Here is a 56,321-nt window from a genome sequence, read left to right on the forward strand (position 1 = left end):
GCCGGCCACCCCCGCGGGACCCAGAGCCGGGCCCCGGACCCCCTGAAGGAGCAACGATGCAGCGTTCGACGACGACCGCTCTCAGCCTGGCCGCCGCGGCCGCGCTCGCCCTGTCCGCGTGCGGCAGCGGCGGGTCGGGCGGGGGTGGCGACCAGACGGCCGACGGCCCCGTGACCCTCACGCTCGCCGGCTGGAGCCTGGCGAGCACCCCGGAGTTCCAGACGCTCGCCGACGGGTTCCACGAGGAGCACCCGGACGTCACGGTCGAGGTGCTGGAGTACGACGCGACCAACTACGACACCCAGATGGTCGCGGACCTGTCCGCGGGCTCGGCCCCGGACCTGTACGTCCAGAAGAACCTGAAGAACTTCATCACGTACCAGGCCGGCGGCCAGCTGCTCGACGTGTCGGACGTCGCCGAGGGCCTGGACGACGACGTCAACGGCGTCGGCGCGTACGAGGTCGACGGCAAGACCTGGGCGATCCCGTACCGGCAGGACTCCTGGGTCCTCTACTACAACCAGGACCTGTTCGACGCGGCCGGGGTCGAGTACCCCGACGGGTCCTGGACCTGGGACGACTACGACGCCGCGGCCGAGCAGCTGACCGCCGCGCTCGGGGACCAGGGCGCGAAGGGGACCTACCAGCACTCGTGGCAGTCGACGGTCCAGGGCTTCGCGCTCGCGCAGACCGAGGGCGCCGACCTGCTGAGCGGCGACTACTCCTACCTGGAGCCGTTCTACGAGCGGGCGCTGGCCCTGCAGGACGCGGGCGCGCAGGAGTCGCTGGGCACCGTGACCACGAACTCGCTGACCTACCAGTCGCAGTTCGGCACCCAGAAGGCCGCGATGATGCCGATGGGCTCCTGGTACGTCGCGACGCTGATCGCCCAGCAGGCCAGCGGCGAGGCCGACGACTTCGCGTGGAGCTTCGCCCCGGCCCCGCAGCTCGACGACAGCACCACGGGCCTGGACAGCACCCCCGTGACGTTCGCCGACCCGACCGGCATCGGCATCAACCCGGCCATCGACGAGGACAAGATCCAGGCCGCGAAGGACTTCCTCGCGTACGCCGCCGGTGAGGCCGGCTCGACCGCGCTGACCGCCATCGGCATCACCCCGGCGACCGTGAACGACGCCGTCACCGACGCGTACTTCTCCCTCGAGGGCGTCCCGACGGACGACCTGGCGAAGTTCGCGTTCAGCACCCACGACGTGCACCCGGAGAACCCGGCGAACGCGTCGACCGCCGCGATCCAGAACATCCTCAACGACGCGCACACGGCGATCCTGTCCGGCAGCACGTCGGTCCGCGACGGCCTCGAGGAGGCCGGGAAGCGCGCCGCCTCCGAGGCGGGCGTGCAGTGACGTCGACGACCCCCGAGGTCGCCCGTCGGCCGGGGCGCACCGAGCGCCCCGGCCGGCGGCTGGCCCGCCGGAACGCGCTGATCGGCTGGAAGCTTCATCCTGCCGAACTTCGTCGGGTTCGGCGTGCTCACCCTCATCCCGGTGATCGCGCTGTTCTACCTGGCCTTCACCAGCTGGAACGCCTTCGGCACCGCGCCGTGGGTCGGGCTGGACAACTTCACGCGGATGATCGGCGACTCGTCGTTCTACACGTCGCTGACGAACACGCTGTACTACACGGCGCTGCACATCCCGCTCACCCTCGGCGCCGCCCTCGGGCTCGCCCTGCTGCTGAACAAGAAGCTGCGCGGCGTCGCGTTCTTCCGCACCGCGGCGTTCTTCCCGTACATCACGTCGATCGTCGCGATCGCCGTCGTCTGGAACATGCTGTTCAGCCCCGAGTACGGGCCGATCAACCAGCTGCTCACCGCCGTCGGGGTGGACAACCCGCCCGGGTGGACCACGTCGTCCGACTGGTCGATGCCCGCCGTCATCATCGTCGGCACCTGGCGCGAGATGGGCTACTACATGCTGCTGTTCCTCGCGGGGCTGCAGACCATCCCGCCGGAGCTCTACGAGGCCGCCCGGATGGACGGCGCCGGCCCGTGGCAGCGGTTCCGGAACGTCACCCTGCCGAGCCTGCGGCCGACGACGTTCCTCGTCACCGTGCTGCTCACCATCGGCAGCTTCAAGGTGTTCGACCTGATCCTCGTGATGACCAACGGCGGCCCGGGCCAGTCGACGCTCGTGCTGTCGCAGTTCATCTACCAGAAGGGCTTCGTCGAGAACCAGTTCGGCTACGCGTCCGCGGTCTCGATCGTCCTGTTCCTGATCTGCATCGCCGTCACGGTCGTGCAGTTCCTCGTCAACAAGCGGAGGGACGCCTGATGGCCACCACCCTCGACGCCGCGCCCGTGCGTCCCGCCGGTGCGCCGGCCCCGCTGCGCACCCCGCCCCGGCGGCCCGTCGGCACCGTCGGCAAGGTGCTCGGGTACGTCACGCTGATCGTCTGCGCGGCCGCGATCCTGCTGCCGTTCTACTGGATGGTGATGTCGTCGCTGAAGACGAACAACACCGTCTTCACGGTGCCCATCCAGTGGGTGCCGGAGGTGTTCCAGTGGCACAACTACGTGGACATCTTCACGCGGTCCGACATGACCACCTGGCTGAAGAACACGATGATCCTGTCGGTCACCGTGACCGTGCTCCAGGTGCTCACCGGCAGCTTCGCGGCGTACGGGTTCGCGAAGACGCGGTTCCGCGGCCGGGACCTGCTGTTCCTCACGTACATCGGCACCATCGCCGTGCCGTGGCAGGCGTACATGATCCCGCAGTTCGTGTTGCTGTCGAAGATGGGGCTGACCAACAGCCTCCTGGCGATCATCGCGCTGCAGGCGTTCGGGGCGTTCGGCGTGTTCCTGATGAAGCAGTTCTATGAGACCGTCCCCGAGGAGCTTCTCCGAGGCCGCCCGCATCGACGGCCTCACCGAGTACGGCATCTGGCGGCGGATCATGCTGCCGCTGTCCGTGCCCGCGCTGGCCTCGCTGACGCTGCTCACGTTCGTCAACACCTGGAACGACTACCTCGGGCCGCTGATCTACCTGCGCAGCCCCGACCTGTGGACGATCCAGCTGGGCCTGCGGACGTTCATCTCGCAGTACAACGCCGAGCACGCGCTCATCATGACCGGCTCCGTGCTGTCGGTGCTGCCGATCGCGATCATCTTCCTGCTCGGCCAGCGGTACTTCGTGCAGGGCATCGCGACGTCCGGGCTGAAGGGCTGAGGACGATGCGGCTGCGGATCTCCCACGACACCCTCGGCACCGTGCTCGGTGCCGTGCACCTGGGGCTGATGACCAACCTGCTGCTGGTCGTCGCGACGGCGCCGCTGATGGTGGTGCTGGTCGCCACGGACCTCACGCGGTCCTGGCCGCTGCTGGTGCTGCTCGCGCCGCTGGCGTTCCCGGCGCTGGTCGCCGCGGCGGCGGGGTTCGCGGACAGCGCCGACGGCGTCGTCCGCACGTTCGCCCGGGCCTGGCGCCGGGCGCTCGGCAAGGGCCTGCTGCTCGGCGTGCTGGTCACCGCGGTGCTCGCGGTGCTGGTCGTCGACGTCCGGTACCTGTTCGGGCACACCGCCGGCGCGGTCGCGATCCCCGTGCTGGTGACCCTCGGCGTGCTCGTGGCCGTGACCGCGGTGCACGCCGTCGTCGGCCTGGCCGAGCAGCCCGCCGCCCGCCTGCGGGACCTGCTGCGCTGGTCCGCGTACCTCGGGGTGCGGCGCTGGTACCTCAGCGCGGTGTCCCTGGTCGTGCTCGCGCTGCTCGGCGGCGTCGTGCTCTCCCGCCCCGCGATCGGCCTCGGGCTCGCCGCCGCCCCGCTGCTCTACGCCGTGTGGGGCAACACCCGGTTCGCCCTGCGCCCGGCGTTCGAGCCCGTCGCCGCCTGACCCCCGCACACCCCCGACCTGCTCTGGAGACACCCCCCATGACGACGACCGACGCCACGGCGTCCTCGACGCGCGCCGCAGCCGCCACCGCGCTGCGCACGGTCGACGCGAACATCGCGTCGTTCGGCACCCGCTACCCGGCCGACACCACCACCGACGACCGGTACCCGCTGCGCCCCGCCCGCGCCGACCTGCCCGACACCGCCCCCGGCGCGAACTACGGCTGGACGACGAGCTTCTGGCCCGGCCAGCTCTGGCTCGCCCACGAGCTCACCGGCGACGACCGCTACCGCGACGCCGCCCAGGCGCACGTCGCCTCGTACGCCCGGCGCGTGCACGGCGGGGTGGACCTCGACACCCACGACCTCGGGTTCCTCTACACGCTGTCCTGCGTCACCGCGTGGCGCCGGACCGGCTCGGCCGAGGCCCGGGACGCGGCGCTCGCCGCCGCGGACGCGCTGATGCTCCGGTTCCTCGAGCCCGCGGGGATCATCCAGGCGTGGGGCGACCTCGCCGACCCCGCGCAGCGCGGCCGCACGATCATCGACAGCCTGATGAACATGCCGCTGCTGCGCTGGGCGACCGCCGAGACCGGCGACCCCCGGTACGCGACCGCCGCCGACCGGCACACCGCGGCGCTGCGCGACCACATCCTGCGGGCCGACGACACGACGTTCCACACCTTCTACTGGGACGCCGTCACCGGGTCGCCGCTGCGCGGCGCGACGGAGCAGGGCTACTCCGACGGGTCCTGCTGGGCGCGCGGGCAGGCGTGGGGGATCTTCGGGTTCGCGCTCGCGGCCCGCGAGACGGGCGACGGCACGTTCCTCGACGCCGCGCTGCGGTGCGCCGACTACTTCCTCGCGCACCTGCCCGCCGACCACGTCGTCTACTGGGACCTGATCCTCACCGACGGGTCCGGCGCGGCCCGGGACTCGTCGTCGGCGGCCATCGCGGCGTGCGGCCTCGACGAGCTCGCGCGGCTGCTGCCCGGCGACGCCGGTGACCGGTACCGCGCGGCGGCCGCGTCGATGGTCGACTCCCTGGCCGCCGGGTACGCGCCCGCCGGCGGCGAGCCCGGCGACCCGCTGCTGCTGCACGGCGTCTACGACATGCCGAAGTCCGTCGGCGTCGACGAGGGCAACCTCTGGGGCGACTACTACTACCTGGAGGCGCTGACCCGGCGGCTCGTGCCGGGGTGGGAGTCTCCCTGGTGGGTGGCCCCGGCACCGGGCGCGGTGCGCTGATGCGGCTCGTGACGTTCGCCGGGCCCGGGGGTGCGCCGCGGCCGGGCGCGCTGGTCCCCGGCGGGGTGCTCGACCTGCGCGCGGCCGTCCCCGACGGCCCGGCGACGCTGGTCGACGCCCTGGACGCCGGTCCGGAGGTCCGCGCGGCCGTCGCCGACCCCGACCCCGCGCACGTCCGGCCCCGGGAGGCCGTCCGGCTGCTCGCCCCCGTGCGCCCCGGCTCGCTGCTCTGCGTCGGGTACAACTACCGCGGCCACACCGCGCAGGACGACCCCGAGCACCCCGACGTGTTCGCCAAGGCCACCTCGGCGGTGGTCGGGCCCGAGGACGACGTGCTGCTGCCCCGGGCCGGCACCGAGGTCGACTACGAGGCCGAGCTCGCGGTCGTCATCGGCCGCACCGCCCACGACGTCACCGAGGCCGACGCGCTCACCCACGTCGGCGGCTACACGGTGCTGAACGACGTCAGCGCCCGCGACTGGCAGCGCCGCAGCAGCCAGTGGGTGCTGAGCAAGTCCTTCGACACGTTCGCCCCGCTCGGCCCGGCGGTCGTCACCCCCGACGAGGTGCCCGACCCCCAGGACCTCACCGTCGAGGCCCGCGTCAACGGCTCGCTCACGCTGAGTGGATCCACCCGGGACCAGGTGTTCGGGGTCGCCCGCCTGGTCTCGTACGTCAGCCAGGTCGTCACGCTCCGGCCCGGCGACGTCATCGCCACCGGCACCCCGCAGAAGCTCCCGCACGTCCTCGACCGCGGACCCCGCTGGCTCCGGCCCGGCGACGTCGTCGAGATCACCGTCGGCGGCGTCGGCACCCTGCGCAACCGGGTGTCCGCCCCCACGTCCTCGTCCTCGCACTGAAGGAGAACCACCATGTCCGTCACCCGCCTCTGGAGCACCCACCCCGACGACGTCGGCGCCCTGTCCGGCCAGCAGCTCCGCGACCGGTTCGTGCTGTCCGGCCTGTTCACCCCCGGCACCGTCACCTGGGGCTACGCCCACGACGACCGGCTGCTGGTCGGCGGCGTCGCGCTCTCCGGTGAGTCCGTGGCCCTGACCGCGCCCGAGGAGATCGCCGCGGAGTTCCTGCTGGAGCGCCGGGAAGCTCGGCGTCGTCGGCCTCGCCGGGTCCGTCACGGTCACCGCCGACGGCGACCGCTGGGAGGTCGGCCCGCAGGACGTCCTCTACCTGCCGCTGGGCACCCGCGACATCGTGCTCGACGGCACCGGCACCGTGTACCTGGTGTCGGCGCCGGCCCACCGCCGCACCGTCGCCGCGCTCGCGTCGCGCGACGGCGTCGAGGCCCTGGTGCTGGGCTCCGCCGAGCAGTCGAACCACCGCACGATCCGCAAGTACGTCCACGCCGACGGGATCGAGTCCAACCAGCTCGTCCTCGGCATCACGACCCTCGAGGCCGGTTCCGTCTGGAACACCATGCCGCCGCACGTCCACGACCGGCGCACGGAGATCTACCTGTACGACGGCCTCGGCTCCGACGTGGCCGTGCACCTCATGGGCCGGCCCGACCAGACCCGGCAGCTGCTGCTGCACGACCGCGACGTGGTGGTCTCGCCCCCGTGGTCGATCCACTGCGCGTCGGCGACCGGGGCGTACTCGTTCGTGTGGGCGATGGCCGGGGAGAACATCGACTACACCGACGTCGTGTCGGTCGACCCGGCGGACCTGCGATGACCGGGGTGCTCGACCTGTTCCGGCTGGACGGGAAGGTCGCGGTGGTGACCGGCGGCGGCCGGGGCCTGGGTCGCGGCATCGCGACGGCGCTCGCCGAGGCGGGTGCCGACGTCGTCATCGTCGGCCAGACCCCGTCGCCCGAGGCCGTCGCCGACGTCGAGGCCACCGGCCGGCGGGCGTGGGAGGTCGTCACCGACCTGCTCGCCGCGACCCCCGCCGACCTGACCGCGCTCGTCACGGAGATCGTCGGGCTCGCGGGCCGCATCGACATCCTCGTGAACAACGCCGGGATCATCCGCCGGCAGCCCGCCCTGGAGTTCTCCGTCGAGAACTGGGAGGACGTCATCGACCTCAACCTGTCGACGGTGTTCTACCTGACGCAGGCCGTCGCCCGCGTCCTCGTCGAGCAGGGCGACGGCGGGAAGATCATCAACATCGCGTCGATGCTGTCGTTCCAGGGCGGGAAGATCGTGCCCTCCTACACCGCCTCCAAGAGCGCCGTCGCCGGGCTGACGAAGGCCCTCGCCAGCGAGTGGGCGGGACTCGGCATCAACGTCAACGCCATCGCCCCCGGGTACTTCGCGACGGACAACACCGCGCAGCTGCGGGCGGACGAGGGGCGGTCGGCGGAGATCCTCGGGCGGATCCCTGCCGGGCGGTGGGGGACGCCCGAGGACCTGCGGGGGGCTGCCGTGTTCCTCGCGTCGCCCGCCGCCGCGTACGTGCACGGTTCCGTCCTGGCCGTCGACGGGGGGTGGCTCACCCGCTGACCTCCGCGCCCGACGGGCGGTGCCGTGCAGACGGGATCCGGCACCGCCCCGGGACCCGTCGTACCCGGCCGCACCGGCCGGAGCTCGACCCGGCAGGGATCGGACCCCGGTTCGACGTCGAACCGCGGGCCGTCACCCTGGGCGCATGACGGAGCGCCTACGGTGAGCGGCGTGCGCTTCCTCACGAGACCCTGGTCGGCCGGTCCGCGCGTCGGTGGCGCAGGCCGGACGGCAGTGCTCCTGCTGGTCGCGGTCATCGGGCTGTCGGGCTGTGCGACCGGTCCGAGCGAGGACGAGCGCGAGGCCGCGTCGGACCTGGCGTGGCGGACGTCGGTCGGGACGGCGGAGCACGCGATCGGGGGGCTGCCGGCGTTGTTCCCGGAGGTCGAGTTCACGCGGAACGACTTCCCGGAGGACTTCGACCACTGGGTGGACTGCTCGTCGTCGTCTCCGGGGAGTGCGACCGACCCGACGGCGATCCAGTGGTTGTCGTTGCGGCAGGTGCTGGTCGATCCCCCGCGGGAGACGGAGACGTTCGGGCGGGCTCTGGTCGAGTCGTATGTCGCCGACGGGTGGACGATCGCAGACGAACGCGTGGCGGGCGACGCGGACGAGAGCTACGCCGTCGATCTCCAGCATGACGGGTACGTGCTCACGGTGGTCTCGGTGACGACCCCGGACGCGGGCCTGGCGCCGCTCGTGCGTGTGTCGACGGTCTCGCCGTGCGTCGACGCGCCCGAGCGGATGGGCGACTGGCAGTGGCGGCCCGGCCCCACGGCACCACCGGCCGCCGGCTGACCGCCGTTCGGGTGACCCGCGACGGCCGTCCGCGTGGTCGTCCACAGGTGCGGGTGACACCGGCGGACCCGTCGTGACCCGTGCGTTAACCTTCGACCGGTTCCGGGCCGCGTGCAGGTCCGGGCGGCGTCGCAGGGGGCGACACACGGATGCTGAGGCGGAGGACGACGTGGCCGGCGAGGTCGACTACCAGTACGAGGAGCTGCAGGGCAGCGTGAGCCGGTTGCTCACGATGCACGACGACGTGGCGACGCTCCGGTCCCAGCTCGAGGCGCGGGCGGCGGACGCCGCTCCGGGGTCGTGGCCCGACATCCCCGGCGTGCAGGTGTTCGCCGGGCGCTACTACCACGCGGTGTCCTCGGTCGGGGGCCGGATCGCGAGCATCGAGCAGTCGTTGGAGTCCGCGCGGCTCGCGCTCGCCGAGAGCATCCGCGCCATGCGGGACGTCGACGCCGCGCAGCAGGAGGCGCTCAACCGGATCGCGGCGCAGCTCGACGTGGTGCCGTCGGCGGTGCCCGTCAGCGCGGAGAAGCTCCGTGCGCAGGTCGATCTCGTGACCCGCGGACGCCGCCGGTCGCTGCGGTGGGTGCTCGCCGCGGCGGTCGCCCCCCTGATGGCGCTGGCACCGGGGGCAGCGCAGGCCGCGACCGACCCGTCCGACGGCGGGCTCTGGTACTACTCGGCGACCGGGCTGGAGCAGCTGCACCAGCGCTCGACGGGCGCGGGGATCACGATCGCCGTCATCGACACGTCCGTGAACCCGGCGGCCCCGGACCTGGTGGGCGCGGACGTCACCGTCCGGGAGCCCGCGTACTGTCCCGAGCCCGACGGGAGCCCGGGCGTCGCGATCTCGACCGCCGAGCGCGCGAGGCACGGGACTCACATCAGCGCGCTCATCGTGGGGACCGGAGCGGGTGCCGGTGGAGCGCCGGGCACGCGGGGGGTGGCCCCCGGCGCCCGGGTGGAGGTCTTCGCGCTGGGGACCCAGGAGGGCTTCGGCCCCTGCTCCCCGCCGGACTTCTCCCGGGCGTTCCAGGACGCGGTGGCGAGCGGCGCGGACATCATCAACGTCTCCGGGAAGCTACGAGTTCTCGGACCAGGACATGCTCGCTGCCTACCGTGCAGGCGTCATCGTCGTCGCGTCCGCCGGCAACGAGGGCATCGTGGACGGTTCGCCCGCGTCGTACAACGGCGTGGTGACGGTCGGCACGCTCGGGCCGGGGCTCGAGCTCGCGGAGGGGAGCCCGCTCGGCGGTGGGGTCGACGTGGTCGCACCCGGCGCGGAGATCCGTGGCATCGCCGGTGACTGGCAGCGGTACGGCGTCGCCACCGGTTCGTCGGACTCGGCGGCCTTCGTGTCCGGAGCACTGGCCCTGGCCTGGTCGCTGTACCCCGACGCGACCGCGAACCAGATCCAGCAGTCCCTGGTCCGCACCACCGACGGCACCGAGCACGAACCCGTCATCGCCGACCTCGCCTGGGGCTACGGCGCGGTGAACGTGCGCCAGTTGCTCGACAGCGACCCGCGCGCGTACCCCGACGTCAACCCGTTCGTCGACGACGACGAGGACGCCTACCCGTCGGTCGACGCCATCCGCGAGGCAGTCGGTGGAACGGGCCCAGGGGCATCCGCGGTGCCGACCCCCGACTCGCGCGGTGGCGACGCACCGTCGGAGAGCGAGCCGCAGGAGCCCTCTGAGGGCGACACCGTCCTTCCCGTGATCCTGGGCGTCGTCGCCGTGGTGCTCGTGCTCGGGGTCGTCACCGTCGTCCTCATCCGTCGGCGCACCGAGCCGGGACGCGAGCAGCCGGCCCGTTCCACCTCAGGAGGACACGATGGGTGAGTACGCGGCTCGGCTCGGGCGCACGCTCGACGCGGACCTGAGCGCCGTGCAGCGCCAGCACGACACGTTCGGCTCGGGTCACACGGCGACGGGTGAGGTCGCGGCTCACCTGCAGGACGTGTCCGCCGGCCTGGAGTACGTGATGCGCGGTGCGTCAGGCGCGGCCGCGCAGGCCACCCTGTCCTCGCTCTCGCAGGAGATCGCTCGCGTCTCGGGTCACCTCGGCACCCTGGCAGCCGCAGCGGAGCAGGCGAGGTCGGCGATCGCGGACGCGAAGGACGACTACCACTCGCTCCCGCGCGGGACGGTGACCCCCGCTGAGCGCCGGGAAGCCGATGCAGGCCGGGCTCTTCGAAGTGCCGGGTGCGGCCACGGGGCTGACACCCGAGATGCTCGCGGAGCAGCGGGAACGAGCCCGCGAGCGGGCCGCCTCCACCGCGCTCAACGCCCTGGACGGGCGGCTCGGCGCGATCGACCTGCTCCTGCACGGCGAGCAGGACGCGTTCCGCCTCGACGACGCCCCGGCCGGATCTGCACCATCGACGCGACGTGACGCCCCGACGTCGGGCGGCGGCACCTTCTCGGTGGTCGGGACCGGCGGCTCTCCATCCGGCTCGGTGGCAGGGATGACCTGGGGCCACGGCAGCAGCAGCGCTGTCGCCCCGACCTGGGACGGGCCGGTCGGCAACGGGGTCGGCCTGGTCGGCGGCAGTGGGTCCGGGTCCGACGCGGGCAGCGGCTCCGGCTCCGTCAGCTCCGGCTGGTCGGGTGGCGCGGGCAACGGCCTCGGCGGGCACGTCCCCGGTGGCGGCGACGGCAGCTCCGCGGATGGCGGGGTCGGCGGGTTCGTGCCCGGTGGTTCCGCCGCGGGACCGGGAGTGCCTGGCGCCGGCGGCCTCGGCGGTGCGGGCGGCGGCGCGGCGTCGGGCTTCGGCGGCCCAGGTCCCGGTGCGCTCACCGGCGGCTTCGCTGCTGGCGGTGCGGGGCTCGGAGCCGCGGGTCTGAGCAGGCTCGGCGCGGCGGGTGGCGCCGGAGCGGGCGGCGCCGCAGGGATGCGGTCGGGCAGCGCGGGCAGTGGGCTCGGGGTCGTCGGCGGCGCAGGCGGGCGCGGCATCAGTGGCGCCCCGGGGGCGGTCGGTAGGCCCGGTTCGGCGGTTGCCGGGTCGACCTCGGGGCTCGCCCCTGGTGCGCAGCCCGGTGCGTCGGGCGGGTCGGCGGCCGGTGCGCGTCCGACCGGTACCGGGACAGGCGCGCCGATGGGCGGCGGTGGTGCGGGCGCGGGGGGCTCGAAGCAGTCGCGTCGGCGCGGGTCCGGCGGTCTCCTGGCCCCGCGGATCGACGTCGAGGACGGTGCCGGCCGGCCCGACCTCGGCCCGGCGGCGGGTGCGGGCGGGCGCGACGCCCTGCCGGCCACGGCTCCTGCCCCGGTCGCCCACGACGACGAGTGGTGACCCCTGCCGTCGCCCGGCACTGCCGCCCTCGCGCCCTGCGCGCTTATCGAGGTAGGACCGCCGCGCCGAGGTAGGACCTCGTACGGCCCTGTCTCGGCTCCGGCGTCCTATCTCGACGGCGGGCGTGGCCGGAGCGTCAGGCGGCCGGCGGGCCCGTGCTCGCGCGCGGCGTCAGCACCGGAGCCGGCGCCACCACCACCGGCCCGACGTCCCGGCCCGCGACCACCTCGAGCAGCGTGTCCGCGACCAGCATCCCGAGCGCGTGCGTGTCGCGGCTCAGCGCCGTCAGCGCCGGGTGCACCAGCCGCGCGAGCTCGGAGTCGTCGAACGACACCACCGACAGGTCCTCCGGCACCCGCGCGCCGAGCGTCGACGCGACCCCGAGCCCGGCCAGCGCCGCGACGTCCGAGTCGTAGACGATCGCGGTCGGCGGGGCGTCAGCGCCCAGCAGGCGACGGGTCGCGGCGGCGCTCGCGGACTCCGAGTAGTCGGTCGCCTCGTGCCGGACCTCCAGGCCCAGCCGCTCCGAGGCGTCCCGCAGCGCGTCGACGCGCCGCACCGAGTGCTCGTAGTCGGGGATCCCGCCGACGTGTCCGACCCGCCGGTGCCCGAGGTCGGCCAGGTGCTCGGCGACCTGCGCCATCGCCGCGTAGTCGTCGACCCACACCGCCGGCAGCACGCCCGGGTCGCCGGTCCCGCCGAGGACCACCGCCGGCAGCCCGAGGTCCCGCAGCACGCCCGGGCGCGGGTCGTCGACCTCGAGGTCCACGACGACCAGCCCGTCGACCCGCTGCTCCGCCGCCCACCGGCGGTAGACCCCGACCTCCGCGGCGACGTCCTCGACGACCAGCAGGTGCAGCGCGACCACCTGCGTCGACAGGCGCGCCTGCAGGCCGGACAGCAGCTGCGCGAAGAACGGCTCCACCCCGAGCGTCCGCGCCGGGCGCGCGACCACCAGCCCGACGGTGTCCGACCGCATCCCGGTCAGCGCCCGGGCGGCGACGTTCGGGCGCCAGTTCAGGTCGGCGACGGCGTCCAGGATGCGGCGGCGCGTCTCCTCGCTGATGCCGGGGCGGTCGTTCAGCGCGAACGACACGGCGGTCGCGGAGACCCCGGCGGCCTTGGCGATGTCGGCGATCGTGGCGCGGGCAGGGGAGGCGGGGGTGCGACGTGCGCTCGCCATCGTGGGTGCCCTCCCGCCCGTGATCGTCCTGCGCGCGAGCCTACGGCCGCCGGCGACCGGCGGGGTCTGTCATCGCCCGTTCGGGTGGGTCGCTCCCGGCGGACCCCGTGGCGAGAGGTCACGACACGCGGGCGCCCGGCCTCCGAGCCCAGCGAGTCGTGACCTCTCGTGACCCGGGCCGGGTCGGGGCGGGGCGGGGCGGGGAGGGGTGCTCGTCAGGACCAGATCGGTCGCCGCGCCGCGGCCGCTGTCGCCCCGGTCGCCGCGAGCGCCAGCACCAGGGCGCCGAGGTGCAGCGCCACCGAGCCCGGCCCGGCCAGCACCGCGGGCTCGCACCGGGGCGCGTCGCACCCGAACAGCGCCTCCCGTCCGGGATCCGGCGCGAGGGCGGCGTGCACCAGCGCGGCGCCGGGCGACCGCCATCCCGCCAGCAGCGCGGGCAGCAGGACCTCCGCGAGCAGCACCTCGCCGAGCACCGCGAGGATCACGACCACCTCCGACCGCACCACGACCGCAGCGCCCGCCCCGACGAGCCCCGCGGTCAGCACCAGCAGGGTCCCGCGCAGCACCAGCCACGCGGTGCCGGCGACGTCCGCCCCGGCCGCCGACCCCCGCAACGTGGCGACCGCGAGCAGGAGCGCCGCGCCCGCTGCCAGCAGCACCGCCGCCCCTGTCGCCGCGAGGCCCGCCCAGGCGACCACCTGCCACGTCGCGGCAGCGGCCCGCGCTCGCCACCGGGGGAACAGCACGCCGACCGCGCGGCTGCGCCAGTCGCCGCCGGTGAGCACCGCCCCGCCGAGCAGGGCCAGCAGCGCCAGCCCGAGCGCGACGGCGGCGAGGTCGTAGGGCGCCTGCACCGCGAACAGGTACCGGGGCTCGGCGTACGTCGCTGCCGGGTCGACGGCCGACCCCGTCGCGGCGGCGAGCTCCGCCGCGGCGACCTCCGCCCGGGACACCGCAGCGCCGACGTCGCCGGAGCTCGACAGGAACCGACCGAGCGGCAGGACGAGGACGACCGCCAGCGCGAGCCACCCGACCACCGCGGTCACGCGCCGGCCGAGGACGAGGCGCAGCACCGCGCCCGGCACGGCACCCCCCGCGCTCATCGGCGTCGACCCCGCCGAGCCCGACGCCCCGGCGCGGTCTGCGGGGCGGACGCGTACCGGTCGTAGACGCGAGCGAACAGGCCGCGCTCGACCGTCGACTCCCGGACGTCGAGCCCGCGCAGCACCAGCAGCGCGTCCGTCAGCCCCACCTCGGGTCCGACGCGCAGCCCGCGCGGGGTCGCCGTGCTCGCGAGCCCCGCGGCGGCGAGCAGGCTGACCGCGCGGGTGTCGTCGGTGGTGCGCAGCACGTGTCCCGCGGGCGCGACCGTCGCCGCGACGGCGTCGACCGGGCCGGTGACGGTCACCCGGCCGTCCCGCAGGCACGTCACCTCGTCGCAGACCAGCTCGAGCTGCGACAGGTCGTGCGAGCAGATCATCACCGTCCGCCCCTCGGTGCGCAGCCCGACGACGAGGTCGAGCAGCCCGGCGACGCCCTGCGGGTCGAGGCCGGTCGTCGGCTCGTCCAGCACGAGGGTCGGCGCGTCGTCCACCAGCGCCGCGGCGATGCCGACCCGCTGCGCCATGCCCGTCGACAGCGCCGCGCTGGGGCGGTCCAGGAAGCCTGCGACGCCGGTGCGCTCCGCCACGGCTGCCACGTCGGCCCGGGACCGGCCCCGCACCCGGCGCCGGTACTCGAGGACCTGTGCGGCGGTCGTCTCCCGGGGCAGGCGGGAGTGCGCGAACAGCACCGCGGGCTCGTCGGCCTGCACCACCCGGCCGCGCGACGTCGCCACGACCCCGCACATCGCCCGCAGCAGCGTCGTCTTGCCCGCGCCGTTGTGCCCGAGCAGGGCGTGCACCGCGCCCGAGCGGACCGCGAAGCTCGCGTCCCGCACGATCTCGCGCCGGAGCCGGGAGACGGTGACGCTCTCGAACGTGACGGCGCGCGTGCTCACAGCGCCTCGGAGACGGCGCAGACCACCGGGGTCTGCGCGCCCGACCACTCCGTGTCCGAGATGACGGCGATCTGGAGCAGACCCGTCTCAGGGATGCTGCGGTCGCGCGCGTAGTCGGTCACCGCTCCCGTGCAGGCCGCCGACGCGTACCCGTGGACGACCTGCTCGGCAGGCCTCTCGGCGGGGGCGTCGGTGCCGACGGTCGTCACCTGCTGCACGGGGACGCTCCCCGCGACGTCGCAGGGCGCCACCGCGACGAGGCCGTCCACTGCGCGGGTGTCGGCGATGCAGCTGTCCGCGGTCACCTCGCCGAAGGTGACGCGCTCGACGAGTGCGGGGTCGTCGACGCCGAGGGGCACCTCGGTGCCGCCGCCGCTCGCAGCACCGCAGCCGGCCACCGCGATGCCGAGGGTGACGCCGAGGATGACCGCTCGGCCTAGGCGCACGTCACCACTCCGAGGTAGGTGTCCCACGTGTCGCCGTCGTGCTGAGAGGTCATGGTGCGGACCGTCCGTTCTCTCGCGGATCACGCGCACGTTCGGCAGAGCGCGTGCCCCGCACGGTAGGTGGCGCTCCGCCGGCCTCAGCGTGGGGAGAGTCGACCTCGGGAGCGTTCTGGTTCCGCCCGGCGCCCCACGACCCGCTCCTCCGTACCCGCCCCGGGTCGTCTCCGTGACGAGAGGTCACGACACGCGGGCGCCGAGCGCCCGCGTCCAGCGAGTCGTGACCTCTCGTCGCCAGGGGCGGGGCGGGGCGGGGCGGGGCTGGGCGGGGCTGCTACTCACCCCGGGTCGCCGACGCTCCTGTTGAGTAGCGCCTAGGTGGTCGTCCGCGTGCCAGCGTGGCGTGGGTTCCGTCCGGGGCCCGCGGCCCCGGGACCGTCGGCGAGAGGTGCCCCGCGCGTGTTCCAGATCGGTGTGGTCGACGACCACCAGCAGGGCCGTGACCAGCTCACGTCCCACCTCCGGCGCTTCCAGCACGAGCGGGGCGTGGCGCTCGCGGTGCGGACGTGGCCGGACGGTGCGGACCTCGTCGAGGGGTACCGGCCGGACCTCGACGTGCTGTTCCTGGACGTCGAGATGCCCCGCACCGGCGGGTTCGAGGCGGCTCGTGCGGTGCGGGCGCTGGACCAGCGGGTGGCGATCGTGTTCGTGACGCGCATGGCGCAGCTCGCGATCCGGGGGTACGAGGTGGACGCCCTCAGCTACCTGGTGAAGCCGGTGCCGTACGGGGCGTTCGCGCAGGAGCTGGGCCGGGCGCTGCGGCGGGTGCGGCGGGCCCCGGCGGCGGACGTCCTGCTGCCGACCGCGCGGGGGATCGCGCGGGTGGACCCGGCGGACATCGTCTACGTGCGCAGCAGCCGGCACCGGATCACCGTGCACGCGGTGGGTCGGCAGTACGTGTTCTCGGGGACGTTGAAGGCGGTCGAGGAGCAGCTCGCCGGGCGCGGGTTCCTGCGCTGCAACACCAGCTTCCTGGTGAACCTGCGGCACGTGCACGCCATCCACCGGTCGAGCTGCCTGGTGCTCGGCGGCGACGAGCTGCCGATCAGCCGGGGGCGGCGCCGCGAGTTCCTCGAGGCGATGACGGACCAGGTCGGCGGCGGGGGCGTCCGCTGACCTTCCGTGCACGGAGTTCGACCGATCGTGCGCACCGGGGCGGCCGTGTCGGACCCCGTCGCTACTTTTGAGTAGCAGCCGCGGGACCCCCTGGTCCGCGGCGGCGATCGGTCCGTGAAGTGCGCGACGTGGCGCACGGACCGGCGACGCGTCCCCGCTCGGTCGGGCCGCCCGCCGGGGCAGCGGGCCGGGTCGGACGGCGACACGGGAGAGTCGATGACGACGACAGCAGGACGGACCCACGGCAGGTCGACGGGCACGCGGGCCACGGCGGCGCTCGCCGGCCTGGCGATGCTCGCGCTCGCGGGGTGCTCGGCGGGGTCACCCGAGGACGACGCGACGGCGGACGCGTTCACGACGCGGGAGGTGACCGACGGGACGACGACGTTCGTGGTCGTCGACAACCCCGGCGACGGCCCGCGCCTGTCGTACGGCGTCGACAGCGGCGTGGAGCTGCTGACCGAGGAGGTCGACGGCGTCGAGCAGGCGTTCAAGGACATGAACGCGAACGGCAGCCTCGACGTGTGGGAGGACTGGCGCGAGACCCCGCAGGTCCGGGCCGCGGCGCTCGCGGAGGACCTGTCGATCGAGCAGATCGCGGGCCTGATGCTGTTCAGCTCGCACGAGCGGTCGCCCGCGGACGGCCTGACACCGGCGCAGAAGACGTACCTCGAGGAGTCGCGCCTGCGGAACGTGCTGAACGCCGGCCCGAACGACGTCGACGCGAACGTCACCTGGTCGAACGCGATGCAGGCGCACGCCGAGTCGCTGGCCGACGAGGACGAGCCGTACGTCCCGGTGAACTTCAGCTCCGACCCGCGCTCGACGGCGGGGTCCGGCGGCTACAACTCCGAGGGCGACGACATCTCGCGCTGGCCCTCCAACCTGGGGCTCGCCGCGACGTTCGACGGCGACACCATGGACGCGTTCGCGACGATGAGCTCGGCGGAGTACCGGGCGCTGGGCATCGCGACCGCGCTCAGCCCGCAGATCGACCTGGCGACCGAGCCGCGCTGGCTGCGCGTCGACGGCACGTTCGGGGAGAACGTCGAGCTCACGACCGAGATGGCCGCGGCGTACGTGGACGGGTTCCAGAGCTCGACGGGCACCGACGGCTGGGGCCCGGAGTCCGTCAACGCGATGATCAAGCACTGGGCGGGCGACGGACCCGGCGAGGGCGGCCGGGAGTCGCACCGGAACTCCGGCAAGTACGGCGTCTACCCGGGCGACAACTTCGACGCGCACACGCGGGCGTTCCTCGGGTCGCTCGACTCCGCGGCGGTCATGTCGGCGTACTCGGTGGCGCTCGACGCGAACGGCGACGCGCTGTTCGAGGACCGCACCGGCGCCGCGTACGACACCACGCGGATGGGCCTGCTCCGCGAGGCCTACGACGGCGTGGTCGTCACCGACTGGGGCGTCACCGCCGGCGGCTCGACCGACCCGGACGCGACGTTCGGCATGTCGTGGGGCGTCGACGACCTGACGGTCGAGGAGCGGCACTACGCGATCCTGCGCACCGGGCACGACATGTTCGGCGGCAACAACGACGTCGAGCCGGTGCTCGCGGCGCACGCCCTGTGGCGGGCGGACTTCGAGGCCGGGCTGAACGACGTCGACGCGGACACCCGGTTCCGCCAGACCGGCACCCGGGTGCTCACGATGATGTTCCAGCCCGGCCTGTACGAGAACGCCTACCTCGACCTCGACGAGTCGCGGGCGGTCGTCGCCAGCGCGGACAAGGTCGACGCGGGGCTGCAGGCGCAGCGCGACTCGGTCGTGCTGCTCAAGAACGAGGCCGGCACCGTCGCGCCCACCGAGGACGCGCGGTGGGCCGACGCCACGGCGTACGTCCCGCGCTCGTACAGCACCGGGTTCGACGGGGTGTTCGGCCCGGCCGAGTACGTCGAGGGCCCGGGGCTGGACCTGGAGGTCGCCGAGCAGGTGTTCGGCACCGTCGTCACCGACGAGGCGGTCACCGACGCGGACGGCCGGGTCACCGGCTACACCGCCCCGGACCTCAGCGACGTGGACGTCGTCCTGGTCGGCATGAGCAGCCCGAACAACGGTGGCACGTTCACGTCGGCCGGCGAGGACACCGTGACCGGCGAGTGGTACCCGCTGTCGCTGCAGTACCGCCCGTACACCGCGGACGGCGAGCACGTCCGGCCGGTGTCCATCTCCGGTGACGTCGCCGCCGACGGCACCCGGGAGAACCGGTCGTACCTGGGCCGCACCTCGCGGATCGCCAACGAGGCCGACCTCGACGCGTTCGAGCGCGCCGTCGCCGCCGTCGAGGCCAGCGGCCGGGACATCCCGGTCATCACCGTCCTGAAGGCCAACAACCCGACGGTGCCGACCGAGTTCGAGGCCGCTTCCGACGCGATCGTCGTCGGGTTCGGCGTCGGCGACCGGGCGCTGATCGAGGTCGCGCTCGGCCTGCACGAGCCGCAGGGCCGGCTGCCGATCGGGTTCCCCGCGTCGATGGACGCCGTCGAGGCGCAGCTCGAGGACGTCGGCGAGGACACCGAGCCCTACGTCGACTCCGCCGGCCACGCGTACGCGTTCGGCTTCGGGCTCGACTTCTCCGGCCCGATCACGGGCTGACCCCCGCCGGCGGGCCGCGGGGCACGACCCCGAGGTCCGCCGGCACCACCGACCCCCAGCAGGACCAGAACCACGAGGAGCAGGCATGAGGACCACGGGTGTGCGGAAGAACAAGGTGCTCGGCGCGGCCGTCGGGCTGCTGATCGCGGTCACCGGCGCGGCGGCGCTGACCGCGTGCGGCGGAGGCGGCGACGGGTCCGGCGGTGCGTCGTCCGGCGCGTCCGACAGCACGACGGTGGACGTCGACGTCGCCGAGGACCTGCAGAATGCGCGGACGGCCGTGGCCGACGCGCTCGCCGAGGACGACAGCTGGGCGCAGATCATGCTGGCCAGCGACGTCGACGCGCCGACGGTGAAGTACGGCCTGCTGGTCGTGCCGTACACGTTCTCGGACGCGGCGTCCCGCGTGCAGGGCACGGTCACGATCACCGACGGCGCGTACACGATCGAGGCCGACTCGGCCGCCACCGACCGGACCTGGCAGATCGACCAGGACGGCGCCATCACCGAGGTCACGGGGTAACCGGCCCCGCCCTCGCCCGTCCCGATCCCGCACGCCAGCCCCAGGAGGACCGCAGTGAAGCGCCCGGCGCCGTCGAAGAACCCGATGTCGAACAAGAAGTACCTGCTCATCTGGGTGCCCGTGCTGGCCACGGTCACCGCGCTGACGGTCGTCGCGAACGTGGCGCTCGACGTCGCCGGCGGGTGGGTGGCGTCCCAGCTCGGGTCGGGCACCTACACGTTCACGAACGCGCCCGAGGCCGCCGGCTGGGACACCACGTACTCGGCGTCCCGGTACGGCAGCCTCGACGAGGTCGACGCCGCCGCGGAGGCGCTGGTCGAGGAGATCGCGGCCGGCGGCATCGTGCTCGCGAAGAACGCGGGCGGCGCGCTGCCGCTGGACGCCGGGGCGCGGGTGACCCTGCTGGGTCGCGCGGCCGCGGACCCGGTGTTCGGCGGCTCGGGCTCCGGGTCGGTGGACACCAACTCCGCGGTGACCGCCCGGGCCGGGCTGGAGAACGCCGGGTTCGCGGTCAACGGCACCGTGCTGGACGCCGTCGCGGCGTTCGCCGACCAGAACCCGCGCGGCTACATCGAGATGGACAACCCGGAGGCGTCGACCTACCTGGTCGGCGAGCTGCCGGTCGCGCAGTACGAGACGCACGCGGGCACGTTCGCGGACTACGGGGACGCGGCCGTCGTGCACATCGGCCGCCCCGGCGGCGAGGGCGGTGACCTCACCCAGGACATGACGGACTGGGACGAGAACGCCGTGCCCGGGCAGCACCAGCTGGAGCTCAACCAGGACGAGCGCGACCTCGTCGCCCTCGCGACCGCGCGCTTCGACACGGTGGTGGTCGTGGTCAACGCCTCCACCACGCTCGAGCTCGGCGACCTCCAGGACGACCCGGGCGTCGACGCGATCCTGCTCGCCGGCTCCCCGGGCGCGACCGGGCTGAACGCGCTGGGCAGCATCCTGTCCGGCGAGGTCAACCCGTCGGGCCGCACCGCGGACCTGTGGGCCGCCGACTTCACCGCGGACCCCACGTACCCGAACTTCGGCGACTTCGTCTACGAGAACGTCGAGGCGTCGTACCCGGTCTCGTCGCTGGAGACCGCCACGTCGAACGCGACCATCACGACCGACGCCCCGTTCGTGCACTACGCCGAGGGCCTCTACATCGGCTACCGCTACTACGAGACCGCCGCGGCCGAGGGGTTCCTCGACTACGACGAGGCGGTCGTCTACCCGTTCGGGCACGGCCTGAGCTACACGGACTTCGCCTGGCGGGTCGTCGACACGCGGTCCGGGGACGTGGACGGCACGATCGCCGTGACCGTCGAGGTCACCAACACCGGTGCCGTCGCCGGCCGGGACGTCGTCGAGCTGTACGTCTCCGCCCCCTACACGCCGGGCGGCATCGAGAAGGCCGAGGTCGTGCTCGGCGACTTCGCCAAGACCGGCGTCATCCCGCCCGGCGGCAGCGAGACCGTCACGCTCGAGCTCGCCGTCGAGGACATGGCGTCCTACGACCACCAGGAGCACCGCGCCTACGTGCTCGAGGCCGGTGACTACGCGCTGACCGTGCGCACCGACTCGCACACGGTCGCGTCGGGCACCGAGCCGATCACCTACACGGTGGACGTCGACGTCGTCTACGCGGGCGACGACCACCGGGCGAGCGACCGCGCGCCGGTCACCAACCAGTTCGACGACGTCTCCGCCGCGTTCGCCGCGGAGGCCGCCGGGGGCACCGTCCGGCCGATGTCCCGCGCGGACTTCGCGGGGACGTTCCCGACCGCGCCCACCCCGGAGCAGCACGTCGCGTCGCCGGAGGTCGTCGCGGGCTTCGCCGCCTGGGACGACGCCGCGGCGGCGGGGGAGTTCGACGGCGACGCGCCCACCACCGACGCCCGGTCGGAGATCGCGCTCATCGACCTGCGCGGCGCCCCCAAGGACGACCCGCGCTGGGACGACCTGCTCGACTCCCTGTCCGTCGGCGACATGACGGACATGCTGCTCAACGGCGCGTACCAGACCGCCGCGATCGGCTCGATCGCCAAGCCGCAGACCGTCGAGCCCGACGGCCCCGCCGGGTTCTCGTCGTTCATCAACTCGTCCATCAACGGCGTCGCCTACCCGTCCGAGGTGCTGATCGCGCAGACCTGGGACGCCGACCTCGGTGCCGCGATGGGCCGGACTCTCGGCGAGGAGGCCCTGCACAAGGGCATCAACGGCTGGTACGCCCCCGCGGTGAACCTGCACCGCTCCCCGTTCGGCGGCCGGAACTTCGAGTACTACTCCGAGGACCCGGTGCTCTCCGGCGTGCTCGCCACCGCCGTCGCGAACGGTGCCGCGGAGAAGGGCGTCTACACGTTCCTCAAGCACTTCGCGCTCAACGAGCAGGAGACCAACCGGGTCAACAACGGCGTCGCCACCTGGGCGACCGAGCAGACCATCCGCGAGCTCTACCTCAAGCCGTTCGAGATGGTCGTCAAGGGCGTGAGCGCCGACGTCCGCTACCTCGCCGACGACGAGGGCACCCTCGCGGAGACCACCGTCGGCGCCGGCGGCGTGATGAGCTCGTTCAACCGGATCGGCGCGACCTGGGCGGGTGGCTCCGAGGCCCTGATGACCACGGTGCTCCGCGAGGAGTGGGGCTTCGAGGGCTTCGCGATCTCCGACTTCAACCTGTACCCGTACATGAACCCGAACCAGGGGGTCAGCGCCGGGACCGACCTCACGCTGACGTTCCAGCCGTCGAAGTCGTTCAGCGACACCACGTCGCCCAAGGCGGTGGCGGACATCCGGCAGGCCACGCACAACATCCTGTTCACGGTCGTCAACTCCAACGCGATGAACGGCCTCGCCCCCGGGGCGACCGTCGACTACACGCCGCCGACCTGGGTCGTCGCGCAGATCGTCGGCACCGCCGTCATCGGGCTGCTGGTGCTCGGCGGGACGGTGCTGGTGGTCCGGCGGGTGCGCCGCGTCCGGTCGACCGGGGCCTGAGGACGTGCTCGCCCGGATCGCCGAGGCCTGGGGGCGGTTCGCCGCCCGCCGGCCCAGCACCGCGCAGTTCGTGGTGTTCCTCGTGGTCAGCAACGGCATCACCGTGCTGCAGCTCGCGCTCATGCCGGCGCTGCGCTGGGTGTTCGCCGGGACGTCCCTGGTCTCGACCACGTTCCAGGTCTGGTCCGTCGGCACCAACCCCGACGGCACGCCGTACTACGTGTTCGACTACGCCGCCGGGGCCCTCCCCGGCGGCGGGGGCGGCCTGGCGTACTTCCTCGCCGTGCAGATCACGCTGCTCATCGCGCAGGTGATCAACTTCTTCGCCCAGCGCCGGATCACGTTCCGGTCGAACTCGTCGGTGCTCCGCGCGGCGTGCTGGTACGCCATCGCGTACGTCGTCATCACGCTGGTCGCCGCCGCGCTGCAGGGCGTCTACAAGGCGCCCGTGTACGCGCTGTTCATCGACACCTGGGGGCTCGGTGCCACCGGCGAGACCCTCGCGGACTTCGCGACGATGATCGTGAACGCGGCGGTGTCGTTCTGGGTGTTCTTCCCGATCTTCAAGGTGATCTTCCGGGTGGTGCCGGAGGAGGTGGGGGCGGAGTGAGGACCGGGTCGTCTTCCTCGAAGGGGGGTTCGCGTGTCAGTCCGAACCGCTACTGTCGATCCGTCAGCCACGATCGCGCGCAGCGAGAAGGAGGTGCTCCGGTGACCACGGCGATGCAGATCGCGAACTGGATGTTCGCCCGGGCGGCCGCCTCCGGTGTCCGCAACATGAGCAACATGAAGCTCAACAAGATGCTGTACTTCGCTCAAGCGCACCACCTCGCCGCCACCGGTACCGCACTGTTCGACGACGACGTCGAGGCGTGGGACCACGGGCCGGTCGTCTACGACGTGTACTCCCGGTTCAGCCGGTTCAAGAGCGACCCGATCCAGATGGACGACGTCCCGGCGGCGCCGGAGCTGGGCGAGGTCGCCGAGGACGTGCTGTCGCAGGTGTGGGCCATCTACGCGGACAAGACGGCCTCCCAGCTGCGGGCCATGTCGCACGACGACCCGCCCTACGTCGACCACTACACGGGCACGCACCGCACCGTGATGCCGGTGAAGGAGATCCGCGACTACTACCACCGGGGCGCGCCCGCCGGGGAGCACGTCATCTCGGCGCACGTCGACTACGTCGACGAGCAGGACGTCGCGGCGCTCGACCGTGCGTCGACACCTGAGGCCGTCGCGAAGGCCGTGGCCTACCTCCTCGCATGACCGACACCATGCGCACCGGCGTCTCGTCGGCGTGCCCGTGGGAGGCGTGCGTCCCGTGGGACGACGGCGTCGGCATGGAGGCGTTCGACTCCGGACTCGCCTCCGCGAACGTGTGGCTCACGAAGGCGGGGGCCGCGCACCGGACGGGCAGGGTCCGCACCCACGTCCTCGTGCGCGGCGCAGCCTGCTGCGGGTTCTTCTCGATGCGGCAGATCACCGTCCGCGGCGCCTCGGAGGAGAAGGACGAGGTGGCGAGTCACCTGGTGTGGGTCGCGCTGGACGTCTCCCACCACGGCGCGAGACTCGGCAAGCGACTCGTGCTGGAGTCGCTCGCCGCGTCGGTGCGGATCGCCGATCAGAGCCCGTTCCGCTACATCGTCCTCGACGTGGCCGTGGACGCCTCCGCGCATGTCCGCGCGATGTACACCCGGATGGGTTTCGTCGAGGCCGGCGCGGGTTCGCCGCGGCTGCGGATGAAGGTCTCGACGGCGCGCCGGCTCGTGGAGGCCGCGTGCGCGGCGGGACTGGTTCCCGTGACGTGGGCGCCAGCGGCGCCGCCGATCGGCGCCTGACGAGGGCGGGCCCGGCGCTCCCGGACCCGCCCTCGGCGTGCGTGCGCCTGCCCCCGGGGCGTCAGCCCTGGGTCAGCGGGAACAGCGTCTCGTCGTCCTTGTAGACGTCGGCCGCGTTCTCCTTCGTGACGATCACCGGCGTCAGCAGGTACGACGGGACGACCTTGACCCCGTTGTCGTACGACTCGGTGTCGTTGATCTCCGGCTCCTCGCCCTTCTGGAGCGCCTGGATCTGCTTGATGGTCTGGGCGACCAGCTCGCGGGTGTCCTTGTAGATGGTCGAGTACTGCTCGCCCATCATGATCGACTTCACCGACTCGACCTCGGAGTCCTGGCCGGTGACGACCGGGGTGTCCTTGCCGGCCTGGGCCACGGAGGTCAGCGCCGCGCGGCCGAGGGTGTCGTTCGGGGACAGGACGCCGTGCAGCTCCACGTCGCCGTAGGTGCCGGACAGGATCGTGTCCATGCGCTTCTGCGCGTTCTCGGCCTTCCAGCCCTGGGTCGCGACCTGCTCGAACGACGTCTGGCCGGAGACGACCACGAGGGTGCCGTCGTCGATCTTCGGCTGGAGGACGCTCATCGCGCCGTCGAAGAACGGCGTCGAGTTCGCGTCGTCCGGCGACCCGGCGATCAGCTCGATGTTGTACGGGCCCTCGCCCTTGCGCTCGGCGAGGCCCTGGAGCAGCGCCTCACCCTGCAGGACGCCGACCTGGTAGTTGTCGAACGCCACGTACATGTCGACGGCCTCGGTGTTCTTCACCAGGCGGTCGTACGCGATGATGCTGGCGCCGGAGTCGGCCGCCGCCTCGAGCTGGGAGCCGAGCTGTGAGCCGTCGATGGCGCCGACCACGATCACGCTGGCGCCCTGCTCGGTCATCGCCTGGATCTGGTTCTGCTGCTCAGTGACGCCGCTGTTCGCGAACTGGACGATCGGGTCGAAGCCCGCCTCGGTGAGGCCGTCCTTGAACAGCTGCTCGGCGAGCACCCAGTTCTCGGAGGTCTTCTGCGGCAGGGCCACCCCGATGGTGGCGTCGGCCGCGAAGCCCCCGCCCTCCTCGGAGGTGGAGTCGGTCGGGTCGGTGGTGGACCCGGCGCGCTCGGACGAGCAGCCGGTGAGCAGCAGCGCTCCGGCGGCTCCGGCGGCGACCAGCGCCGCAGTCAGCTTCTTCATGGGTGGTGTCACTCTTCCTGGTCGGGCACCCGCCGTTGGGTGCGGTCGAGCGCCGTGCCGGGGGTCGGCACGGGTCAGAGGGGAGGGGCAGGTCAGCCGCGGGCGAGGGTCTCGTTCTGCGACACGGGCACGGCGCCGGTGCCGGCTCCGCTGTCGTCGCTGCCCGGCAGCTCGGGGCCGCCGCGTCGGGCGCCCTTCATCAGCAGCCCGATGATCGACGGGCGGCCCTGGACCTTGTTGTAGACGTCGAACGCGACGGCGGCGAGCAGCACCAGGCCCTTGATCATCTGGGTGCTGTCGGAGCCGACGCCCATCAGCTGCAGGCCGTTGTTCAGCACCGCCATCACCAGGCCGCCGATCAGCGACCCGACGACCGTGCCCACGCCGCCGGAGACCGCCGCGCCGCCGATGAACACCGCGGCGATGGCGTCGAGCTCCCAGTTGGTGCCGTCGAACGGGCCGGAGGCGGTCGACCGCCCGATGAACACGATCCCGGCGAGCGCGGCCAGCACGGACATGTTCATCATGACGAAGAAGTTCGTCCGCCGGATGTTGACGCCGGACAGCGCCGCCGCGACCTTGTTGCCGCCGACCGCGTAGACGTGCCGGCCGGTGATCGTGCGGCTCGAGATGAACCCGTAGAGCAGCACGAGGACGCCGAGGATCACGCCGGACACCGGGAACGACGTGCCGACGCGACCGCTGCCGAACAGCCACGTCGCGTAGGCGATGACGAGCGCCAGCGCGCCGACCCGGACCACGGACACCCAGGTCTCGACGGGCGTGCCGCCGAGCTTGCGGGCCGAGCGCCGCCGGCGGGTCTCGCCGTAGACGACGCCGGCGATCGCGAGGATCCCGAGCAGCAGCGTCCAGTTGTTCAGGCCGGTCGCGGGGCCCCACTCGGGCAGGTAGCCGGCGCCGAGCGTCTGGATCTCCTCGGGTACGGGGACGGTGTTCGACTTGCCGATGTACTGGTTGGCGCCGCGGAAGAACATCATCCCGGCGAGCGTCGTGATGAACCCGGGGATCCCCACGTACGCGACCCAGAACCCCTGCCAGGCGCCGATCACCGCGCCCACCGCGAGGCCGAGCACGATGCCGAGCCACCAGGGGATCCCCCAGTCGCGGATCGCCAGCGCCACGATGATGCCGACCACCGCCGCGACCGACCCGACCGACAGGTCGATGTGCCCGGCGATGATGACCAGCACCATCCCGATGGCCAGGATCAGCACGTACGAGTTGCCGTTGATGATGTTCTGCGCGTTCGTCGGCGTGAGCACCTTCCCGCCGGTGGCGATCTGGAACACGAGCACGAGCGCGATCAGCGCGAACACCATGCCGAACTGGCGGGCGCCGCCGCCGAACAGCTGCTTGAGAGACGTCATCGTCCGGTCGTCCTTCGCTGGTTCTCGGTCAGGTCGTCAGTTGGTGAGGGCGGGGGAGGTGCCGGTCATCAGCCGCATCAGGGACTCCTGGTCGGCGTGCGCCCGGTCGAGCTCCCCGGTGATCCGGCCCTCGAAGATCGTGTAGATCCGGTCGCACAGGCCGAGCAGCTCGGGGAAGCTCGGAGGAGATGACGACGACGCCCTTGCCCGCGTCGGCCAGGCGCTGCACGAGCCCGTAGATCTCGTACTTCGCGCCGACGTCCACGCCGCGGGTCGGCTCGTCGAGGATCAGCAGGTCCGGCTCGGGGAACATCCACTTGCCGAGCAGCGCCTTCTGCTGGTTGCCGCCGGACAGCTTGGCCACGCCCTGCCGGACCGACGGCGTGCGGATGTTCAGGGACTTCCGGTAGTGCTCGGACGCGAGGAACGCCTTGTCGGTGTCGAGCACCCGGTTCCGCGTGATCCGCCGCAGGTCCGCGGACACGATGGTGTCGAGGATGCTGTCCAGCAGGTTGAGGCCCTGGACCTTGCGGTCCTCGGGGACGTACGCGATGCCGTGGTCGATGGCCTGCTGGACGGTGTGCAGCTCGACCGGGGTGCCGTCGATGAGGATCTCCCCGCGGCGGAACCGCCCGTAGGACCGGCCGAAGACCGACCGCGCGAGCTCGGTGCGCCCGGCGCCCATGATCCCCGCGAACCCGACGATCTCCCCGTGCCGGACCTGGAACGCCGACCCCTTGCAGACCATCCGGCCGGCGACCTGCGGGTGCTCGACCCACCAGTCCCGGACCTCGAAGAACGTCTCGCCGATCTGCGGGGTGTGGTCGGGGAACCGGTGGTCCAGCGACCGGCCGACCATGCCGCGGATGATCCGGTCCTCGTCGACCTCGCCCGCCGCGGCGTCCAGCGTCTCGACGGTCTTCCCGTCCCGGATGATCGTGATCGAGTCGGCGATGGCCGCGATCTCGCCCAGCTTGTGGCTGATCATGATGCTCGTCATGCCCTGTGCCCGCAGGTCGCGCAGCAGGTCCAGCAGGTGCGCGGAGTCCTCCTCGTTGAGCGCCGACGTGGGCTCGTCGAGGATCAGCAGCCGCACGTCCTTGGACAGCGCCCGGGCGATCTCGACGAGCTGCTGCTGGCCGACGCCGATGTTCTTGACGAGCTCGTCGGGGGACAGGGTCAGGTCGACGCGCTTCATCAGCTCCGCGGCGCGCTCGCGGGTGGTGTCCCAGTCGATGCCGAGCGGCCCGGAGAAGCTCGTTGCCGAGGAAGATGTTCTCCGCGATCGACAGCTCCCCGATGAGCGCGAGCTCCTGGTGGATGATGACGATGCCCGCGCGCTCGCTGGACTTGATGTCCTTGAACCGGACCTCTTCGCCGCCGTAGACGATCGCGCCGTCGTAGGTGCCGTGCGGGTAGACGCCGGACAGGATCTTCATCAGCGTCGACTTGCCGGCGCCGTTCTCCCCGCAGATCGCGTGGATCTCGCCCTGACGCACGACCATCCGGACGTCGTCCAGGGCCTTCACGCCCGGGAAGGTCTTGGTGATCGACCTCATCTCGAGGACGACGGGGCTGTCCGCCATCGGTGCTGCTCCCTGTGCCGCGCTGCACGGCCGGCGTCGTCGCCGGTCTTGTCGAGCTCGGTTGGACGCTAGGACCGCCGCGGGCTACGCGTCAACCTCTGAAGGCAACCGGCGTGGTCGGCGTTATCGATTCGCAACCTGGGGGTCGTCGGCGGTCCGGATGTGGTCAAAGCGGGCGGTCGCGGGCGGTTGCCGACAACTTATGAAGGCAAATCCCGGCCGTGGTTGAAGCCGGTCAGCGCGTCGCCCACGCCGGACGGACCGGTCGGGTGGCTCCGGCGATGGCGCCGATGATCTCCTCCGGCGCCGACGTGCCCGCGTCGAACGACCCGTTGTTCCGGCCGTGCCGCAGCACCTCGATCCGGTCCGCGACGGCCCGCAGGTCGGCCAGGTTGTGGCTGATGATGACCACGCCGAGCCCCATCGCCCGCAGCCGCTCGACGAGCATCAGCACCTCGGCGGTCTGCACGACCGACAGCGCGGCCGTCGGCTCGTCGAGCACGAGGATGCGGGGCCGCGTCGTGAGCGTGCGCGCGATGGCGACCGCCTGCCGCTGCCCGCCGGACAGCTCGCGCACCGGCGTCCGCACCGACGGCACGGTGATCGTCAGGTCCCGCAGGATCTGCGCGGACGCCAGCTCCATCCCGTCGATGTCCATCGGGCTGTGCCGCGAGGCGCGCAGCTCGCGGCCGAGGAAGATGTTCGCCGCGACGCTGAGGTTCTCGCACAGCGCGAGGTCCTGGAACACCGTCGAGATGCCGAGCGCGTGCGCGGCCGCGGGGTTCGGGATCGACGCCGGCTCGCCCTCGAGCACCACGGCGCCGCTGTCCGGCTGCAGCACCCCGGAGACGATCTTCGCGAGCGTCGACTTGCCCGCGCCGTTGTCCCCGACCAGCGCCACGACCTCGTGCGCGTGCACCCGCAGGTCCACCTCGGTCAGCGCCTCCACCGCACCGAACCGCTTGGTCACCCGCCGCACGTCGAGCAGCGGCGGGCCGCCCGCCCGGGGTCGGTCCTGCGTCGTCGTCCACTCCACGTCGAGTGCCACGGTCTCAGTCTCCGTCCGGCCGGCCGTGCGGTGACAGGGTCGTCCGGGTGCTCTCCAGGGCGAGGAGCACCGCGCCCATCGCCTCCGCCCGGGGGCCGCAGCCCGCGGCCACCACCTCCAGCGGGGCGATGTGGTTCAGCGGCACCCGCCGCCGGATCGCCTCCCGCATCGGGCCGATCAGCAGCTCCCCGGTCTCCGCGAGCTCCCCGCCGACCACGACGCACTGCGGGTTCACCGCGATCGCCAGCCCCGCGACGACCGCGCCGATCGTGGCGCCGGCGTCCTCGACCACCTGCCGGCAGCCCGGGTCGCCGTCGTTCGCGAGCGCGACGATGTCCCGCAGCGTGAGGCTGCCGCGGCTCGCCCGGAGCACCTCGATCAGCGCGGGCGCGCCCACGACGGTGTTGAGGCAGCCGCGGCTCCCGCACAGGCAGACGACGCCCTGCGCGTCGACCTGGACGTGGCCGATCTCGCCCGCCGTCCCGGCGAAGCCGCGGTGCAGGTTCTTGTTCAGCGACACCCCGGCGCCGGTGCCGTGCGACGCACGGACGTACACGGAGTCCCGGAAGTGCCGGCTCGCGCCCAGGCGGCTCTCCGCCAGCGCCCCCAGGTTCGCGTCGTTGTCCACGAACACCGGCACACCCAGCCGCGTCGCCATCACGGCCGCCACGGGGGAGTCGTCCCAGCCGCGCAGGATCCCCGGGACCGAGACGGTGCCGGTCGTCGCGTCCACCGGGGCGGGCAGGCCGATGCCGATGCCCAGGAAGCTCGGTGAGGTCGGCGCCCACGCGCGCCAGGAGCTCGACGATCAGCAGCGCCGCGCGGTCCAGGCTGGTGTCCGCGCGGTGCTCGTGCGGCAGGGGGAGGGCCTGCTCGACCAGGACCTCGTGCGCCGAGTCCGTCAGGGTGATGCTCATGTGCCGGGTGCCGACGTGGACACCCGCCGCCAGGCCCGTGCGGTGCACCATCGTGACCTGCATGGCGCGGCGGCCGTTGTAGATCGTGGCGCGGACGTCGACCTCGCCGGCCTGCTGGAGCTCGCGGACGATGTTGGACACCGTCGCGGCGGACAGGCCGGTCGTCGCCGCCAGCTCGACCTGGGTCAGGCCGCCGTAACGGCGGATGGTGTCGACGACGGTGGCGCGGTTGGCCTCGCGCAGGGCGGTCTGGGAGCCGGCCATGTGTGCGTGGGCCTCCCGTCTGCGTGCGCCGATGCCTGGAGGGAGGGTACTCCGCGGAGCGCGACGCGGGTCCGCGGGGCTAGGACGTGTCTCCCATCTCTCTGGTGCGCGCAACTCGGGATGGGGTTGGTTGCACCCACCTGGGCCGGCTGGAAGCATCACCGCACATGACCGAGGAAGCGGGCACCAGGGAGTGCATCTTCTGCGCCATCGTCGCGGGCCGGGCGGAAGCCAGCATGGTCCACGAGGACGAGACCGTCGTGGTCTGGATGGACCTGAATCCCGTCACACACGGGCACCTTCTCGTGGTGCCACGGAGGCACGCCGTGGGGCTCGAGGACGTCGATGCGAGCACGAGCGCTCACGTGTGGTCGGTCGGCCACGAGATGGCGAAGGCCCTGCGACGCTCTCGCCTTGCCTGCACGGGAATCAACGTCGTCGTCTGCGACGGCGAAGCCGCCTTCCAGACGGTCTTCCACTTCCACCTGCACGTCATCCCTCGCTACCCAGGCGACGGCGTCGGGGAACCCTTCAAGGTCGAGACGCACGAACGCGCGAAGTCACTGCGTGACAGCGACGCACAAGCGATCAAGGCCGCCATCGCGTCAACGAACGAGGATGTCGCTCCTGTATCCGCGACGAGATGACCCCGCTTTCGTTACGGCGCGCGCAGCCAGGCCAGGATGGCGGCCAGGACGGCGCCGCCGCGGTACGTGACGGCTGAGCTTGTCGTACCGGGTCGCGAGTCCTCGCCAGTGCTTGAGGGCGTTGAAGGACCGTTCGACTACGTTGCGGCCGCGGTAGGCGTCGGGGTCGTAGGTGACCGGTCGACCTCCGCGTGAGCCGCGTCGCTTGCGATGCCCTTGCTGGTCACGCGGCTCGGGGATGACCGCGCGGATCCCGCGTCGGCGCAGCTCGGTGCGGATCGCGCGTGAGGAGTACGCCTTGTCCGCCAGCACCGAGTCCGGGCGGGTGCGCGGACGGCCCGGCCCCAGGCGCGGGACGCGGATCGCGTCGAGCACCGGCAGACACATCGGCGCATCGCCGCCCTGCCCCGGTCCGACCATGACGACCAGCGGGCGCCCGCGCCCGTCGACGGCGTGATGAATCTTGGTGGACAGCCCGCCGCGGGACCGGCCGATCGCGTGGTCAGCCGGCTCGGATATCCGATTCCTGTGATTCGCCGGTTCCCCCTGTGGTGCGGGGCAAGGTCGCGGCGTGCTGGTGGGTCCGGTTGATCGTGGAGTCGATCGACACCGCCCAGTTGATCTGCCCCGCGGCGTCGGCCTGCGCGAGCAACCGGGACAGGACGTTGTCCCAGGTCCCGTCCCTGGAGAACCGCGCGTGGCGCTTCCAAAGCGTCTGCCACGGTCCGAATTCCGCCGGCAGATCCCGCCACGCGACCCCAGTCCGATACCGGTAGAGGATGCCCTCCACCACCTGCCGGTGATCCCGGAAGCGTCGACCAGGCTTGCCCACGTCCGAGGGCAGCAACGGAGCAATCCGGTCCCACTGAGCATCGGTCAACACCACACGACGAGACACCTGCACAGCATCCCGGCCACCACGTCGGACGTTGGGAGACACGCCCTAGCCCTGACCCGCGCCGGCCTCCGATCCCGCCAGCGCCGCCACCCCCGCCCGCAGCACCGCCACGATCCGGTCCGTGTCGTACACCGCCCCGTTCCACGTCCCGCCGCTGACCTCCTGCAACGCCGCCCACAGCCGGGTGTCGTCGGGCAGCAGCGGGTGGGGCGCGAGGTCGGGGTGCGGGGCCCGGGCGGCCAGCACCCGCGCGCCCTCCTCGGGCGTGAGCCGGGTCTCGCCGTCCCCGACGTAGTCGACCGTCCCCTCCAGCCGCGCCACGTCGATCCGGATCTCCACCAGGTCGCCGTCGCGGAGCCGTCCGATCGGCCCGCCCGCGAGCGCCTCGGGGCCGACGTGGCCGAGGCACGCGCCGGTCGAGACGCCGGAGAACCGGGCGTCGGTGACCAGCGAGATCTCCTTGCCGTAGCTGAGGTGCTTGAGCGCGGACGTGACCTGGTAGGTCTCCTCCATGCCGGTGCCGAGGGGGCCGCCGCCCATGAGGACCATGATGTCGCCGGGGACGACCTCGCGTGCCTTGATCGCCTCGATCGCCGCGGCCTCGGAGGTGAACACCCGCGCCGGGCCGAGGTGGTGGAACACGCCGTCGACGACGCGGGACGGGTCGATGGCGGTGGACTTGATGACCGAGCCCTCGGGGGCCAGGTTGCCGACGGGGAACGTCGCGGTGGCGGTGAGCCCCCGGCGCCGTGCCTGGTCGGGGCTCATGATGACGTCGTCCGGCTCGACGCCCTCCTGCTCGCGCAGCAGGGCGTGCATGCGGGCGCGGCGCTCGGACCCGGCCCACCAGTCCAGGACGGTGTCGAGCGTCTCGCCGGTGGCGGTCAGGGCGTCGAGGTGCAGCACGCCGAGCGCGCGCAGGTGCAGCATCACCTCGGGGGTGCCCCCGGCCAGGAACATCCGGACGGTCGGGTGCTGGACCGGCCCGTTGGGCAGCACGCTCACGATGCGGGGCACGGACTTGTTGACCCGCACCCAGTCCTCGACGGTCGGGCGGGGGACACCGGCGGCGTGGGCGATCGCGGGCAGGTGCAGCAGCAGGTTGGTGGACCCGCCGACGGCCGCGTGCACCGCCATCGCGTTCTCGAACGCCTCCGGGGTGAGGATGTCGCGCGTGGTCAGGCCGCGCTCGCGCTGCCGGAGCACGGCCACCGCGGACTGCCGGGCGATCTCCGCCCAGACCTGCTGGCCGGACGGGGCGAGCGCGGAGTGGGGGAGCGCGAGGCCGAGCGCCTCGGCGACCACCTGCGCGGTCCCGGCGGTGCCGAGGAAGTGGCAGCCGCCCCCGGGCGACGCGCAGGCCCGGCAGCCGAGCTCCGCGGCGTCCTCGAGCGCGAGCTCCCCGTTGGCGAACCGCGCGCCGAGGGTCTGCACCCGGGCGAGGTCCTCGCCGCGGACGGGCGGGAGCGTGACGCCGCCGGGGATCAGGACCGTCGGCAGGTCGTGCTGCGAGGCCAGCGCCATCATCGTGGCGGGCAGGCCCTTGTCGCAGGTGGCGACGCCGAGCACCGCCGCCCGGGTGGGCAGCGAGCGGATGAGGCGGCGCATCACCACCGCGGCGTCGTTGCGGTAGGGCAGGGAGTCGAACATCGCGGTGGTGCCCTGCGCCCGGCCGTCGCACTGGTCGCTGACGAACGAGGCGAACGGCAGCGCCCCGGCGTCCGCGAGCGTCTCGGCCGCGGCCCGCACCTGGTCGACCAGCTCGAAGTGCCCGGAGTGCAGCCCGAGCGCGACCGGCTCGCCCGCCTCGGACCGCAGGCCGCCGGCGGTCGACACGATCATCACCTGCGGCCCGAGCATGTTCGCGACGGGCCAGCCCATGCCGGCGTTCTGGGTCATGCCGAAGACGTCGCCGCTGGGCGAGGTGCGCAGCCCCTCGGCGGTGAGCGGCAGCCGGCCCGCGGGCCCCTCGGCGTGGCTGCGCAGCGTGTAGATGCCGTCGTGCGGCTCGAGCAGGGACTCCCAGGACGTCACGGCATCTCCTCGACGGCGGCCATCAGGGCGAGCAGCGCGTCGACCTGGGCGGGGGTGGCGGGCAGGTGCGGGGGCGTGCAGGTGCGGCCGAGCGCGACACCGCGCCGGACCATGCCCTCCTTGAGCAGCGGGAAGAACGGCACGCCGATCGCGTACAGGTCCATCAGGCGGTCGACCTTCCGCTGAGCGACGGCGATCGCCGCGGCGTCCCCGGAGTCGACCGCCCGCAGGTACGCGGCGCTGACCTCCGGGTACAGGTTCGCGAGCCCGCCGATCACCCCCGCACCGCCGGAGGTCACCACGTGGTGCAGGTTCTCGTCGAACCCCGCGAGCACCCGGAAGTCGGGGAACTCGGGCAGCAGCGCGGTCAGCAGGCGGCGGGTGTGGCCGACCTCGAGCACGGTGTCCTTGTAGCCGACGATGTTCGGGTGCCGGCGCAGCAGCCGGCGGACCACGTCCGGGCCGAGGTCGTACCCGGTGCGTGCCGGGAAGTTGTACAGGTAGAGGTCGCCGTCGACCTGCTCGGCGACCGCCGAGTAGTACGCCTCGGTGGCGGCCTCGTCCAGGGCGAAGTAGGACGGGCCGACCACCATGACGGCGGGCGCCCCGGCGTCGAGCGCATACCGGCTGAGCTCGACGGTCTCGTCCAGGCGCGGGCACGCGGTGCCGACGATCAGGTCGGCGCGCGGGCCGACGTGCTGGACGGCGAGGTCGACGAGCGCGCGCTTCTCGTCGGGGCGCAGGGCGAAGAACTCCCCGGTGCTGCCGAGCAGCACGATGCCGTCGACCCCACCCCCGAGCACGTGCTCCCAGACGGCGAGGTTGCCGTCGCGGTCGAGGCTGCCGTCGGGGTGCAGGGCGGTGACGACGGGCGCGTAGGAGCGGGCCACGGCGCTCACCACACCCGGACGCGCGTCGCGCCGGCGTCGAGCCGCGCCAGCGGGCCGGGCGGGTAGGGGGTGCCGGTGACCTTGCGGGTGCCGACCAGGTCCAGGTCCGCGACCAGGGGGGTGCCGTCGGGGTGCTCGAACGTCGCGCCGACGATCCGCACCCGGCCGAGGTCCGCGCCGGTGACGACCGGCACCCGCGGTGCGACGAGCGCGTCCGGGAGGTCGAGCTCGAGGTGCACCTGCGTGCCCTCGTCGACCACGCGGACCGGCGCCGGGCCGGGGGAGACGACGGCGTCGACCTCGTGGGACGCGGGCCGGGCGCCGTCGGCGTAGGCGTTGGACCGCAGCGGCACGGCCTGCCGCTCGTGGTGGAACCGGGAGTGGTCGCCGGACCCGGGGGCGCCGACCCGGTCCAGGTACTCCGCCCACGTCGCGGGCGCTCCCTCGTAGGCGTGCGTGCCGAACGTCTCCGGCGGGTGGCCCTCGAGCACCAGCGGGGCGTCCGGCCCGTACACGCCGCCGCGGGCGCCGACGAACAGGTTGCCCGTCCAGCGGTCGTCGCCGGCGTAGACGAACGCGTAGCCCGCGACCTGGGTGGAGTGCGGCAGGTGGTACGGGGTCGCGCGGTCGAGCACGGGCTGCACCCGGACCGCGCCGAGCACGAGGTTGTGCAGGAACGCCGTGCCCTGGCTGAACAGCTCGACCGCGATCGGCGAGGCCAGCACGTTGTGGTCCACCGTGGTCGGCCCGTGGGCGACCTCGACGAACAGGTCCCGGATGTTCCGGTACAGCAGGTTGCGGCTGACCCGCGTGCCCTGCACCTGCCAGTCGAGCCAGATGCCCAGGGTCGTGTCGTGCACGCGGTTGCGGGTGATCGTGACGTCCAGCGGGGCGTGCAGCTTGATGCCCGCGATCTCGTAGCCCGAGAACTCGTGCCGGGTGCCGATGTGGTGGATGTGGTTGTCCTCGATGGTCGAGAACGCGCAGCCCAGGTGGCCGACGACCCCGTTCTGCCCGCAGTCCCGGATCTCGTTGCGGCGCACGACGTGCGAGCCGACGTGCTCGGCGTCCCAGCCCTGCTGCCGCGCGGTGAACACCGACTCGATCTGGTACTGGTAGCCGGGCTTGTCGCCGCGCTCCGTCGCGAACCCGTCGCCGCTCGCGGCGTTCTTGCCGAGCGAGATCCCGGCGCACCGGGAGTCGCGGACCAGGTTGTCCTCGATGACCCAGCCCTTGGCCCAGTTCGGTCCGACCAGGCCGACCTGGTCGGCGGTCGGCGGCGCCCACGGGGTCGCGGCCTGCGCGAGCTCGAAGCCCCGCACGGTGATGTAGTCCAGGTGGCTGCGTTCGGGGTAGAAGACCGCGGGGCGGACGTTGACCTCGACCACGCCCGTGCCCGGGTCGGCGCCGCCGAAGCCGGCCCAGATGGTCGTGACGTCCTCGCCCACCTCGGCGTACCAGACCAGGTCGGGGTCGCCGTCGTCGACCACGTCGGTGTCCAGCGCGGTCCACTGGTACCGGGTGCGGGCGGGGCGCGCGGGCGGCGCGAGGACCGCGTCCCGGTCGGCGACCTCGCGCAGCGCGCGGCCGTCGAGGTACACCGCGCCGCGGTGGACGACCGGGCCGGGGTGCAGCCAGTCACCCGCGACGGGCTCGTCGAACGGGTTGAGGTCGCCGAACAGGGTGTGCGGCACCTCGGCCCGCCAGACGGCGCCCTCCTCGTGGACCCACCCGGTGACGACCTCCGCGCCCGTGATGACGACGTGCTCGCCCGGTGCGGCCTCGAAGGTGATCCGGCGGTCCTCGCCGGTACCGCCGCGCACGGGGCGCACCCACTCCCGGTAGGTGCCCGCGTGCACCCGCACGGTGTCCCCGGGCAGGGCGGCGCGGGCGCCGCGGTTGATCGTCCGGAACGGGGCGGCGGCGGTGCCGGCGGCCCGGTCTGAGCCGGTCACGGCGACGTGGAACGTGGTCACGGGTGTCCTCCCGGTCGGTGTCCCGGCTGCGGGCCGACGAGGCCTCGGCGCCCCGGCGCAATGCGAAACAGTTTCCGCAGCCGCTCTGCTGCGGCCGACTGTAGAGGCTCGTCGCCCGCTCAGGAAGCCCGTCGCATCGGCGTGGACTCGACTTCCGGGAAGGAAAGTATTTCGCTACGGTGTGCTCATGCCCACCGACCCGCACCGCCGACCCACGCTCGAGCAGGTCGCCGCCGCCGCACGGGTGTCGACGTCGACCGCGTCGAAGGTGCTCAACGGGCGCCCCGGCATCTCGCCGGCGACCCGGCAGCGCGTGGCCGCCGCGATCGAGGACCTGGGCTACGCGCCGACCACCGGCCCTCGCGCCGTCGACGCCCCGCCGCTCGGGGTGGCGGTGGTGTTCCGCACGCTGGCGGACCTGTACGCGATGCGCGTGCTCGAGGGCGTCGTCGCGTCGGCGCGGGAGCAGGGCGTCGAGGTCGTCGTCGACGTGCTCGACGTCCCCGCCCACGGCACCGAGCCGCTGTCGCCCGCCTGGATCCGCCGCCAGGCCGCCGCCGACCGCGCGGGCGTCGTCCTCGTGACCACGCAGCCGACGCCCGAGCAGCACGCCCTGCTGCGGGACCGGGGGGTCGCCACGGTGCACATCGACCCGGTGGACCCGATGGACGACTCGACGGTCTCGGTCGGGTCGACGAACTTCTCCGGCGGGGTCCAGGCCACCCGGCACCTGCTGGACCTCGGGCACCGGCGGATCGCGTTCGCCGGCGGCGCCGAGTCGTTCCTGCCGTCGTCCGAGCGGCTGCAGGGCTACCTCAGCGCGGTGCGTGCCGGGGGCGGGCGGGTCGACGAGTCGCTCGTGCGCTCGCGGGCGCACACGTTCGCCGCCGGGCTCGCGATGGCCGACGAGCTCCTCGACCGGCCGGACCGGCCGACCGCGGTGTTCGCCGCGTCCGACTCGATCGCGCTCGGGGTGCTGGCGTCCGCGCAGCGGCACGGCCTGCGCGTCCCGGAGGACCTGTCCGTCGTCGGCTTCGACGACAGCCCGGCGGCGGCCTCCGCGGCGCCGCCGCTGACCACCGTGCGCCAGCCCGTGGTCGAGATGGGTCGGGTCGCGCTGCGCACGCTGCTCCAGCTGGCGCGCGGCGAGCGCGTGGACTCCCACCACGTCCAGCTGTCGACGACGCTCGTGGTGCGGGAGTCGACGGCGCCGCCGGGGGAGTCCGGGCGGGCGTGACCCTCAGGCGGGCGCCGGGCCGGTGCTCGCGCGGACCGTCAGCGACGTCGCGAGCTCCACGTGCCGGGACGCCGGGCGCCCGCCGTCGGCCATCGCGAGCACCGTCCGGACGGCCATCCGCCCCATGTCCTCGAGGTGCTGGTGCACCGTGGTCAGCGGCGGGGTGGTCCAGGCGGCCTGCGGGGTGTCGTCGAAGCCGGTGACGCTCAGCTGCTCCGGGACCCGGACGCCGAGCGCGTGCGCGGCGGCCAGCACGCCGACGGCGATCTCGTCGTCGCCGGCCATGATCGCCGTCGGCGGCTGCGCGGACGTCAGGAGGTCGTGGGCGTGCCGCGTGCCGGTGGCCACGTCGAACCGGTCCGCCCGGACCAGCGCCGGGTCGACCGCGAGCCCGGCGGCGTCGAGCGCGGCCTGGTAGCCGTAGAGCCGGTCGCGCGCGGCGTCGGAGCCCTCCGGCCCGCCGACCCACGCGATGCGCCGGTGCCCCTGCCCGATCAGGTGCTCGGTCGCCGTGCGCGCGCCGGCCCAGTTGCTCGACCCGACGCTGACCATGTGCTCGTGCCGGGTGTCGACGGGGTCGACCATGACGAAGGGCATCGACGCGTCGCTCGCGGCGCGGATCAGCCCGTCCGGGTACGAGAGCGTCAGCCCGACGATCCCGACCACGCCGGCGGCCCGCTGGTCGGCGACCCACTCGCGCGCGACGGCCCGGTGGGTGCGCGCGGAGCGGTCGGGCGCGAGCCGGGAGAGCAGGTCGACGTGCTCGTCGGTGGCACCGGCGAGGGCGCCCTGGAGCACGCCCAGGATGTACGGCGAGGCGGGGATGTCGAAGACGACCGCGACCGCCCGCCGGTCCGGGCCCGTCGCCGGGGTGGTCGTCGGCCGGTACCCGATCTCCGTGACCGCCGCGAGCACGCGCTCCCGCGTCTCCGCCGAGACGTCGTCGCGCCCGTTCAGCGCCTTGGAGACGGTCGCCTTGGACACGCCTGCGGCTGCGGCGACATCGGCCAGGGTGGGCCGTCGCCGGTCCGCGTCACTCGACATGCTGCTCCTCCTAGCCGAAACATTTTCGAGTCGTGCGCGTGGTTCGTGCCGTCGGCGACGAGTTCACGCCCGACGCTGGACAGACTCCACGCCGCTCCTCTACGTTCGACCCACGATACCCGTTGCGAAACGGTTTCGGACTCGCGAGGGCCGCATCGTCGCTGCCCTGCCGACCACTGGAGGTCTGCGTGACTGTCGACGCACCGGCGTCAACCCTACTGATCGACGGCCGCCCCGCGGCCGACCTGCCGCTGCGGCACGTCTGGAACGCCTGCCTCGGCGCCGGCCGCGCCAACGAGGCGCTCCGCGCCGACTGGCAGGAGCACTTCCGCGAGGCGGTCGACGTGCTCGGGGCCCGCTCCGTGCGGTTCCACGGGATCTTCCACGACGACATGTTCGTCTACCGCACCGCGAACGGCGGCGGGTTCGGCCCGCCCACCCCGCTCGAGAAGCCCGTCCACACGTTCGCGTACGTCGACAAGGTCGTCGACGCGATCCTCGACACCGGCGCCCGCCCGTTCGTCGAGCTCGGCTTCATGCCCCGCGAGCTCGCCCGGGACACCGAGACGCTGTTCTGGTGGAAGGCGCACGGCAGCCCGCCCACCGACATGGGCGCCTGGGTGGACCTGGTCACCGCGACCGTCGAGCACTGGATCGGCCGCTACGGCCTCGACGAGGTGCGCCGCTGGCCGTTCGAGGTCTGGAACGAGCCGAACCTCGTCCCGCACTTCTGGACGGGGACGCGCACCGAGTACTTCCAGCTCTACGAGGCCACCGCGCGGGCGCTCAAGGCCATCGACCCCGGCCTGCGGGTCGGCGGGCCGTCGTCGTCGGTGTTCGTCCCCGACGCCCGGTACGACGGCGAGGTGCACGACCCGTCCGTGGAGGGCGCGACCGCCGAGGCCCCTGACCCCGACGTGCTGCCCTGGAAGCCCGTGTGGGTGCGCGAGCTCATCGCGTACTGCGCCGAGCGCGACCTGCCGCTGGACTTCCTGTCCACCCACCTCTACCCGACGGACTTCGCGTTCGACACCCAGGGCGTCGGCCGCCCGATCAGCCGGTACCGGGACGCCACGCGCGACGACCTGCGGGTGCTGCGCGCGATCCTCGCCGACAGCCCGTACCCCGACGCCGAGGTGCACATCACCGAGTGGTCCACGTCGCCGTCCAGCCGCGACCGGATGCACGACACCCTGTACGCCGCGACGTACATCGTCCGGGCGTTCCTGCAGTGCCACGACCTCGCCGACTCGATCTCCTACTGGACGTTCACCGACGTCTTCGAGGAGGGCGGCGGCGGGATCGGCCCGTTCCACGGCGGGTTCGGGTTCGTCAACGAGCAGGGCATCCACAAGCCCACGTTCCACGCGATGGCCATGCTCAACCGCCTCGGCGGCACCCTCGCCCTCCAGACCGAGCACGGGGTGGTCACCCGCACCGCGGACGACGCCGTCGCCGCCGTGTTCTTCAACTACCCGGAGTCGATGGGCACCCGGTCCGTCGGCAGCGCGAGCAGCCACCTCGACGCGCGCCGGCACGCCCACGAGGGTCCGGCCCGCCGCGTCCGGCACACCGTCGCCGGCCTCCGTCCCGGCGCCGCCTACCAGGTGGAGGTGCTCGACCACGAGCACGGCGACGTCGCGCACGCCTGGCACGAGCGGGGCGAGCCGCTCAACCTGACCCGCCAGGACGTCGCCGAGCTGCGGGAGGTCGCCGACGACCTCGACCGCCGCACGATCGCGGTCGACTCCCGCGGCGTCCTCACGATCGACCTCGACCTGGCGCCCTGGGCCGTGGCCTCCGTCGCGCCCGTCGCCTGACCCCCCACCCCCTGACCCGCACCACCCCGGAAAGGACCTCTCCATGAGGATCACCCGCACGTCCGTCGCCACCGCCGTCGTCGCCGTGTCCGCCCTCACGCTCACCGCCTGCGGCGGGGGCAGCAGCGCCCCCGAGGCGGCCGGCGAGGGCAACAAGCCGGACCAGCTCACCGTCGCCGCGTGGATGGACTTCCCGCAGGACCTCCTCGACTCGTTCGAGGAGGAGTACGGCATCGAGGTCGTGGTCAACTCGTTCCCCGACGGCGCGTCCGCGCAGACCGTCCTGCGCAACGGCCTCGCCTCCGACGGCGCCGGCCTGTCCGACGTCCACCTGGTCGAGCTCGACTGGTGGACGGAGATGATGGCCGTCCCCGAGGACTGGGCCGAGCTGCCCGAGATCCCGGACCGCTGGGTCGACTGGAAGGTCACGCAGGGCTCGGTCGACGGTGTCGTCACCGGGTACGGCACCGACATCGGGCCGCTGGCCATCGCGTTCAACCAGGACATGACCGCCGCCGCGGGGCTGGCCACCGACCCCGCGTCGATGGGGAGCTCATCGGCGGCGACGACGCCACGTGGCAGACCTTCCTCGACGCCGGCCGCGAGTACGTGGCCGTCAGCGACAACTACTTCGTCGACTCGCTGACCAACGCGTTCCAGGCCGCGATCAACCTGCTCCCGGCCGCGTTCGAGGACCCGGAGTCCGGCCTGCCCTACGACCTGGCGGACAACACCGAGGTCGAGGAGCTGTTCGGCATGTTCGCCGACGCGGCCGAGGACGACATCTCCGCGGGCATCGCGATCGGCCACGCCGACTGGGGCGCCGGGTTCCAGAACCAGCAGTGGGCGACCGTCGTCACCCCCGCCTGGATGACCGGGATCATCGCCGAGAACGCCGTCGGCGTGGACGGCTGGCGGATCGCCAGCACGTTCCCCGAGGGCGGCGGCAACTGGGGCGGCTCGTTCTTCGCCGTGCCCGCCACCGGCGAGAACACCGCCTGGGCCACCACGCTCGCGGACTACCTGACCTCCCCGGACGCCGCGATCGACTGGTTCAACACGACCGGCCAGTTCCCGTCGCAGCTCGAGGCGATGTCCGCGCCCGAGATCGCCGAGGCGCAGAACCCGTTCTACGGCGACCAGCAGGTCGGGCAGATCTACGGCGAGCTCGCGGCCGCCGCCGGGGACGCCGCCGCCGGCGGGTACCGCGGGGAGAACTTCGCCGGCATCCAGACGCTCGTCACCGACGGCATCCGGCTCGTCGAGTCGGACAGCGCCACCGCGCAGGAGGCCTGGGACACCGTCGTGAGCAACTTCGAGGCCCTCGGCTTCGAGACCGCGAGCTGACCCGCCCCGGGAACACGACCGTCACGGAAGGCTCAGCCATGTCATCGAGCTCCAGCCCGCCGCACGGCGCGCGCCGCATGGGGTGGGGTCAGCGGTTCTCCCGGTGGGACATCCGGGTGTCGCCCTACCTGTACGTCTCGCCGTTCTTCCTGCTGTTCGCCGTCTTCGGCGCGTTCCCGCTGCTGTTCAACGTCGTCGTCGCCCTGCACGACTGGCACCGCCGCGCCGGCATGGGCGACTTCGTGGGGCTCGACAACTTCACCTGGGTGCTGCGGCAGCCGCTGTTCTGGCGGTCGCTGGAGAACACGTTCTCGATCTTCCTGTGGGGCGGGATCCCGCAGCTCGTGCTCGCCCTGGTGATCGCCGCGGTGCTCGACCAGAACCTGCGCGCCCGGACGTTCTGGCGGATGAGCGTGCTCGTCCCGTTCGTGGTGATGCCCGTCGCGACGTCGATGATCTTCGGGCAGGTGTTCGGGCAGTTCGGCCTGCTGGTGCCGAACCTGCACGACCTCGGGATCCTCACCGGCGTCGACTCGCCGTTCTTCCAGGACCGGCTGCTGTCGCACGCCGCGATCGGCTCGATGGTCGTGTTCCGCTGGACCGGCTACAACGCGCTGATCTTCCTCGCCGCCATGCAGGCGGTGCCGCGCGAGCTCTACGAGGCGTCCACGGTCGACGGCGCCAGCCGCACCCGGCAGTTCTTCTCCGTCACCATCCCGAGCATCCGCCCGACGATGATCTTCGTGACGCTGACCATGACGATCGGCGGCCTGCAGATCTTCGACGAGGCCCGCATGTTCGACGGCGGGGGGACCGGCGGCGGCAAGGGCGGCGCCGACAACCAGTGGACGACCGTCGTGCTCTACCTCTACAACCTCGGGTTCGGCGACTGGCAGGACCGGCTCGGGCAGGCCGCCGCCGTCGGGTGGATCTTCGCGGTCATCATCGCGCTGTTCTCCCTCGGCAACTTCCTGCTGACCCGCTCGATCTCGTCGACGCAGACCCGGTCGTCGCGGGTGACCCGGGCGCAGTACAACGCCGCGGTCGCGCGGGCGCGGGCCATCGCCGCCGGGGCGCCGCGGGAGCCCGCGCGCCCTGAGCCCGATGCCGTCGACCGGGACGTCGACGCGCCCGGGACGATCACGGAAGGAGCGAACCGGTGAGCACCGGCTTCATCGAGAACACCGCGGGCCGAGGCGCCGCCGCCTACGCCCAGAAGCGGGCCGCGCGCGGCCGGCCCGTCCGCCCCCACGAGGCCTCCGGCCGCCGACCCGGCTGGGTCACGTACGGGCTGCTCACGTTCGTCGTCATCGTGTCCGTGTTCCCGCTGTACGCGTCCGCGATGTACGGCTCGTCCACCACCCAGGAGATCGCCCGGGCCGTCGGCACGCTGCCGACGTTCTTCCCGACGCTCGTGCTGCTCGAGAACTTCGGGGAGGTCGTCTCGGCGTCGCAGTTCAACTTCTGGACCGCGTTCGCGAACTCGGTGCTCGTCGCCGTGTCCGTCACCGCGTCGACGGTGTTCTTCTCGACGCTCGCCGGGTTCAGCTTCGCGAAGCTGACGTTCCGCGGCCGCAAGGCCCTGTACGTCACGGTCATCGCGACCATGGCGATCCCCGCGCAGGTCGGCACCATCCCGATGTTCATCATGATGAACGACTTCGGCTGGATCGACTCCCTGCTCGCGCTGACCGTCCCCACGCTGGTCACCGCGTTCGGCGTGTTCTGGATGACCCAGTACCTCCAGGAGGCGCTGCCCTACGAGCTCATCGAGGCCGCCCGCGTCGACGGGGCGTCGATGTTCCGGACGTTCTGGTCCATCGCGATGCCCGCCGCCCGACCCGCCGCCGCGACGCTCGCGCTGTTCACGTTCGTCGGGTCGTGGAACAGCTTCTTCTGGCCCTCGGTGGTGATGCGGTCGCAGCTGACGATGCCGCTCGTGGTGCCGCAGCTGAAGGGGGCGTTCACGACCGACACCGGGCTGGTGATGTCGGGGGTGTTCCTCGTCGCGGCGCCGCTGCTGGTGGTGTTCGTGGTGGCGGGGAAGCAGCTGGTGTCGGGGGTGATGGCGGGGGCGGTGAAGGGGTGAGGGGGGCTCAGGGGCGGCGGTCGGCGGCGTGGTCGGCATCGGGGTCGGTCGGGACCCCGTAGAGCGGGTCGGACAGCCGGGACCAGTCGCCGAAATCCGGACGGTCGAGCCAGAACCCCGTGACGGGGGCGGCGTGGAGCTGGACCTCTTCGGCGACCGGGTTGCCGGACTCGACGTACAGGACGGAACCGCTGCCGTCGGGGGCGAAACGGGCGATGGTGTGGCCGAGGGACTCCAGACCGCTCAGGTAGAAGCCCTCGTCGTCGGGGTAGCGGTAGTCGAGGGTGGTCTCGCGCCACAGCCGGCCGTCTCGCTCGACGTAGTCGATCTGACGGTAGAGAGTCCCGGCGGGCGTGAAGAACGAGCACCGGAAGTCGCCCGTCGTGGACGCACCGATGACCCACCGCTGCCGAGGGCGGTCGTCGTCCAGGCGCTCGCGCGCGTCCACCACGCACACGAGCTCGGCGCGCTGCTCGTAGGCGGACCGAGCCCGGACCTCGTCGTACCAGCCGACGCCGGGGAACGGCCGTCGGGTGTCGCTGCTCCAACGGCCGGTGTACAGCACGTCCGACATGGCGCTCCTCAGGGGTGAACTCGGTAGATGGTGCCGTTCGGGTCACGGATGGTGATGTCGAACTGGCTCGCCCGTCCCAGCACCGTCTGCGGTATGGGAGTGGTCTGCACCGGTACCTCGAAGACCGGGCGGCCCATCAGTCCACCTCCGACCGCATGACTGCCGAGCTGTGATCGGTTGCCGGGTGTGTCCGAGATCCGGAGGGAAGGCTCGAACGGGTTGTACTTCTTCATGATCTCGTCGATGTAGCGCTTGCCCGAGACCTCGGTGATCTCGCCCAGCTGGGTCCAGCGTCGCGAGACGACGAACTCCCCGGGAGAGTAGGAGTCGAGCCGGTAGCGCGCGCCATTCGCGGCGTCGTCGATCCACACCTCGCGGGCGACGTACCGGTCGTAGTTCTGCCAGTTGAACTGCTGGCCGCGGTAGAGCGGGCGAAGCCACTCAGGTGTCGAGGATCGAGCGACGAGCTGCTCGTACATCGCCACTCGTTCCGCACTGAGTGCGGTGAGCCCGCCGCGACTCGCGCCAGTTCGCCCACCTCCGAACGCGAAGACGCTCGCCATCTGGACGGCTTCAGTCGTGCTGTACGCGTCGGCATGCCACGGGTTGTCGCTCGGGCGGAGCCAGTCCATCACGCCCGTCCCGCTGGGGCCCACTTCCGCGCACGCGTGCAAGGCCGATGCGGTGATGCGCTCGGAGTCGGCGACAGCGCGAAGCGTCGAGGCGAGCCCGAGCATCGCCTCGGACTGTGCCGGCGTCGGCCCACTGGCCGCCGAGTCATCGGGGAGGCAGCGCAACTCGGCGAGATAGCCGTCTATGCAGAGCTGCGCGCGCTGGCGTGCCTCGATCAGCACCGACGCGTGGCGGTCCAGCGCGTCTGCGGCGACCGCGAGCGTCTCCGACGCGACGATCAGGCGAGATCGGAGCATTGCGAGAGTGCCGGAGAAGCCGTCGGCAGCCTGTCCCTCCCAGGGGCCGATGTCGACGCGTCCCACATCGGACGCAGCAACGTCCAGCGAGTGACCGACGGATCGTGTGTGCGCCGCGTCGCTCTGCAGCGCAGCCGAGTCGCCGGGGATGAGGTCTGCGGCACTGGTCCCGAAGCCGATCTGGAACGTCGTCATCCGAGAGGCTCGTCGATGAGAACCGGGTCGTACTGCTCGAGCCGGCGGAACGACTCGGCGACGCTGGCATCGATCTCGTCGTAGGTGCATGCGTTCTCACGGACTCCGGCAGCGAGCTCCGCGGGCGACTCTCGGGCGAAACGCAGCCCCACCGTCCACGAGTCGAGGAAGGCGCGCGCAGCTGACTGGAGCGCGGCGTCGCCGTAGTCGGCCGTGTGGCTGAGCACAGCTGCCGTCGTCGGGCCCTCGAGGTCGGCACTGACGGCGTCGAGGCGGTCGGCGACTGAACGGAGCTTGTCCGTGTTGACGCGCATTCCCAGCACTCAGGCCCCCTCCACCTGTTGATCAGCCTGAACATGATACGAACCGAGAAGCGCCCGAGAGGCCGGTTCCGCGGAGGACGTCGATCAGGCCGGCGTCAGGCGACCGAGGCGCCCGAGCAAGCGACTCGCGCGCGGTACTGGCGCAGCGAGGGGCGATGGCTCAGAGCACGAACACGACCCCTCGGATGCGGCACTCGCTGGGGGCGGCGACGACTCCGGGTCGTTCCTCGTGAGCCACCGTGCGCCTAACTGGCGTTGTCCCTCGCGTGCAACCCGACGAGGTTGCCCGGGGACCGTGCGTCGTCCACGAGCCACGTGCCGTCCGTTCGCGGCACCCAGTGGCCGTGGTCGAGCGCCCAGTGCCACCACCCGATCCGCTCGGCGAGGGTGATGGTGTGCCCGAGCCCGCCGTCGGCTGCCCAGACGCCGGTCGGCGAGCCGGGCGCTGCGGGCTCGCGGCAGTCGACGATCACGGGTGTCGTGCCCTGGATCAGCGCGACCCACTCCCGGTGGAACCGCCAGTCCAGATCCGGTCGTGCAGGGTCGACGTCCTGGTCCCAGGTCGCCTCGTGGGCCTGCCGCGACCGCTCGAGTGCGGCTCGCAGGCCGCAGAACACGCCGGTCGGGGTCAGGCTCGGCGTGCCCCAGTCGTCCTCGTACCGCAGCCGGTCGCCGTCGTGCCACATCCACCACGCAGCCGCGTCTCCACTGAGCACGACCCCGAACTCGGCTGCGACCTGGTCGACCTCCGCTCGGGAGAGGCCGGGACGGAGTCGTTCCACGACGGGCACGCCGAGGTCGCGCAGCCGCTGCTCGAACCCTGCGAGCGCTCGCGTGACCTCGGCTGCCGTCATGGGGGTCCTCCTCAGCTCGGGTTGCAGATCGCCAGCGTCGGGACGGTCGGTGCGGACGCGGGCACCGGGACGGCGAGGAACTCATCCCCGCTCTCGACACCGCACACTGTCAGGAAGCTGCCGTACAGCCGGCCCTGGTTCTGATTCTGCAGTCCGTCGATCGCCTTGAGCGACGGACGCGGTACGGCTGCTCCACCGCCCTGCTCGGTGGCGAAGAAGGGGTACTCGTCGCAGTTCTGGCCCGGGCCGGTCGCCTGGCACACAGGGTCGCCGGCGTACCAGGAGCGGGATGACGGGTTCTGCGCTGCCGGCCGGTAGTTCAGCTGCACCCACGCGGGGTTCGACACCAGCGCCTCGGTGTCGTGCTGGGTCGCTTCGGGGACGTCCGAGCGGCCGGACATGAAGATCGGCTTGGTGGAGCACTCCTTGTACGGGTCTGCGCCGGACATCGCGTTCGTGACGTAGGTCAGGCACTGGCTGGCGACCGTGCGCGCGGTCTGGTCGTCGAGCTGGTTCTGCTCGGCGAGCCTGTGAGCGGCGCGCGGCAGCTTCCAGATGCTGCTCGGCAGCGACGGGGGGACCGGGCGGGAGGTCGGGGGTCCGTCCGGGGTGCCCACCCAGTCCGGGGCGGTCGCGGGCTGAGAGCCGGTGCCCACGAACTCCAGCGCGATCATGGAGACCACGGCCGCACCGCCGGCCTTGAGCATCGCAGCCAGCACCGATCGCAACGTTGCTCCGCTGGCCGCAGCGGCTGCCTCGCACGCGATCGTCTGGTCGCTGAGCGAGCTACCGGCCTGGTGTGTGCCGGGCACGAAGACCGACGCCTCGCACAGCTGGGTCGCGGTCACCCCGCCGACAGCCAGCGCGAGCGCGAGCTCATCGATGTCGACCTGCTGACCGACGTCCCTGATCTCGACGCCCGCCACCGACGCCTGGACGGCAGGCTGCGGGTTGGAGACCCCGACGCTGCCGGGGTTGACGCCGTTCACGCGGGTGCTCGACGTGAAGGTGTACTCGCTGGCGCCAGGACGGATGTCCTGACCGGAGGCCCTCCACGACTCGCCGTCGCCCTCGATCACGATCTGCACCGCCGTGGTCGATCCTGGACGCCACCCCCAGTCGGCCAGGGCTGCGGCGTCGACATCGACGTAGGTGCCGTCGCTGTCGAACGCGGCGTAGTACTCCATGGCGTTGACGAGGTTGCGCATGCTCGATGCGGTCACAACGTCGTAGGGCGAAGCGGCGCTAGCCGGCACCGCTCCAACCGTCACGATCAACGCCGCCCCTACTGCGGCGGCTACCACTCGGCGTCTCATGGTTCTCCCTTGAGGGGGCACCCCTGCTGGTGGAAGGACTCCGCCCCCACCGGGCCCTTCGGGCGTCGACGCTATGGCTCAGCACGACGCGAGGTCATCACTCGGTGCACGATCCCCTGATCGGGGCACGTCCCGGTGCCAGAATCACCCGCACGGATCAACCGCGGTCGGACGCGCCGAGGTGAGCGTGCGAGACGGGCTCGTGTGGACCAGGACCGCTTCAGCCGAGTCACGTGACCCGGGGACGTGAACGTCGTCGGGCACGTGGCGCTGAGCGCGCCCGAGCTGCGAGAGTGGCGCGAGGACGGGCGAGGCGGCGTGACGACCTACGACGAGCTGCTCGTGACGGTCGGTGGAGGCTACATGGCGCTCGCGTTCTGGCGTGATCTGCTGGTGTGGGCGGTGGACGTCGGACCGGATCAGGCGGACCGGGAGGCGTTCACGCGCGTGGCGCGGGCCGTGCTCGTGGCCGCGACGGAGGTGAGCGGGTACGTGGCGGACGTGAGCGGGCTGGGGGACGACGAGCGACGGCTGCTCGTCCACACCGGCACGACGGCGCGCTGACCTGGGACGGCGCGGTGGGCTAGCCTGCGACCGGTCACCGAACGGCTCGACGCCGCGGCGGTGCACCAGAGCCACGTCGCAGGGGGCGACGGGTCACGAACCTGTGCGGAGGACGGCCGGTGGCTGGGGACGTCGAGCTCGACTACGACCTCGTGGGCGGCAGCGTGAAGCAGCTCCTGAAGCTGCACGACGTGGTCGAGCAGATGCAGCGCGCCGTCGGGCAGCTGCGGGACCGTCAGACCACGGACGTGTGGCCGGATGTCCAGGGGCTCGAGGCGTTCTCGCGCGCGTACCGCGACGCGATCGACCTCAGCGAGCGCGACCTCGCGGTGCTGCGGCAGGAGCTCGCCGACGCGAGCCACGCCCTCTCGGCGAGCCTGCGCGCGCACGTCCAGCTCGACTCCGCGGAAGCCGACCGGATGCGGACCCTCCTCGCGGCGCTGGACGGGACCGAGGCGGCCCCCACCGCCCCGGTGACGCCTCCCGCCGCGACGACCGAGGACCGGGGTTCGTACTGATGAGAAGGTCCTTCGCCGCGGCCGCCGCTGCGGTCGCCCTCCTCGCCGCGGCTGCTCCCGCCTCGACCGCAGCGACGACCGACGACGGACTCTGGTATTACACCGCGACCGGCATGGACGAGATCCACCAGCGCACGACGGGTGCCGGGATCACCATCGCGATCCTCGACGACCCCGTCCGGGCCGACGTCCCCGACCTCGCCGGGACGGGCCTCGAGGTCCGGCAGCCGAGCTACTGCGCCACCGAGCCCGACGGGCCGGCAGTGCCCGCCCCCACCGGCGGACCCGCGGCGCAGCACGGGACGTTCGTCGCCTCGGTGCTCGTCGGCACTGGTGCCGGGATCGACGGCGAACCGGGTGTGCGCGGAGTCGCGCCGGACGCCTCGGTCCTCAGCTACACCGTCCGTTCGGTCTCGGACGGGACCTGCTACAACCCGGCCGGCACCGAGGGCACGGCTGACCAGGCGATCCGCGACGCGGTGGCTGCGGGGGCCGACATCATCAACGTCTCCGGCACCGTCTACCTCGGGACCAGCGCCTACGCCGACGCACTGCGGGCCGGGGTCGTCGTCGTCGCTGCGGCAGGCAACGAGGGCGGACGCATCGCCGGCGCACCCGCCAGCACGAACGGCGCGGTCACCGTCGGGACGGTGACCGCGGACCGCGAGCTGGACGCGGGGAGCCCGACCGGGCCCGAGCTCGGCGTCGTCGCGCCGGGGAGCGGCTTCCGCTGCCTCGACACCACGCTCACGGTGTACGCGCGGTGCACCGGGTCGTCGAACGCGAGCGCGTACACCTCCGGGGTGCTCGCGCTCCTGTGGTCGCTGCACCCCGACGCCACCGGCAACCAGATCCTGCAGGCGCTCGTCCACACCACGGACGGGGAGGTCCGCCAGACGCCGGTCCGGGACGACCGCTGGGGCTACGGCACGGTGAACGCCCGGACGCTCGTGGACTCCGACCCGCTGTCGTACCCCGACGTGAATCCGTTCGTCCGCGACGGTGCCGACGAGTGGCCCACGGCGGCCGAGCTGGGCGCACCTGCCACCACCGCTCCGTCTCCGACGGGCTCTGCCGCCGGTCCCGACTCGTCCCCGGGTGACGAGGCCGGGCCGGGTGCGGGGTTCGTGATCGGTGCCGTCGGGCTCGGGATCGTCCTGGTGGGGGGCGTGGTCGTGCTGCTCGTCCGTGGTCGCCGCCGTCCCGGTGGCGGGTCTGCGCCGGGAGGCACCGACGGCCAGCGCACGCCGACGCAGCACAGGGGACACCATGGGTGAGAAGGCCGACGAGCTCGGACGGACGCTCGACGCCGACACCGACGTCATGCGGATCACCAGCCAGAGCTTCGCGGAGTCGGTAGCCGATGCGCGGAGTGCGGCGAGAGCGCTGCGTGAGATCCCCCAGGACCTCGGCGTCGGTGGCGTCAGCGGCGAGGCCGCGAGCGGACGGCTCGTCGAGATCGCCGACCGTGTCAGAGCGGTCAGCACGAACCTGCAGCTGCTGCACGCGGCGGCTGACGGCGCGCAGGCCGCTGTCGCGGCTGCGCAGAAGGACTTCCGCGCCCTGCCGGACGGCGAGCTGACGTTCAAGGAGCGCGCAGCGATCGTCGCCGGCGGCACGGTCGTGCTGCCGGGGCTCGGCACCGTCGCCGCGACCGTCGCCGGCGCGATGTGGTCCGACCGGCGGGAGCAGGCGCGCGAGCGTGCGGCACGAGCCGCCCTCGCCGACCTGGAGTCGCGTGTCGGCGCCATCGCGCTGCCCACGAGCAGCGCACTCACCGGCATCGAACCCGGGTCGGTGGACACCGCGGACAAGGCACCCCAGACCGTGGGCTCGGCGCCGTCGACGGCGCCCAGCGGTGGCTACGCCCCCCGGGCTGCGGGCTCCCGAGAGGCCGTCCGCGACGACGGCGCGACGGGCGTGGTCGCGTTGACCGGTGTCGCACCGTCGTGGACGGCCCCGGTGTCGGACGGTGCCGACCTCGGCACCGGTGGCGCCACGGTCGGCGTGAGCACGGTGAACGCGCCCGGCCCTGGACACGGCCACGGATGGGGCGTCGGGAACGGTGGCTCCGGCACCGGCGGCGGGATCGTCCCCGGGACCGGTGACGGCACCTCGTCGGACGGGGCCGTCGGCGGCACCGTCACCGGGAGCAACGGTCATGGTGGGTTGGTCGCAGGTCCGACCGGATCCGCAGCCGGGGTCGCCGGCGGAGGGCCCTTGGGCGGCACCGGCGCCGGCGGGCTGGCCGGTGCGCTGACGGTCGGAGGATCTGCGCTCGGAGCGGCGGGCCTCAGCCGGCTCGCGAACGGCACCAGCACGGGCGGCGGCGGCGCGTCGGGAGGGACCGGTAGCTACGGCGGCACCGGCTACTCCGCCGGTGCAGTGCGAGGCGCCCCGGGAGGCATCGGGACGCACGGCTCGGGCCTGTCCGGCACCGCCTCGGGGCTGGGGCAGGGGACGCAGACGGGAGCCGCCGGTGCCGCTGCCTCCGGAGCGCGCCCCGGCAGCGGCATGGGCGGACCGATGGGCGGCGGCAGTGGTGGTGGGGCAGCGAAGGGCCCCAGGCGACGGACGTCCTCGGGGCTGTTGGCGCCCACGATCGACGTCGCGGAGGGCACGGCGCGCCCGGACCTCGGCGCGGGTGCCGGGGCTGGTGGGCGCGACGCGCTCAGCGCGCCTGTCGCGCTCGCGGTCGAGGACGGGGACGCGTGGTGACGGCGCGCTGAGCTGCGCGCCGAGGAGCCTGTCGGGGCGGTCGTTGACGGTCCGGCGAGGGCAGATCTACCGTCGACGGTGACCGCACCGCCCCTCCGGGCCCCCGACCCCACCCACGTCACCACGGGTCGCCGCGCCGCGGGACGACGACGTCCCAGGGGGCGGCGCGGCCGACGTGGACTGGGGGAGTCACATGCGCATGCGTCCACTCCGTCGCGGCCTGGCGGGCACCGTCGCCCCGCTCGCCGTCGCAGCTCTGCTCGTCTCCGGCGGTCCCGCGCAGGGCGCCGACGACTCCGCCGACCGCTGGGGCGGGGACAAGGGCGGCGGGCACCACGACAGCGCCACCATCGCCTCCGAGCCGTGGGGCACGACCGCCGACGGCACCCCCGTCGAGCGGTACACGCTCAGCAACCGGGGCATGACCGTCCGGATCCTCACCTACGGCGGCATCATCCAGTCGCTCGACGTCCCGGACCGGCGCAACAACCCGGTGAACGTGGTCCTCGGGTTCAGCGACCTGCAGGGGTACATCGACGACAACAACCCCGGCCCGTACTTCGGCGCGATCATCGGCCGGTACGGGAACCGCATCGCGAACGGGCAGTTCGAGCTCGACGGCCAGACGTACACACTGGCGCAGAACAACAACGGCAACCACCTGCACGGTGGCATCGAGTCGTTCGACAAGAAGGTCTGGGCCGCTACGCCGATCCAGGGCAACCGCAGCGTCGGGCTCCAGCTCGACTACACGAGCGTCGACGGCGAGGAGGGCTACCCGGGCGACCTCGACGTCCAGGTCACCTACACGCTGACCCGCGACCAGCGCCTCGAGATCCACTACACCGCGACGACGGACGCCCCGACGGTCGTGAACCTGACGAACCACACCTACTGGAACCTCCAGGGCGAGGGCACCTCGTCGATCCTCGACCACGAGCTCACGCTGCCGGCCAGCGGGTACACACCGGTCGACGCGGGTCTGATCCCGACCGGGGAGATCGCGGACGTGTCCGGCACGCCCATGGACTTCCGGTCCGCGACAGCGATCGGGGAGCGGATCCGCGAGCCGTTCCAGCAGCTGCTGTACGGGCAGGGGTACGACCACAACTGGGTGCTCGACCGGCCCGACGACGGCAGCCTGCAGCTCGCCGCGCGGCTGCGCGACCCCGACTCCGGGCGGACCCTGACGATGTACACGACCGAGCCGGGGATCCAGTTCTACTCGGGCAACTTCCTCGACGCGACCCTCGTGGGCACGGGCGGGCACGTGTACCGGCAGTCCGACGGGCTGGCGCTGGAGACGCAGCACTTCCCGGACTCGCCGAACCAGCCGCAGTTCCCGACGACGACGCTGCGGCCGGGGGAGGTGTACGACACGACGACGGTGCTGGATCTGTCGCGAGGGCGGCGGTAGGCGGCGGCTGTTCGGTGATGCGGGCCGGGTGCTGCCGACGGCACCCGGCCCGCATCGGACGGCCCTTGGAGCCGGCGGGACGCCGAAGTCCGCGCCCTCAGCAGGTTGACCGCGCCCCCGCGGCGAGGAGAGTTCCTTCGACCGTCTCGGCGGCCAACGTCGGGGAGACGTGCTCCCAGATGCGCACCACGACCCAGCCGAGCTCGCGCAGCCGGGCGTCGGTGTCGGCGTCCCGCTCACGGTTGTGCTGGAGCTTCCACACCCACCACTCGCGGTTCGCGCGGGGCAGGGTGCCGTGCTCCGGGCAGGAGTGCCAGAAGCAGCCGTCTACGAGGACTGCGACCTTCCAGCGCGTGAAGGCGATGTCGACCCGGCGACGGGGCAGCCCCTCGATGCGGGCGTGGACCCGGAAGCGACGCCCGCGCCGGTGCAGCTCTCTGCGGAGCAGCGAGCTCCGGCGCGGTCCCCGTCCGCCTGAGCGAGGAGAACCTCTGAGAGACGTCACCGCTAGGGCGAATCCGTGGCGGCTCACCGGCGACGGTGGCCGGCACCTGCTCCGCTGGACGTTCCCGCTCGTCGGCGCTCAGAGGCTCTCCTAGGTTGTCGCGCTCACGACCGCGTCGACGGGTAGCCGCAAGCGGCGCGCCTCGATCGCTTCCCGCACGCGTGAGATCGGGTTCGCGGGAGCCTCGGACACTGCCGTGTAGATGGCGCGGCCGCCACTCGTGGCAAGCAGGAGGTCTTTGTCCCGCTCGACGTGCGCCTTGATGACGTTCCACACGACGCCGACGTTGACGCCGTTCCCGAGCTGCTTGTAGGTCAGCGCGTCCCGCTGCGTGCCGAAGTCGAACTCGTCCGGCAGCCCCTGCAGGCGTGCCGCCTCGGTGGGGGAGAGTCGTCGCCGCAGTGGCCCGAGGATCGGGGTCTGGGTGATCGCCACCAGCGCCGGCAGGTGGGTCATGCGCTTCGCACGGATCCCGGAAGGGCGGAGCGACAGCACACAGTTCCACAGGGAGGTCTCATCCTGTGCCTGCCACTCGAGCTTCTGCCGGCTCTCGGGGAAGGTGCGCGTCTTCTTCAGCCACCCGGCGAGCCAGCGCGGGTCCGCCTGACGCAGGCGGTCGTACAGGTCCCAGTTCTTGCGGAGGAAGTTCGCCTTCCACGCCGGAACGTGGATGCCGCCCGGCGCCATCAGCTCGTCCCGTTCTGCCGTGGAGGCGACCCAGACGTTCGACCAGATCGGGAACCCGGGCAGGCGCCGTGCCGGCTCGCCCGCCGCGTCGGCGTCGGAGGCACGCAGCGCCAGCATGACCTGGACCCACTCCTCCCACTGGTCGATCCAGCGGATCTCGTCCTGGCTCAGGGCCGTCCCAGGGATCTCGAGCTCGGTGTCGAGCGGCAGGTCCTCGGCCAGGTCCCACTCGCGGTTCATGCGGACCTCGGGGAGCAGAGTCACCGGCTCCACGTGCGGGTCAGCGACGTGCCCGTCCGGGACGCGCGTCGCGGTGATGAACACCCGCTCCCGCACCTGCGGCGACCCACCGAACTCAGGGGCGATCTGGTGCGGTGAGAACACCGCGGAGGTCTCCGAGACCTGGTAGCCCGCCGCGCGCAGCCGCTCGATGATGACGACCCACTCGTGCACGTGGCGCGGGCCCGCGAGGTTCCGCACGTTCTCGAGCACCACGAGCGTGGGGCGGCGTTCGAGCACGACCTCCATGATGTTGAAGAACAGGGTGCCCCGGATCTCGTCCATGCCCTTCTGGGCGCCGCTCTTCGAGAACGGCTGGCACGGGAACCCGCCCGCGAGGATGTCGTGCTCGCCGACGTTCATCACCGAGTCGTTCGCGTCCTGGGTGATGTCGCCCAGCGGGTCGTGTCCCCAGTTGCGGGCGTAGACGCCGGCCGCGGCCTTGTCGATCTCGACGGCGTAGGCGTGCTCCGCGCCCAGCGCGTTGAGCGCGGCAGCGAAGCCGCCGATGCCGGCGAAGAGGTCCGCGTAGCGCAGAGGAGTCGACTGGTTCACGGGTGCTCCGTCTGGGCTGTCCTCGAACATGTGTTGCAGCTTTTCATGTTCCGCGCTGCTGCACAAGAGTGACTCGCGCAGGGCCGCGGACGCGGCACGCAGAGTGTGTC

The 56,321-nt window shown here is 72.7% G+C and carries 50 protein-coding genes and 6 pseudogenes; 31 read left to right on the forward strand and 25 right to left on the reverse strand.

Features of this window, described 5'->3' with window-relative positions:
* The first annotated feature begins 56 nt into the window (after positions 1 to 56).
* Both AC1VL8_RS07905 and AC1VL8_RS07910 read left to right on the forward strand, forming a co-directional pair.
* On the forward strand, positions 57 to 1,367 hold the full coding sequence (locus tag AC1VL8_RS07905; RefSeq protein ID WP_483074781.1) for an extracellular solute-binding protein: 1,311 nt from the start codon (positions 57 to 59) through the stop codon (positions 1,365 to 1,367).
* A gap of 123 nt (positions 1,368 to 1,490) precedes the next feature.
* Positions 1,491 to 2,294, forward strand: coding sequence for a carbohydrate ABC transporter permease (locus tag AC1VL8_RS07910; RefSeq protein ID WP_483074782.1), 804 nt, complete (start codon positions 1,491 to 1,493; stop codon positions 2,292 to 2,294).
* Positions 2,295 to 2,532: 238 nt separating this feature from the next.
* Here AC1VL8_RS07910 and AC1VL8_RS07915 read toward each other — a convergent pair whose 3' ends face one another.
* Positions 2,533 to 2,772, reverse strand: a complete 240-nt coding sequence (locus AC1VL8_RS07915) for a hypothetical protein (RefSeq protein ID WP_483074783.1) — start codon at positions 2,770 to 2,772, stop codon at positions 2,533 to 2,535.
* Positions 2,773 to 2,840: 68 nt separating this feature from the next.
* On the opposite strand from AC1VL8_RS07915, the gene AC1VL8_RS07920 reads away from it, so the two are divergent.
* The 10 genes and pseudogenes from AC1VL8_RS07920 (at position 2,841) to AC1VL8_RS07965 (ending at position 11,655) form a co-directional block, all read left to right on the forward strand.
* Positions 2,841 to 3,191, forward strand: coding sequence for a carbohydrate ABC transporter permease (locus tag AC1VL8_RS07920; RefSeq protein ID WP_483074784.1), 351 nt, complete (start codon positions 2,841 to 2,843; stop codon positions 3,189 to 3,191).
* A 5-nt stretch (positions 3,192 to 3,196) separates the two neighbouring features.
* The gene (locus AC1VL8_RS07925; RefSeq protein ID WP_483074785.1) at positions 3,197 to 3,853 is read left to right on the forward strand and encodes a ferredoxin-NADPH reductase; all 657 of its coding nucleotides are present in this window, start codon (positions 3,197 to 3,199) and stop codon (positions 3,851 to 3,853) included.
* A gap of 38 nt (positions 3,854 to 3,891) precedes the next feature.
* Positions 3,892 to 5,100 (forward strand): glycoside hydrolase family 88 protein, encoded by a 1,209-nt coding sequence (locus AC1VL8_RS07930; RefSeq protein WP_483074786.1) that lies wholly within the window; start codon positions 3,892 to 3,894, stop codon positions 5,098 to 5,100.
* Positions 5,100 to 5,960, forward strand: coding sequence for a fumarylacetoacetate hydrolase family protein (locus AC1VL8_RS07935; protein WP_483074787.1), 861 nt, complete (start codon positions 5,100 to 5,102; stop codon positions 5,958 to 5,960). The genes AC1VL8_RS07930 and AC1VL8_RS07935 overlap by 1 nt, the downstream gene beginning before the upstream one ends.
* Before the next feature lie 307 nt (positions 5,961 to 6,267).
* Positions 6,268 to 6,792, forward strand: a pseudogene (locus tag AC1VL8_RS07940) (5-deoxy-glucuronate isomerase); the annotation flags it as partial.
* Positions 6,789 to 7,562, forward strand: a complete 774-nt coding sequence (kduD, locus tag AC1VL8_RS07945; RefSeq protein ID WP_483074788.1) for a 2-dehydro-3-deoxy-D-gluconate 5-dehydrogenase KduD — start codon at positions 6,789 to 6,791, stop codon at positions 7,560 to 7,562. The pseudogene AC1VL8_RS07940 and the gene kduD, both read left to right, overlap by 4 nt.
* Before the next feature lie 234 nt (positions 7,563 to 7,796).
* Positions 7,797 to 8,360: a hypothetical protein gene (locus tag AC1VL8_RS07950; RefSeq protein ID WP_483074789.1), complete on the forward strand. Its 564-nt coding sequence runs from the start codon at positions 7,797 to 7,799 to the stop codon at positions 8,358 to 8,360.
* 613 nt (positions 8,361 to 8,973) lie between these two features.
* A pseudogene (locus AC1VL8_RS07955) lies at positions 8,974 to 9,423 on the forward strand (S8 family serine peptidase); the annotation flags it as partial.
* A 40-nt stretch (positions 9,424 to 9,463) separates the two neighbouring features.
* Entirely contained in the window at positions 9,464 to 10,204 is a 741-nt protein-coding gene (locus AC1VL8_RS07960) for a S8 family serine peptidase (protein ID WP_483074790.1), read from the forward strand.
* 335 nt (positions 10,205 to 10,539) lie between these two features.
* On the forward strand, positions 10,540 to 11,655 hold the full coding sequence (locus AC1VL8_RS07965) for a hypothetical protein (RefSeq protein ID WP_483074791.1): 1,116 nt from the start codon (positions 10,540 to 10,542) through the stop codon (positions 11,653 to 11,655).
* A 136-nt stretch (positions 11,656 to 11,791) separates the two neighbouring features.
* Here AC1VL8_RS07965 and AC1VL8_RS07970 read toward each other — a convergent pair whose 3' ends face one another.
* The 4 genes from AC1VL8_RS07970 to AC1VL8_RS07985 all read right to left on the reverse strand — a co-directional run bounded on the left by AC1VL8_RS07970 (position 11,792) and on the right by AC1VL8_RS07985 (position 15,286).
* A complete protein-coding gene (locus AC1VL8_RS07970; RefSeq protein WP_483074792.1) occupies positions 11,792 to 12,838 on the reverse strand; it encodes a LacI family DNA-binding transcriptional regulator in 1,047 nt (348 codons plus the stop codon).
* 215 nt (positions 12,839 to 13,053) lie between these two features.
* Entirely contained in the window at positions 13,054 to 13,944 is an 891-nt protein-coding gene (locus AC1VL8_RS07975) for a hypothetical protein (RefSeq protein WP_483074793.1), read from the reverse strand.
* Complete coding sequence (locus AC1VL8_RS07980; protein ID WP_483074794.1) at positions 13,941 to 14,840, reverse strand: ATP-binding cassette domain-containing protein; 900 nt, start codon at positions 14,838 to 14,840, stop codon at positions 13,941 to 13,943. The genes AC1VL8_RS07975 and AC1VL8_RS07980 overlap by 4 nt, the downstream gene beginning before the upstream one ends.
* Positions 14,837 to 15,286, reverse strand: coding sequence for a hypothetical protein (locus AC1VL8_RS07985; protein WP_483074795.1), 450 nt, complete (start codon positions 15,284 to 15,286; stop codon positions 14,837 to 14,839). Before AC1VL8_RS07985 ends, AC1VL8_RS07980 begins: the two co-directional genes overlap by 4 nt.
* Before the next feature lie 456 nt (positions 15,287 to 15,742).
* On the opposite strand from AC1VL8_RS07985, the gene AC1VL8_RS07990 reads away from it, so the two are divergent.
* The 7 genes from AC1VL8_RS07990 to AC1VL8_RS08020 all read left to right on the forward strand — a co-directional run bounded on the left by AC1VL8_RS07990 (position 15,743) and on the right by AC1VL8_RS08020 (position 24,421).
* Positions 15,743 to 16,459 (forward strand): LytR/AlgR family response regulator transcription factor, encoded by a 717-nt coding sequence (locus tag AC1VL8_RS07990; RefSeq protein WP_483074796.1) that lies wholly within the window; start codon positions 15,743 to 15,745, stop codon positions 16,457 to 16,459.
* Between the two features lie 216 nt (positions 16,460 to 16,675).
* Positions 16,676 to 19,066, forward strand: a complete 2,391-nt coding sequence (locus AC1VL8_RS07995; protein ID WP_483074797.1) for a glycoside hydrolase family 3 N-terminal domain-containing protein — start codon at positions 16,676 to 16,678, stop codon at positions 19,064 to 19,066.
* 85 nt (positions 19,067 to 19,151) lie between these two features.
* On the forward strand, positions 19,152 to 19,589 hold the full coding sequence (locus AC1VL8_RS08000) for a hypothetical protein (RefSeq protein WP_483074798.1): 438 nt from the start codon (positions 19,152 to 19,154) through the stop codon (positions 19,587 to 19,589).
* A 54-nt stretch (positions 19,590 to 19,643) separates the two neighbouring features.
* Positions 19,644 to 22,580, forward strand: coding sequence for a glycoside hydrolase family 3 C-terminal domain-containing protein (locus tag AC1VL8_RS08005; RefSeq protein ID WP_483074799.1), 2,937 nt, complete (start codon positions 19,644 to 19,646; stop codon positions 22,578 to 22,580).
* A 4-nt stretch (positions 22,581 to 22,584) separates the two neighbouring features.
* Complete coding sequence (locus tag AC1VL8_RS08010; protein WP_483074800.1) at positions 22,585 to 23,190, forward strand: hypothetical protein; 606 nt, start codon at positions 22,585 to 22,587, stop codon at positions 23,188 to 23,190.
* A 101-nt stretch (positions 23,191 to 23,291) separates the two neighbouring features.
* Positions 23,292 to 23,849, forward strand: coding sequence for a Panacea domain-containing protein (locus AC1VL8_RS08015; RefSeq protein ID WP_389225456.1), 558 nt, complete (start codon positions 23,292 to 23,294; stop codon positions 23,847 to 23,849).
* Positions 23,846 to 24,421 carry a GNAT family N-acetyltransferase gene (locus AC1VL8_RS08020; RefSeq protein WP_483074801.1) on the forward strand — a complete coding sequence of 192 codons (576 nt, stop codon included), beginning with the start codon at positions 23,846 to 23,848 and terminating at the stop codon, positions 24,419 to 24,421. Before AC1VL8_RS08015 ends, AC1VL8_RS08020 begins: the two co-directional genes overlap by 4 nt.
* 61 nt (positions 24,422 to 24,482) lie before the next feature.
* Here AC1VL8_RS08020 and AC1VL8_RS08025 read toward each other — a convergent pair whose 3' ends face one another.
* The 7 genes and pseudogenes from AC1VL8_RS08025 to AC1VL8_RS08055 form a co-directional block, all read right to left on the reverse strand.
* Positions 24,483 to 25,592: a substrate-binding domain-containing protein gene (locus AC1VL8_RS08025; RefSeq protein WP_483074802.1), complete on the reverse strand. Its 1,110-nt coding sequence runs from the start codon at positions 25,590 to 25,592 to the stop codon at positions 24,483 to 24,485.
* A 92-nt stretch (positions 25,593 to 25,684) separates the two neighbouring features.
* On the reverse strand, positions 25,685 to 26,980 hold the full coding sequence (gene mmsB / locus AC1VL8_RS08030) for a multiple monosaccharide ABC transporter permease (protein ID WP_483074803.1): 1,296 nt from the start codon (positions 26,978 to 26,980) through the stop codon (positions 25,685 to 25,687).
* Positions 26,981 to 27,008: 28 nt separating this feature from the next.
* Positions 27,009 to 27,980: an ATP-binding cassette domain-containing protein gene (locus AC1VL8_RS08035; protein WP_483076209.1), complete on the reverse strand. Its 972-nt coding sequence runs from the start codon at positions 27,978 to 27,980 to the stop codon at positions 27,009 to 27,011.
* Between the two features lie 123 nt (positions 27,981 to 28,103).
* A pseudogene (locus AC1VL8_RS08040) lies at positions 28,104 to 28,566 on the reverse strand (ATP-binding cassette domain-containing protein); the annotation flags it as partial.
* A 235-nt stretch (positions 28,567 to 28,801) separates the two neighbouring features.
* The gene (locus AC1VL8_RS08045) at positions 28,802 to 29,614 is read right to left on the reverse strand and encodes an ATP-binding cassette domain-containing protein (RefSeq protein ID WP_389225471.1); all 813 of its coding nucleotides are present in this window, start codon (positions 29,612 to 29,614) and stop codon (positions 28,802 to 28,804) included.
* A gap of 4 nt (positions 29,615 to 29,618) precedes the next feature.
* Positions 29,619 to 30,347 (reverse strand): ROK family protein, encoded by a 729-nt coding sequence (locus AC1VL8_RS08050; protein ID WP_483074804.1) that lies wholly within the window; start codon positions 30,345 to 30,347, stop codon positions 29,619 to 29,621.
* A gap of 310 nt (positions 30,348 to 30,657) precedes the next feature.
* Positions 30,658 to 30,954 (reverse strand): annotated as a pseudogene (locus AC1VL8_RS08055) (hypothetical protein); the annotation flags it as partial.
* Positions 30,955 to 30,962: 8 nt separating this feature from the next.
* On the opposite strand from AC1VL8_RS08055, the gene AC1VL8_RS08060 reads away from it, so the two are divergent.
* On the forward strand, positions 30,963 to 31,442 hold the full coding sequence (locus AC1VL8_RS08060; protein ID WP_483074805.1) for an HIT family protein: 480 nt from the start codon (positions 30,963 to 30,965) through the stop codon (positions 31,440 to 31,442).
* Between the two features lie 11 nt (positions 31,443 to 31,453).
* On the opposite strand, the pseudogene AC1VL8_RS08065 reads toward AC1VL8_RS08060, so the two are convergent.
* From AC1VL8_RS08065 to AC1VL8_RS08080, 4 genes and pseudogenes are all read right to left on the reverse strand, one after another.
* Positions 31,454 to 32,340: pseudogene (locus AC1VL8_RS08065) on the reverse strand (IS5 family transposase).
* A gap of 45 nt (positions 32,341 to 32,385) precedes the next feature.
* Positions 32,386 to 34,374 carry a YjhG/YagF family D-xylonate dehydratase gene (locus AC1VL8_RS08070; protein WP_483074806.1) on the reverse strand — a complete coding sequence of 663 codons (1,989 nt, stop codon included), beginning with the start codon at positions 34,372 to 34,374 and terminating at the stop codon, positions 32,386 to 32,388.
* Complete coding sequence (locus AC1VL8_RS08075; RefSeq protein WP_483074807.1) at positions 34,371 to 35,264, reverse strand: dihydrodipicolinate synthase family protein; 894 nt, start codon at positions 35,262 to 35,264, stop codon at positions 34,371 to 34,373. Before AC1VL8_RS08075 ends, AC1VL8_RS08070 begins: the two co-directional genes overlap by 4 nt.
* Before the next feature lie 5 nt (positions 35,265 to 35,269).
* Entirely contained in the window at positions 35,270 to 37,240 is a 1,971-nt protein-coding gene (locus tag AC1VL8_RS08080) for a right-handed parallel beta-helix repeat-containing protein (RefSeq protein WP_483074808.1), read from the reverse strand.
* Positions 37,241 to 37,427: 187 nt separating this feature from the next.
* On the opposite strand from AC1VL8_RS08080, the gene AC1VL8_RS08085 reads away from it, so the two are divergent.
* On the forward strand, positions 37,428 to 38,477 hold the full coding sequence (locus tag AC1VL8_RS08085) for a LacI family DNA-binding transcriptional regulator (protein WP_483074809.1): 1,050 nt from the start codon (positions 37,428 to 37,430) through the stop codon (positions 38,475 to 38,477).
* Between the two features lie 3 nt (positions 38,478 to 38,480).
* On the opposite strand, the gene AC1VL8_RS08090 is transcribed toward AC1VL8_RS08085, so the two are convergent.
* The gene (locus tag AC1VL8_RS08090) at positions 38,481 to 39,521 is read right to left on the reverse strand and encodes a LacI family DNA-binding transcriptional regulator (protein ID WP_389225500.1); all 1,041 of its coding nucleotides are present in this window, start codon (positions 39,519 to 39,521) and stop codon (positions 38,481 to 38,483) included.
* Positions 39,522 to 39,709: 188 nt separating this feature from the next.
* On the opposite strand from AC1VL8_RS08090, the gene AC1VL8_RS08095 reads away from it, so the two are divergent.
* The 5 genes from AC1VL8_RS08095 to AC1VL8_RS08115 are packed head-to-tail and all read left to right on the forward strand — an operon-like array spanning position 39,710 to position 44,777.
* The gene (locus AC1VL8_RS08095; RefSeq protein ID WP_483074810.1) at positions 39,710 to 41,341 is read left to right on the forward strand and encodes a GH39 family glycosyl hydrolase; all 1,632 of its coding nucleotides are present in this window, start codon (positions 39,710 to 39,712) and stop codon (positions 41,339 to 41,341) included.
* A gap of 43 nt (positions 41,342 to 41,384) precedes the next feature.
* On the forward strand, positions 41,385 to 41,987 hold the full coding sequence (locus tag AC1VL8_RS08100; protein ID WP_483074811.1) for a hypothetical protein: 603 nt from the start codon (positions 41,385 to 41,387) through the stop codon (positions 41,985 to 41,987).
* Positions 41,951 to 42,688 carry an extracellular solute-binding protein gene (locus AC1VL8_RS08105; protein WP_483074812.1) on the forward strand — a complete coding sequence of 246 codons (738 nt, stop codon included), beginning with the start codon at positions 41,951 to 41,953 and terminating at the stop codon, positions 42,686 to 42,688. The genes AC1VL8_RS08100 and AC1VL8_RS08105 overlap by 37 nt, the downstream gene beginning before the upstream one ends.
* 38 nt (positions 42,689 to 42,726) lie before the next feature.
* Complete coding sequence (locus AC1VL8_RS08110; RefSeq protein WP_483074813.1) at positions 42,727 to 43,851, forward strand: carbohydrate ABC transporter permease; 1,125 nt, start codon at positions 42,727 to 42,729, stop codon at positions 43,849 to 43,851.
* Positions 43,848 to 44,777 (forward strand): carbohydrate ABC transporter permease, encoded by a 930-nt coding sequence (locus AC1VL8_RS08115; protein ID WP_483074814.1) that lies wholly within the window; start codon positions 43,848 to 43,850, stop codon positions 44,775 to 44,777. Before AC1VL8_RS08110 ends, AC1VL8_RS08115 begins: the two co-directional genes overlap by 4 nt.
* Before the next feature lie 7 nt (positions 44,778 to 44,784).
* Here the strand turns inward: AC1VL8_RS08115 and AC1VL8_RS08120 are convergent, their stop codons facing one another.
* The 5 genes from AC1VL8_RS08120 to AC1VL8_RS08140 all read right to left on the reverse strand — a co-directional run bounded on the left by AC1VL8_RS08120 (position 44,785) and on the right by AC1VL8_RS08140 (position 48,860).
* Positions 44,785 to 45,351 (reverse strand): hypothetical protein, encoded by a 567-nt coding sequence (locus tag AC1VL8_RS08120; protein ID WP_483074815.1) that lies wholly within the window; start codon positions 45,349 to 45,351, stop codon positions 44,785 to 44,787.
* 8 nt (positions 45,352 to 45,359) lie between these two features.
* A complete protein-coding gene (locus tag AC1VL8_RS08125) occupies positions 45,360 to 46,475 on the reverse strand; it encodes a putative T7SS-secreted protein (protein ID WP_483074816.1) in 1,116 nt (371 codons plus the stop codon).
* Entirely contained in the window at positions 46,472 to 46,798 is a 327-nt protein-coding gene (locus AC1VL8_RS08130) for a hypothetical protein (RefSeq protein ID WP_389225521.1), read from the reverse strand. The genes AC1VL8_RS08125 and AC1VL8_RS08130 overlap by 4 nt, the downstream gene beginning before the upstream one ends.
* Before the next feature lie 245 nt (positions 46,799 to 47,043).
* Complete coding sequence (locus AC1VL8_RS08135; RefSeq protein ID WP_483074817.1) at positions 47,044 to 47,652, reverse strand: SMI1/KNR4 family protein; 609 nt, start codon at positions 47,650 to 47,652, stop codon at positions 47,044 to 47,046.
* A gap of 11 nt (positions 47,653 to 47,663) precedes the next feature.
* Complete coding sequence (locus AC1VL8_RS08140; RefSeq protein ID WP_483074818.1) at positions 47,664 to 48,860, reverse strand: NucA/NucB deoxyribonuclease domain-containing protein; 1,197 nt, start codon at positions 48,858 to 48,860, stop codon at positions 47,664 to 47,666.
* Between the two features lie 426 nt (positions 48,861 to 49,286).
* Between AC1VL8_RS08140 and AC1VL8_RS08145 the strand changes: the two genes are divergently transcribed.
* The 5 genes from AC1VL8_RS08145 (at position 49,287) to AC1VL8_RS08165 (ending at position 54,185) form a co-directional block, all read left to right on the forward strand.
* Positions 49,287 to 49,532, forward strand: a complete 246-nt coding sequence (locus AC1VL8_RS08145) for a hypothetical protein (protein WP_483074819.1) — start codon at positions 49,287 to 49,289, stop codon at positions 49,530 to 49,532.
* Between the two features lie 119 nt (positions 49,533 to 49,651).
* Positions 49,652 to 50,050, forward strand: coding sequence for a hypothetical protein (locus tag AC1VL8_RS08150; RefSeq protein ID WP_483074820.1), 399 nt, complete (start codon positions 49,652 to 49,654; stop codon positions 50,048 to 50,050).
* Positions 50,050 to 51,327 (forward strand): S8 family serine peptidase, encoded by a 1,278-nt coding sequence (locus tag AC1VL8_RS08155; RefSeq protein WP_483074821.1) that lies wholly within the window; start codon positions 50,050 to 50,052, stop codon positions 51,325 to 51,327. Before AC1VL8_RS08150 ends, AC1VL8_RS08155 begins: the two co-directional genes overlap by 1 nt.
* On the forward strand, positions 51,320 to 52,768 hold the full coding sequence (locus AC1VL8_RS08160) for a hypothetical protein (protein WP_483074822.1): 1,449 nt from the start codon (positions 51,320 to 51,322) through the stop codon (positions 52,766 to 52,768). Before AC1VL8_RS08155 ends, AC1VL8_RS08160 begins: the two co-directional genes overlap by 8 nt.
* Positions 52,769 to 52,961: 193 nt before the next feature.
* The gene (locus AC1VL8_RS08165) at positions 52,962 to 54,185 is read left to right on the forward strand and encodes an aldose epimerase family protein (RefSeq protein WP_483074823.1); all 1,224 of its coding nucleotides are present in this window, start codon (positions 52,962 to 52,964) and stop codon (positions 54,183 to 54,185) included.
* A gap of 97 nt (positions 54,186 to 54,282) precedes the next feature.
* On the opposite strand, the gene AC1VL8_RS08170 is transcribed toward AC1VL8_RS08165, so the two are convergent.
* The 3 genes and pseudogenes from AC1VL8_RS08170 to dcm all read right to left on the reverse strand — a co-directional run bounded on the left by AC1VL8_RS08170 (position 54,283) and on the right by dcm (position 56,211).
* On the reverse strand, positions 54,283 to 54,447 hold the full coding sequence (locus AC1VL8_RS08170) for a hypothetical protein (protein WP_483076277.1): 165 nt from the start codon (positions 54,445 to 54,447) through the stop codon (positions 54,283 to 54,285).
* A gap of 105 nt (positions 54,448 to 54,552) precedes the next feature.
* Positions 54,553 to 54,717 (reverse strand): annotated as a pseudogene (locus tag AC1VL8_RS08175) (hypothetical protein); the annotation flags it as partial.
* 63 nt (positions 54,718 to 54,780) lie between these two features.
* Positions 54,781 to 56,211, reverse strand: coding sequence for a DNA (cytosine-5-)-methyltransferase (dcm, locus tag AC1VL8_RS08180; RefSeq protein ID WP_483074824.1), 1,431 nt, complete (start codon positions 56,209 to 56,211; stop codon positions 54,781 to 54,783).
* Between the last annotated feature and the right edge of the window lie 110 nt (positions 56,212 to 56,321).

The sequence above is a fragment of the Cellulomonas sp. KU4C genome, from assembly GCF_056868065.1.

What these genes read in the sequence shown, in the direction of transcription:
- AC1VL8_RS08025 (WP_483074802.1), bottom strand. Translation starts at nt 25,592, where the DNA reads ATGAAGAAGCTGACTGCGGCGCTGGTCGCCGCCGGAGCCGCCGGAGCG.
- kduD (WP_483074788.1), top strand. Translation starts at nt 6,789, where the DNA reads ATGACCGGGGTGCTCGACCTGTTCCGGCTGGACGGGAAGGTCGCGGTG.
- AC1VL8_RS07965 (WP_483074791.1), top strand. Translation starts at nt 10,540, where the DNA reads ATGCAGGCCGGGCTCTTCGAAGTGCCGGGTGCGGCCACGGGGCTGACA.
- AC1VL8_RS07975 (WP_483074793.1), bottom strand. Translation starts at nt 13,944, where the DNA reads ATGAGCGCGGGGGGTGCCGTGCCGGGCGCGGTGCTGCGCCTCGTCCTC.
- AC1VL8_RS08085 (WP_483074809.1), top strand. Translation starts at nt 37,428, where the DNA reads ATGCCCACCGACCCGCACCGCCGACCCACGCTCGAGCAGGTCGCCGCC.
- AC1VL8_RS08110 (WP_483074813.1), top strand. Translation starts at nt 42,727, where the DNA reads ATGTCATCGAGCTCCAGCCCGCCGCACGGCGCGCGCCGCATGGGGTGG.
- AC1VL8_RS07920 (WP_483074784.1), top strand. Translation starts at nt 2,841, where the DNA reads ATGAGACCGTCCCCGAGGAGCTTCTCCGAGGCCGCCCGCATCGACGGC.
- AC1VL8_RS07995 (WP_483074797.1), top strand. Translation starts at nt 16,676, where the DNA reads ATGACGACGACAGCAGGACGGACCCACGGCAGGTCGACGGGCACGCGG.
- AC1VL8_RS08100 (WP_483074811.1), top strand. Translation starts at nt 41,385, where the DNA reads ATGAGGATCACCCGCACGTCCGTCGCCACCGCCGTCGTCGCCGTGTCC.
- AC1VL8_RS08160 (WP_483074822.1), top strand. Translation starts at nt 51,320, where the DNA reads ATGGGTGAGAAGGCCGACGAGCTCGGACGGACGCTCGACGCCGACACC.
- AC1VL8_RS08155 (WP_483074821.1), top strand. Translation starts at nt 50,050, where the DNA reads ATGAGAAGGTCCTTCGCCGCGGCCGCCGCTGCGGTCGCCCTCCTCGCC.
- AC1VL8_RS07925 (WP_483074785.1), top strand. Translation starts at nt 3,197, where the DNA reads ATGCGGCTGCGGATCTCCCACGACACCCTCGGCACCGTGCTCGGTGCC.
- AC1VL8_RS07970 (WP_483074792.1), bottom strand. Translation starts at nt 12,838, where the DNA reads ATGGCGAGCGCACGTCGCACCCCCGCCTCCCCTGCCCGCGCCACGATC.
- AC1VL8_RS08000 (WP_483074798.1), top strand. Translation starts at nt 19,152, where the DNA reads ATGAGGACCACGGGTGTGCGGAAGAACAAGGTGCTCGGCGCGGCCGTC.
- AC1VL8_RS08125 (WP_483074816.1), bottom strand. Translation starts at nt 46,475, where the DNA reads ATGACGACGTTCCAGATCGGCTTCGGGACCAGTGCCGCAGACCTCATC.
- AC1VL8_RS07930 (WP_483074786.1), top strand. Translation starts at nt 3,892, where the DNA reads ATGACGACGACCGACGCCACGGCGTCCTCGACGCGCGCCGCAGCCGCC.
- AC1VL8_RS08020 (WP_483074801.1), top strand. Translation starts at nt 23,846, where the DNA reads ATGACCGACACCATGCGCACCGGCGTCTCGTCGGCGTGCCCGTGGGAG.
- AC1VL8_RS08120 (WP_483074815.1), bottom strand. Translation starts at nt 45,351, where the DNA reads ATGTCGGACGTGCTGTACACCGGCCGTTGGAGCAGCGACACCCGACGG.
- AC1VL8_RS08165 (WP_483074823.1), top strand. Translation starts at nt 52,962, where the DNA reads ATGCGCATGCGTCCACTCCGTCGCGGCCTGGCGGGCACCGTCGCCCCG.
- AC1VL8_RS08140 (WP_483074818.1), bottom strand. Translation starts at nt 48,860, where the DNA reads ATGCGCAACCTCGTCAACGCCATGGAGTACTACGCCGCGTTCGACAGC.
- AC1VL8_RS07905 (WP_483074781.1), top strand. Translation starts at nt 57, where the DNA reads ATGCAGCGTTCGACGACGACCGCTCTCAGCCTGGCCGCCGCGGCCGCG.
- AC1VL8_RS08035 (WP_483076209.1), bottom strand. Translation starts at nt 27,980, where the DNA reads ATGACGAGCATCATGATCAGCCACAAGCTGGGCGAGATCGCGGCCATC.
- AC1VL8_RS08060 (WP_483074805.1), top strand. Translation starts at nt 30,963, where the DNA reads ATGACCGAGGAAGCGGGCACCAGGGAGTGCATCTTCTGCGCCATCGTC.
- AC1VL8_RS08090 (WP_389225500.1), bottom strand. Translation starts at nt 39,521, where the DNA reads ATGTCGAGTGACGCGGACCGGCGACGGCCCACCCTGGCCGATGTCGCC.
- AC1VL8_RS08135 (WP_483074817.1), bottom strand. Translation starts at nt 47,652, where the DNA reads ATGACGGCAGCCGAGGTCACGCGAGCGCTCGCAGGGTTCGAGCAGCGG.
- AC1VL8_RS07935 (WP_483074787.1), top strand. Translation starts at nt 5,100, where the DNA reads ATGCGGCTCGTGACGTTCGCCGGGCCCGGGGGTGCGCCGCGGCCGGGC.
- mmsB (WP_483074803.1), bottom strand. Translation starts at nt 26,980, where the DNA reads ATGACGTCTCTCAAGCAGCTGTTCGGCGGCGGCGCCCGCCAGTTCGGC.
- AC1VL8_RS07960 (WP_483074790.1), top strand. Translation starts at nt 9,464, where the DNA reads ATGCTCGCTGCCTACCGTGCAGGCGTCATCGTCGTCGCGTCCGCCGGC.